Source organism: Actinomadura sp. KC345 (assembly GCF_004348515.1).
In the GTDB taxonomy this organism is placed as follows: Bacteria; Actinomycetota; Actinomycetes; order Streptosporangiales; family Streptosporangiaceae; genus Spirillospora.
The window spans coordinates 1-47776 of record NZ_SMKH01000021.1 but is presented as its reverse complement, the minus strand read 5'-3'; the positions used below and the strand labels follow the sequence as shown (position 1 = coordinate 47776).

At 71.9% G+C, this 47776-nt stretch carries 52 protein-coding genes; 35 read left to right on the top strand and 17 right to left on the bottom strand.

Features of this window, described 5'->3' with window-relative positions; genetic code table 11:
• Positions 1 to 55: 55 nt before the first annotated feature.
• Positions 56 to 628 (bottom strand): MarR family transcriptional regulator, encoded by a 573-nt coding sequence (locus E1281_RS05975; protein ID WP_131876126.1) that lies wholly within the window; start codon positions 626 to 628, stop codon positions 56 to 58.
• 99 nt (positions 629 to 727) lie between these two features.
• Positions 728 to 1534, bottom strand: a complete 807-nt coding sequence (locus tag E1281_RS05970) for an acetoacetate decarboxylase family protein (protein WP_131876125.1) — start codon at positions 1532 to 1534, stop codon at positions 728 to 730.
• A gap of 162 nt (positions 1535 to 1696) precedes the next feature.
• Here E1281_RS05970 and E1281_RS05965 point away from each other — a divergent pair, with 162 nt between their 5' ends.
• Positions 1697 to 3052 (top strand): glutamine synthetase family protein, encoded by a 1356-nt coding sequence (locus E1281_RS05965; RefSeq protein WP_243716633.1) that lies wholly within the window; start codon positions 1697 to 1699, stop codon positions 3050 to 3052.
• A gap of 10 nt (positions 3053 to 3062) precedes the next feature.
• On the top strand, positions 3063 to 4316 hold the full coding sequence (locus E1281_RS05960; RefSeq protein WP_243716632.1) for a cytochrome P450: 1254 nt from the start codon (positions 3063 to 3065) through the stop codon (positions 4314 to 4316).
• A 26-nt stretch (positions 4317 to 4342) separates the two neighbouring features.
• On the opposite strand, the gene gabT is transcribed toward E1281_RS05960, so the two are convergent.
• Complete coding sequence (gene gabT, locus E1281_RS05955) at positions 4343 to 5707, bottom strand: 4-aminobutyrate--2-oxoglutarate transaminase (protein ID WP_131876124.1); 1365 nt, start codon at positions 5705 to 5707, stop codon at positions 4343 to 4345.
• Positions 5708 to 5992: 285 nt separating this feature from the next.
• On the opposite strand from gabT, the gene E1281_RS05950 reads away from it, so the two are divergent.
• The 8 genes from E1281_RS05950 to E1281_RS05915 all read left to right on the top strand — a co-directional run bounded on the left by E1281_RS05950 (position 5993) and on the right by E1281_RS05915 (position 16868).
• On the top strand, positions 5993 to 9592 hold the full coding sequence (locus E1281_RS05950) for a hypothetical protein (protein WP_347813269.1): 3600 nt from the start codon (positions 5993 to 5995) through the stop codon (positions 9590 to 9592).
• A gap of 13 nt (positions 9593 to 9605) precedes the next feature.
• Entirely contained in the window at positions 9606 to 10271 is a 666-nt protein-coding gene (locus tag E1281_RS05945; protein ID WP_131876122.1) for a hypothetical protein, read from the top strand.
• The gene (locus tag E1281_RS05940) at positions 10268 to 12847 is read left to right on the top strand and encodes an NACHT domain-containing protein (protein ID WP_131876121.1); all 2580 of its coding nucleotides are present in this window, start codon (positions 10268 to 10270) and stop codon (positions 12845 to 12847) included. The genes E1281_RS05945 and E1281_RS05940 overlap by 4 nt, the downstream gene beginning before the upstream one ends.
• Before the next feature lie 142 nt (positions 12848 to 12989).
• Positions 12990 to 13349, top strand: coding sequence for a hypothetical protein (locus E1281_RS05935; RefSeq protein WP_131876120.1), 360 nt, complete (start codon positions 12990 to 12992; stop codon positions 13347 to 13349).
• Between the two features lie 30 nt (positions 13350 to 13379).
• Complete coding sequence (locus E1281_RS05930) at positions 13380 to 13952, top strand: MauE/DoxX family redox-associated membrane protein (RefSeq protein WP_131876119.1); 573 nt, start codon at positions 13380 to 13382, stop codon at positions 13950 to 13952.
• On the top strand, positions 13952 to 14515 hold the full coding sequence (locus E1281_RS05925; protein WP_131876118.1) for a hypothetical protein: 564 nt from the start codon (positions 13952 to 13954) through the stop codon (positions 14513 to 14515). The genes E1281_RS05930 and E1281_RS05925 overlap by 1 nt, the downstream gene beginning before the upstream one ends.
• Before the next feature lie 8 nt (positions 14516 to 14523).
• Positions 14524 to 16380, top strand: a complete 1857-nt coding sequence (locus E1281_RS05920; protein WP_131876117.1) for an ABC transporter ATP-binding protein — start codon at positions 14524 to 14526, stop codon at positions 16378 to 16380.
• Positions 16377 to 16868 carry a S26 family signal peptidase gene (locus tag E1281_RS05915; protein WP_131876116.1) on the top strand — a complete coding sequence of 164 codons (492 nt, stop codon included), beginning with the start codon at positions 16377 to 16379 and terminating at the stop codon, positions 16866 to 16868. The genes E1281_RS05920 and E1281_RS05915 overlap by 4 nt, the downstream gene beginning before the upstream one ends.
• Before the next feature lie 8 nt (positions 16869 to 16876).
• On the opposite strand, the gene E1281_RS05910 is transcribed toward E1281_RS05915, so the two are convergent.
• Positions 16877 to 17284 (bottom strand): hypothetical protein, encoded by a 408-nt coding sequence (locus tag E1281_RS05910; RefSeq protein WP_131876115.1) that lies wholly within the window; start codon positions 17282 to 17284, stop codon positions 16877 to 16879.
• A gap of 189 nt (positions 17285 to 17473) precedes the next feature.
• Here E1281_RS05910 and E1281_RS05905 point away from each other — a divergent pair, with 189 nt between their 5' ends.
• From E1281_RS05905 to E1281_RS05895, 3 genes are all read left to right on the top strand, one after another.
• Positions 17474 to 18052, top strand: coding sequence for a TIGR03086 family metal-binding protein (locus E1281_RS05905; protein ID WP_207943122.1), 579 nt, complete (start codon positions 17474 to 17476; stop codon positions 18050 to 18052).
• A 62-nt stretch (positions 18053 to 18114) separates the two neighbouring features.
• Complete coding sequence (locus E1281_RS05900; protein WP_207943121.1) at positions 18115 to 18588, top strand: ribosomal protein L7/L12; 474 nt, start codon at positions 18115 to 18117, stop codon at positions 18586 to 18588.
• A gap of 141 nt (positions 18589 to 18729) precedes the next feature.
• The gene (locus tag E1281_RS05895; RefSeq protein ID WP_131876113.1) at positions 18730 to 20883 is read left to right on the top strand and encodes an acyl-CoA dehydrogenase; all 2154 of its coding nucleotides are present in this window, start codon (positions 18730 to 18732) and stop codon (positions 20881 to 20883) included.
• A 74-nt stretch (positions 20884 to 20957) separates the two neighbouring features.
• Here the strand turns inward: E1281_RS05895 and E1281_RS05890 are convergent, their stop codons facing one another.
• Genes E1281_RS05890 through E1281_RS05880 form a run of 3 tightly spaced genes read right to left on the bottom strand, consistent with a single transcriptional unit; the run spans position 20958 to position 23133 of the window.
• Entirely contained in the window at positions 20958 to 21965 is a 1008-nt protein-coding gene (locus E1281_RS05890; protein WP_131876112.1) for an aldo/keto reductase, read from the bottom strand.
• Positions 21966 to 22022: 57 nt separating this feature from the next.
• Positions 22023 to 22817, bottom strand: a complete 795-nt coding sequence (hypB, locus tag E1281_RS05885; protein ID WP_131876111.1) for a hydrogenase nickel incorporation protein HypB — start codon at positions 22815 to 22817, stop codon at positions 22023 to 22025.
• Complete coding sequence (locus E1281_RS05880; protein WP_243716635.1) at positions 22810 to 23133, bottom strand: hydrogenase maturation nickel metallochaperone HypA; 324 nt, start codon at positions 23131 to 23133, stop codon at positions 22810 to 22812. Before E1281_RS05880 ends, hypB begins: the two co-directional genes overlap by 8 nt.
• A 204-nt stretch (positions 23134 to 23337) precedes the next feature.
• Between E1281_RS05880 and E1281_RS05875 the strand changes: the two genes are divergently transcribed.
• The 5 genes from E1281_RS05875 to E1281_RS05855 are packed head-to-tail and all read left to right on the top strand — an operon-like array spanning position 23338 to position 27574.
• Positions 23338 to 24387 (top strand): hydrogenase expression protein HypE, encoded by a 1050-nt coding sequence (locus E1281_RS05875; protein ID WP_131876110.1) that lies wholly within the window; start codon positions 23338 to 23340, stop codon positions 24385 to 24387.
• 29 nt (positions 24388 to 24416) lie between these two features.
• The gene (locus E1281_RS05870; protein WP_131876109.1) at positions 24417 to 26231 is read left to right on the top strand and encodes a nickel-dependent hydrogenase large subunit; all 1815 of its coding nucleotides are present in this window, start codon (positions 24417 to 24419) and stop codon (positions 26229 to 26231) included.
• Positions 26231 to 26734 (top strand): nitrogen fixation protein NifU, encoded by a 504-nt coding sequence (locus tag E1281_RS05865; protein WP_131876108.1) that lies wholly within the window; start codon positions 26231 to 26233, stop codon positions 26732 to 26734. The genes E1281_RS05870 and E1281_RS05865 overlap by 1 nt, the downstream gene beginning before the upstream one ends.
• Positions 26731 to 27360 carry a DUF5947 family protein gene (locus tag E1281_RS05860; RefSeq protein ID WP_207943120.1) on the top strand — a complete coding sequence of 210 codons (630 nt, stop codon included), beginning with the start codon at positions 26731 to 26733 and terminating at the stop codon, positions 27358 to 27360. Before E1281_RS05865 ends, E1281_RS05860 begins: the two co-directional genes overlap by 4 nt.
• 10 nt (positions 27361 to 27370) lie before the next feature.
• Positions 27371 to 27574 (top strand): hypothetical protein, encoded by a 204-nt coding sequence (locus tag E1281_RS05855; RefSeq protein WP_131876107.1) that lies wholly within the window; start codon positions 27371 to 27373, stop codon positions 27572 to 27574.
• 14 nt (positions 27575 to 27588) lie between these two features.
• Here the strand turns inward: E1281_RS05855 and E1281_RS05850 are convergent, their stop codons facing one another.
• A complete protein-coding gene (locus E1281_RS05850; protein WP_131876106.1) occupies positions 27589 to 28800 on the bottom strand; it encodes an RNA-guided endonuclease TnpB family protein in 1212 nt (403 codons plus the stop codon).
• 162 nt (positions 28801 to 28962) lie between these two features.
• Here E1281_RS05850 and E1281_RS05845 point away from each other — a divergent pair, with 162 nt between their 5' ends.
• The 12 genes from E1281_RS05845 to E1281_RS05795 all read left to right on the top strand — a co-directional run bounded on the left by E1281_RS05845 (position 28963) and on the right by E1281_RS05795 (position 36742).
• Complete coding sequence (locus E1281_RS05845; protein ID WP_131876105.1) at positions 28963 to 29652, top strand: DUF6084 family protein; 690 nt, start codon at positions 28963 to 28965, stop codon at positions 29650 to 29652.
• A complete protein-coding gene (locus E1281_RS05840) occupies positions 29640 to 30614 on the top strand; it encodes a hypothetical protein (protein WP_131876104.1) in 975 nt (324 codons plus the stop codon). The genes E1281_RS05845 and E1281_RS05840 overlap by 13 nt, the downstream gene beginning before the upstream one ends.
• Entirely contained in the window at positions 30611 to 31333 is a 723-nt protein-coding gene (locus E1281_RS05835; protein ID WP_243716630.1) for a hydrogenase maturation protease, read from the top strand. Before E1281_RS05840 ends, E1281_RS05835 begins: the two co-directional genes overlap by 4 nt.
• A 26-nt stretch (positions 31334 to 31359) precedes the next feature.
• Positions 31360 to 31491 carry a hypothetical protein gene (locus tag E1281_RS42530; RefSeq protein ID WP_279433596.1) on the top strand — a complete coding sequence of 44 codons (132 nt, stop codon included), beginning with the start codon at positions 31360 to 31362 and terminating at the stop codon, positions 31489 to 31491.
• Between the two features lie 10 nt (positions 31492 to 31501).
• On the top strand, positions 31502 to 32044 hold the full coding sequence (locus tag E1281_RS05830; RefSeq protein WP_131876103.1) for a DUF892 family protein: 543 nt from the start codon (positions 31502 to 31504) through the stop codon (positions 32042 to 32044).
• On the top strand, positions 32041 to 32637 hold the full coding sequence (locus E1281_RS05825) for an SIS domain-containing protein (RefSeq protein ID WP_131876102.1): 597 nt from the start codon (positions 32041 to 32043) through the stop codon (positions 32635 to 32637). Before E1281_RS05830 ends, E1281_RS05825 begins: the two co-directional genes overlap by 4 nt.
• The gene (locus E1281_RS05820) at positions 32634 to 32855 is read left to right on the top strand and encodes a HypC/HybG/HupF family hydrogenase formation chaperone (protein WP_131876101.1); all 222 of its coding nucleotides are present in this window, start codon (positions 32634 to 32636) and stop codon (positions 32853 to 32855) included. Before E1281_RS05825 ends, E1281_RS05820 begins: the two co-directional genes overlap by 4 nt.
• A complete protein-coding gene (locus E1281_RS05815) occupies positions 32852 to 33535 on the top strand; it encodes an SIS domain-containing protein (protein ID WP_131876100.1) in 684 nt (227 codons plus the stop codon). Before E1281_RS05820 ends, E1281_RS05815 begins: the two co-directional genes overlap by 4 nt.
• Positions 33535 to 33804 carry a HypC/HybG/HupF family hydrogenase formation chaperone gene (locus E1281_RS05810; RefSeq protein ID WP_131876099.1) on the top strand — a complete coding sequence of 90 codons (270 nt, stop codon included), beginning with the start codon at positions 33535 to 33537 and terminating at the stop codon, positions 33802 to 33804. The genes E1281_RS05815 and E1281_RS05810 overlap by 1 nt, the downstream gene beginning before the upstream one ends.
• Positions 33804 to 34946, top strand: a complete 1143-nt coding sequence (gene hypD, locus E1281_RS05805; RefSeq protein WP_131876098.1) for a hydrogenase formation protein HypD — start codon at positions 33804 to 33806, stop codon at positions 34944 to 34946. Before E1281_RS05810 ends, hypD begins: the two co-directional genes overlap by 1 nt.
• Positions 34943 to 36007 carry a hydrogenase expression/formation protein HypE gene (gene hypE, locus E1281_RS05800; RefSeq protein ID WP_131876097.1) on the top strand — a complete coding sequence of 355 codons (1065 nt, stop codon included), beginning with the start codon at positions 34943 to 34945 and terminating at the stop codon, positions 36005 to 36007. Before hypD ends, hypE begins: the two co-directional genes overlap by 4 nt.
• A gap of 264 nt (positions 36008 to 36271) precedes the next feature.
• Positions 36272 to 36742 (top strand): hypothetical protein, encoded by a 471-nt coding sequence (locus tag E1281_RS05795; protein ID WP_165958802.1) that lies wholly within the window; start codon positions 36272 to 36274, stop codon positions 36740 to 36742.
• Positions 36743 to 36855: 113 nt separating this feature from the next.
• On the opposite strand, the gene E1281_RS05790 is transcribed toward E1281_RS05795, so the two are convergent.
• Together E1281_RS05790 and E1281_RS05785 are read right to left on the bottom strand one after the other, a co-directional pair.
• The gene (locus tag E1281_RS05790; protein WP_131876095.1) at positions 36856 to 37296 is read right to left on the bottom strand and encodes a DUF3592 domain-containing protein; all 441 of its coding nucleotides are present in this window, start codon (positions 37294 to 37296) and stop codon (positions 36856 to 36858) included.
• 16 nt (positions 37297 to 37312) lie between these two features.
• Positions 37313 to 38011 carry a hypothetical protein gene (locus E1281_RS05785; RefSeq protein WP_131876094.1) on the bottom strand — a complete coding sequence of 233 codons (699 nt, stop codon included), beginning with the start codon at positions 38009 to 38011 and terminating at the stop codon, positions 37313 to 37315.
• A gap of 191 nt (positions 38012 to 38202) precedes the next feature.
• Here E1281_RS05785 and E1281_RS05780 point away from each other — a divergent pair, with 191 nt between their 5' ends.
• The 3 genes from E1281_RS05780 to E1281_RS05770 all read left to right on the top strand — a co-directional run bounded on the left by E1281_RS05780 (position 38203) and on the right by E1281_RS05770 (position 40638).
• A complete protein-coding gene (locus E1281_RS05780; protein WP_131876093.1) occupies positions 38203 to 39135 on the top strand; it encodes an ATP-binding cassette domain-containing protein in 933 nt (310 codons plus the stop codon).
• Positions 39132 to 39980, top strand: coding sequence for an ABC transporter permease subunit (locus E1281_RS05775; protein ID WP_131876092.1), 849 nt, complete (start codon positions 39132 to 39134; stop codon positions 39978 to 39980). Before E1281_RS05780 ends, E1281_RS05775 begins: the two co-directional genes overlap by 4 nt.
• 85 nt (positions 39981 to 40065) lie before the next feature.
• Entirely contained in the window at positions 40066 to 40638 is a 573-nt protein-coding gene (locus E1281_RS05770; protein ID WP_131876091.1) for a dihydrofolate reductase family protein, read from the top strand.
• Positions 40639 to 40685: 47 nt separating this feature from the next.
• On the opposite strand, the gene E1281_RS05765 is transcribed toward E1281_RS05770, so the two are convergent.
• Complete coding sequence (locus E1281_RS05765; protein ID WP_131876090.1) at positions 40686 to 40898, bottom strand: EF-hand domain-containing protein; 213 nt, start codon at positions 40896 to 40898, stop codon at positions 40686 to 40688.
• A gap of 164 nt (positions 40899 to 41062) precedes the next feature.
• Here E1281_RS05765 and E1281_RS05760 point away from each other — a divergent pair, with 164 nt between their 5' ends.
• The gene (locus tag E1281_RS05760; RefSeq protein ID WP_131876089.1) at positions 41063 to 41764 is read left to right on the top strand and encodes a DUF899 family protein; all 702 of its coding nucleotides are present in this window, start codon (positions 41063 to 41065) and stop codon (positions 41762 to 41764) included.
• A 61-nt stretch (positions 41765 to 41825) separates the two neighbouring features.
• Here the strand turns inward: E1281_RS05760 and E1281_RS05755 are convergent, their stop codons facing one another.
• The 6 genes from E1281_RS05755 to E1281_RS05730 all read right to left on the bottom strand — a co-directional run bounded on the left by E1281_RS05755 (position 41826) and on the right by E1281_RS05730 (position 47021).
• Entirely contained in the window at positions 41826 to 42284 is a 459-nt protein-coding gene (locus tag E1281_RS05755; RefSeq protein ID WP_165958801.1) for a MarR family winged helix-turn-helix transcriptional regulator, read from the bottom strand.
• A gap of 23 nt (positions 42285 to 42307) precedes the next feature.
• Positions 42308 to 43279 carry a LysR family transcriptional regulator gene (locus tag E1281_RS05750; protein WP_131876087.1) on the bottom strand — a complete coding sequence of 324 codons (972 nt, stop codon included), beginning with the start codon at positions 43277 to 43279 and terminating at the stop codon, positions 42308 to 42310.
• An 85-nt stretch (positions 43280 to 43364) separates the two neighbouring features.
• Positions 43365 to 44312: a zinc-binding dehydrogenase gene (locus tag E1281_RS05745; RefSeq protein ID WP_131876086.1), complete on the bottom strand. Its 948-nt coding sequence runs from the start codon at positions 44310 to 44312 to the stop codon at positions 43365 to 43367.
• On the bottom strand, positions 44309 to 44710 hold the full coding sequence (locus E1281_RS05740) for a cupin domain-containing protein (protein WP_131876085.1): 402 nt from the start codon (positions 44708 to 44710) through the stop codon (positions 44309 to 44311). The genes E1281_RS05745 and E1281_RS05740 overlap by 4 nt, the downstream gene beginning before the upstream one ends.
• Positions 44707 to 45690, bottom strand: coding sequence for a branched-chain-amino-acid transaminase (gene ilvE / locus E1281_RS05735; RefSeq protein ID WP_131876084.1), 984 nt, complete (start codon positions 45688 to 45690; stop codon positions 44707 to 44709). The genes E1281_RS05740 and ilvE overlap by 4 nt, the downstream gene beginning before the upstream one ends.
• Positions 45691 to 46007: 317 nt before the next feature.
• Positions 46008 to 47021: a WD40 repeat domain-containing protein gene (locus tag E1281_RS05730; RefSeq protein ID WP_165958799.1), complete on the bottom strand. Its 1014-nt coding sequence runs from the start codon at positions 47019 to 47021 to the stop codon at positions 46008 to 46010.
• 165 nt (positions 47022 to 47186) lie between these two features.
• Here E1281_RS05730 and E1281_RS05725 point away from each other — a divergent pair.
• Positions 47187 to 47776, top strand: a 590-nt coding sequence (locus E1281_RS05725) for a DUF899 family protein (RefSeq protein WP_207943119.1), incomplete at its 3' end; no start/stop codon positions are given.

Below are 47776 nucleotides of genomic sequence, written 5' to 3'. Positions count from 1 at the left end.
GTGCGGGAGGGCGTCAGCCGCGGGCGCGTGTCGTCTAGCCGCGGGCGCGTGTCGTCTAGCCGCGGGCGCGGCGGCCCGAGCGGCGGGGCGGGGCCGGGACGCCGCCGCGCAGGGTGTCCCGGCGCGTCTCGCCCTCGCTCTCCAGGTGCTCCACGATCGTGCCGAGGATCTGGGCCAGCGAGGTGTTCTGGGCCTGGTCGAGCCCCTCGACGACGAACGCCTCCTCGGCGTTGAACTGGGGGAACAGGTGCTCCATCAGCTCGCGGCCCTTGTCGGTGAGCCGGAGGACGACGAGGCGGCCGTCGGTGTCGTGCGGGCCGCGCTCCATGAGGCCGCGTCCCTCCAGCGTCTTGGCCACCCCGGTGAGCGTGCCCTTGGAGATGCCGGCCTCCTCCGCGACGTGGCGGGTCTCCATCTCGCCCCAGATCCACACCACCCAGAGGACGACGAACGACGTCCAGGTCAGGTCGGCCGAGCGCAGCACGGAGCTTTCGAAGTGCTGCCGGATCGCGGCGGCGGCCCGGTAGATGTTGGAGACCGCCATCATCGCGTCGTGGCGCAGGGGAACGTCGCCGAGCCGCCGCTGGATGGCCTGCTCGGTCTCGCGCAGTGTGTGGTGGCCGGTCACGTGTGTCCTCTCGGGCGCCCCAGCCCCGAGCGGGTGGGGCGCCATCGAATCTACCGCCGCCGCATGTCGTTCACGCCCGTACGACCACCGTGATCCGCGTCATCGGCCGCCGGTGCCGTCCCACAGGCGCCTGCCCCCGTTCCAGACGACGCCGACCTGGCGGTAGTAGGCGCCGATCACCTCGCCGACTTCGAGGCGGGCGAGTTCCTCGGTCGGCGAGCCGAACAACCGCAGCTCGGCGTCGCCGGTCCAGGCGGGCCCGGCCTCGAAGCCGGCGCCGCCCGACTCGATCAGCTCGTCGAGCGCCGCGGGACCGTCCGGCTCGATCGACGGCAGGAAGCGGTGGTGGGCCATCGGATGGCCGTTGACGAACCCGTTGCCCTCGGACGGCTCGCGCAGGGTGACCACCGCCTCGGCCAGGCGCCGGTCCGCGGCGGCGAGCGTCGCGCCGAAGCGCCCGCCCGCGCCGATGCGCGGCGCCGCCCGCCCGTACGGGTGGGGGCGGGTCTGGTGGATCGAGCCGAGCTTCTTCGGATAGCCCTGGTGCAACCCCCGCGCGAGGGCGAAGTCCTTGTCGACCCAGATGTAGACGCAGCGGCTGTAGGTGCGCCCCTCGAACGAGCAGCGCACCACGACGAAACACTCCTTGTACTGGGAGCGCACCGGGTCGAGCAGCTCCTCCGCCGACTCCGAGCAGGACTGCCAGTCGGCCCAGATGACCGCGACCGCTCCCGGGTCCTCGGGCGCGGATCCGAGGGGGGCGGGGAGCAGTTCGGCGACGCGCGCCGGGTCGGTCCGGTACTCCACGGTGAGCAGGTCGCCCGAGTAGTGCCAGGGCGGACTCGGGATCAGCGATGAGCGGCCGGTCGCCGTCCTCGGGTACAGGAATCCCCGCACCGGTGCCATGGGCCCTCCTCGATATCGTTTGGGCCCATACAATATGCGGGTTCGTGCTCCCTGTCATCTCACGGTGGTTTCGTTCCGACTCCTGGTGGACTCTTGTCAGGCCAGGGCGTCGGCCATATTGTTTGCGTCCAAACGAATCTTCCGGTCCTGAGGGGGAGCCCAGTGCCACAGCACTCCGTGGACGTCCACGACGTTGTGGAACGGCTGACGGCCGACGGCATCGACGTCGTGCGGGTCTCCTACCCCGATCTGATCGGCGTCGACCGTGGCCGCGACGTCCTCGTGGACCGGTTGCCGTCCGTGATGGAGCACGGCCTGGCGTTCTGCCGCGCGGTCTACCACACCAGCCCCCAAGGCGACGTCGTGGACGTCGCCGGCGGCATCGACGCGGGCCTGCCCGACATCTGCGTGCGGCCCGACCTGTCCACGCTGGCCGCCGTCCCGTGGGAACCGGGCGTCGCGCAGTGCCTCGGCGAGGCGTACGAGCCGGACGGCACCGTCCCGTGCGCGGAGGGCCCCCGGGAGGTCCTGCGCCACGCCATCGGCCGGTTCGCCGAACTCGGGCTCGCCCCCGTCGTCGGCCCGGAGCTGGAGTACTTCCTGTGCGAGCCCGACCCGGCCGCGCCCAACGGATGGCGCCGCTACGGCGAGGGTCCCGGCAACGTCTACACCGTCGGCCGCAGGACGGACCCCGACGGGCACCTGCTGCGGACCCTGCGGCACCTGCGCGACTACGGGCTCGGCGTGACGATGGGCAACCACGAGTTCTCCTGCGGCCAGTTCGAGGTCAACCTGCAGCACTCCGAGGCCCTCGACGCCGCCGACCGGGCGTTCCGGCTGAAGTCGGCCGTCAAGGAACTCGCCCGCAACGAGGGGCGGATGGCGACGTTCATGGCCAAGCCGTTCAACGACGACGGCGGCTCCGGATTCCACGTCCACCTGTCGTGCGTGGACGAGAGCGGCCACAACGTCTTCGACGGCCCGGACGCGGGCCCCGACGGGCTGTCGCCGACCGCGCACCAGGCGATCGCGGGCATCATCGCGCACGCCCCCGCCCTCGCCGCGATCTTCAACCCGACCGTCAACTCCTACAAGCGCTTCGGCCCCGACACGCTCGCCCCCTGGCTGGTCGACTGGGGCCTGGACAACCGCAGCGCCATGGTGCGCGTGCCCCCCGAACGCGGCGGCGCCACCCGCCTGGAGGTGCGGCTCGGCGACGGCGCCGCCAACCCCTACCTCGGCATCGCCGCCCTCGTCACCGCCGCCTACCTGGGCATCCGCGACAAGCTCACCGCGCCGCCGCCGCTGGAGGGCTACGGCTACGACACCGCCAAGGCCGCCCTGCTGCCCGGCACGCTGCCGGCCGCGCTCGACGCCCTGGCCGGCGACGAGGACCTCACCGGCGTGCTCGGCGAACGGTTCGTCGGCGCCTACCTGGCCTACAAGCGGGACGAGGTCGCCCGGTTCCAGCGGTACGTCACCGACTGGGAGTTCCGCGAGTACGCCCATCATCTGTAAGGAGACAGCCTTGGCAACCGACACCCTCCCGGTCGACCTCGCCGATCTCGACAACTTCATGGACGGCAGGACGCCGTGGCGGATGTTCGACGAGCTGCGCCGCCACGAGCCCGTCCACTGGAATCCCGAGACCGACGGCGGCAGCGGTTTCTGGTCCCTGACCCGGCACGCCGACATCGTCGCGGCGGACCGGGACCCGGACGCCTTCACCTCCACCCGGTTCGTGAACCTGGAGGAGGTGGACGAACGCCAGGCGGCCATCCGGCGCTCCCTGCTGGAGACCGACGGGCCCCGGCACATGGCGCTGCGGCGCCTGCTGCAACGGGAGTTCACGCCCCGGGCGGTCGCCGGCTACGCCACGTTCCTGCGCGGCCTCACCGCCCGCACGCTGGACGCCGCGCTGGCCAAGGGCACCTTCGACTTCGTCAAGGAGGTCGCGGCCGACTTCCCGATCAACGTGCTGGCCCGGATGCTGGACGTCCCCGAGGACGACACCGAGCGGCTCATCGACTGGGGCAACCGGATCATCGCCAACACCGACCCCGACTACGCCGACGTCCTGCTGCACAGCGAGGAGAGCGAGCGGTACCGCGACCTGCCCTTCCGCAGCCCCGCCTCGCTGGAGGTCTTCGAGTACGGCCGGGAGCTGGGCGCCGCGCGGCGCGGCGGTGACGGCACCGACCTGATCAGCAGGCTGGTCAACCAGGTCCCGCGCGACGGCGAGCCGCTGTCGGACCGGGACTTCGACAACTACTTCCTGCTGCTCGTGGTGGCCGGCAACGAGACCACCCGGCACGCCATCACCCACTCCATGCGGGCGCTCATCGACCACCCCGCCGAGGCCGCCCGGTTGCGGGAGGACCTCGACCTGATGCCCACCGCGGTGGAGGAGTTCCTGCGCTGGGCCTCGCCCGTGTACCACTTCCGCCGGACCGCCACCCGCGACGTCGAGATGCGCGGCAAGCGGATCAAGGAGGGCGACAAGGTCGTGCTGTGGTTCGCCTCCGGCAACCGCGACGAGGACGTCTTCCCCGACCCCTACCGCTTCGACGTCGCCCGCACCCCCAACGACCACGTCACGTTCGGCAAGGGCAGCCCCCACTTCTGCCTGGGCAACGCCTTGGCCCGCCTGGAGATGCGCATCATGTTCGAGGAGCTGCTGCCACGGCTGGCCGACATCCGGCTGACGGGGGACGTCCGGCGCGTCCGGTCCAACTTCGTCAACGGCGTCAAGGAAATGCCGGTGACCGTCACGCTCGCCTGAGCGCCGCCGGACGTCCCCCGGAGGGGTCAGCCGGCGAACGCCTCCTCGATGATGTCCAGGCCCTCGGTCAGGAGGTGGCCGGGGATGACCAGGGGCGGCAGGAAGCGCAGCACGTTCCCGTAGGTTCCCGCGGTCAGGACGAGCAGGCCGCGCGTGTGGCAGCGGCGCGCGATCTCGGCGGTCAGTCCGGGGTCGGGCTCCTTGGTGCCCGGCCGCACCAGTTCGACCGCGACCATCGCGCCGCGGCCGCGCACGTCGCCGATCGCGGGGAACCGCTCGGCCATCGACCGCAGTCGCGGCAGCATGATCTCGCCGATCCCGCGGGCGCGCCCGGCCAGATCGTGCTCCTGGATCTCGTCCAGGACGGCCAGGGCCGCCTCGCAGGCGAGCGGGTTGCCGCCGTAGGTGCCGCCGAGGCCCCCGCCGTGGACGGTGTCCATCACCTCGGCGCGGCCCGTGACGGCCGCGAGCGGCAGCCCGCCCGCGATGCCCTTCGCGGTGGCGATCAGGTCGGGGACGATCCCTTCGTGCTCGCACGCGAACAGGTCGCCGGTCCGGGCGAAGCCGGTCTGGACCTCGTCGGCGATGAACAGGGCGCCGCTCGTCCGGCAGAACTCGGCGAGCGCGGGCAGGAAGCCCGGCGCGGGCTCGATGAACCCGCCCTCGCCCAGGATCGGCTCGACCAGCACGGCCGCGAGGTTCTCCGGCCCGATCTGCTTGGTGATCTGGTCGATCGCCTGGGCCGCCGCCTCGGGCCCGCAGTCGTCCGGGCCGGTCGGCCAGCGGTACGGGTACGCCATCGGCATCCGGTACACCTCGGGTGCGTACGGGCCGAAACCGTGCTTGTACGGCATGTTCTTCGCGGTGAGCGTCATCGTGAGCAGCGTCCGGCCGTGGTAGCCGTGGTCGAACACCACGACGGCCTGCCGCCCGGTCGCGTACCGGGCGATCTTCACCGCGTTCTCCACGGCCTCGGCGCCGCTGTTGAGCAGGATCGAGCGCTTCTCGTGGTCGCCGGGCGTGATCCGGTTGAGGTTCTCGCAGACCGCCACGTACGACTCGTACGGCGCGACCATGAAGCACGTGTGGGTGAACCGCCCGGCCTGCGCCTGCACCCGCTCGGCGACGCGCGGATTGGCGTTGCCGACGCTCGTCACGGCGATGCCGGAGCCGAAGTCGATGAACGAGTTGCCGTCGGCGTCCACGGCCACGCCGCCGCCGGCGTCGGTCACCTGCACCGGCAGGACGCTGCCGACGCCCGGGGCGACGGCGGCCTTCCGGCGCTCGGCCAGCGCCCGCGAGTTCGGTCCGGGGATCTCGGTGACGACGCGCCGTTCCTGCGGAAGGCGTCCGGCGTCAACCGCGGGGAGGGTCCTGTCCTGGCTGTTCATACCTCGAACATAGGCACGCCCGGACGCCCGGGAGAAGGTACGGGACGGCGAACCGCGCCGCGCCGATTGGACACCGCGCACATTGACCGCACACCGGCCCACCGGTTGCTCGTCGGTTTCGTCCAAGCGACGCGGACGCTCGTTTCCCTGTCCGCAACCGTCTCCCGCGCGGCCCGATCGGAGATCGAGGGCGAGAGCCGAATGCCGACATGAGCGGTCACCGGCCGTGTTCGCGCAGGTCGGGTGCGGTTGATCGACACTGTCGCGGTTCGCAAGAATGGAGAGATGGGAGAGGGCGACGCTCGCGCGCGGAGTCGCCCGCCGGAGGCTGACGCGTCGCCGTCCTTCGATCAGGGGGACGCGTTCTGTCCCTACCAAGGGCTCGTCCCGTTCGAGGCGGAGAGGGCCGAGTTCTTCTTCGGACGGACGAGGGTCGTCCGTGATCTTCTTGAACGTCTGGGGCCGCGCCTGGAAGAGCGTGGTTCCGTCCTTCTGGTCTCCGGTGCCTCCGGGGTCGGCAAATCATCGCTCCTGCGGGCAGGGCTGATACCGGCGCTGGCGGAGGGGATGCTGGGGATCGACGGGTCGCGGAGCTGGCCGCGCCTGCTCATCACCCCGTCGTCCGAGCCGTTGCGGGCCCTCGCCGAAGAATGGACGAAGGCGTTCGGCGGGCACGCGGAAGCGATGGAAGAGCGGCTGCGGAGCGATCCGTCGTCCGCGGACGACCTCCCGTCCGCCGGCCGTTTCGTTCTCGTCGTCGACCAGTTCGAGGAACTGTTCACGCTGGTCGACGACGAGCATGAGCGGCAGGCGTTCGTGCGGGTCCTGCACGCCTTGGCCGGCCCGCCGTGCGACGCCGGGGTGATCGTCGGCGTGCGGGCGGACTACTGGGACCGCTGCGCCGCCTACCCCTCGCTCGCGGAGGCCATCCAGGACGGCCAGGTGATCATCGAGCCGATGACGGAGTCGGATCTCCGGCTGGCCATCACCGGCCCCGCGGCGGCGGCGGACCTGGAGGTCGAACCCGCGCTGGTCGAGACGATCCTCGGCGAGCTGCGCGCCGGCGAGGCCGCCGGCGGCCGCTTCGAGGCCGGGGCCCTGCCGCTGCTCTCGCAGGCCCTGCGCAACACCTGGGAGCGGCGGGAGGACGGCAGGCTGACCGTCCGGGGATACGAGGAGTCGGGCCGGGTCCACGACTCGGTGCGGCGCACGGCCGACGAGGTCCTCGACCGGCTGGCGCCGGAGGAGCGCAAGACCGCGCTCAAGCTGTTCCGGCGGATGACGGTGATCACCGCGGGCGGGCGGGTCGCGCGGCGCAGGGTGACGCTGGCCGCGATCCACGCCGCCGCGTCGGCGCACTCGGCGGACGAGCGCGGCCGGGTCGAGATGCTGCTGTCCGCGTTCGCCGGCCGGCGCCTGCTGACCCTGGACGAGGACGCCGCCGAGATCGCCCATGACGCGCTGCTGACCGCGTGGCCGGCCCTCCGGCAGTGGCTCGCGCCCGACCTGGACGCGCAGACGGTCTACGACCGGCTCATCGAGGACGCCGACGAGTGGGCCGACAACCACCGCGATCCCGCCTTCCTGTACCGCGGCGCCCGGCTCCTCGCCGTCGACGACGTCAGGCCCCGCTGGGAACGCGACCCCGGCAGCTTCCCGCCGGCCGGCCCCACCGCCGCGGGCTTCCTCGCGGCATCGACCCGGGCGGCGCGGCAGGCGGGCCGCCGCCGGCGGCTCGTCCAGGCCGGGCTCGCGACGCTGTCGGCGCTCGCACTCGTCGCGGCCGGCGTCGCCGTCGACGCGGCGGGCGACGCGGACCGCCAGCGCAGCGTGGCGGTCTCCCGCCAGCTCGCGGCTCAGAGCGAGGTCGTCGGCGATCCCGCGCTGTCCTCGATGCTGGCCGTGGCCGCGTGGCGGATCGCGTCCACCGACGAGGCCCGCAGCCGCCTGCTCAGCGCGGCGGCCCGCAACGGCCGGGGGACCCTCGCCGGGCACCGGGGCGGCGTCACCGCGATGGCGTTCAGCCCTGACGGGTCGGTCATCGCGACCGGGGGCGAAGACGGCGCGACGCGGCTGTGGGACGCGGCATCGCGACGGCGGCTCGGAGCGCCGATCAGCCATCGCAAGGACAACTGCTCCGACGTCGCCCAGGTGGCCTTCGCGCCCGATGGCCGGACGCTGGCGACGGCGTGCCTCGGCATCGTCCGGTTCTGGGACGTGGCCACCCATCGCGAGGCCGGCGCCCCTCTGGACCTCGAAACCGCCGTGACGGCGCTCGCGTACAGCCCGGACGGCAGGACTCTCGCGACCGGGGACCGCAGCGGCGTCGTCCGGCAGTGGGACGCGGCGACGCACCGTCCGCGCGGGGCTCCCATGGGCCGCGCCGACGACTCGCCGGAGCGCTCGACCGCGGTCCACGCGGTGGCGTTCTCGCGGGACGGGAAGACGCTGGTCACCGCGAGCAAGGACAAGACCGCGCGGCTCTGGGACACCGCCACGTCCGACCGGGTCGGCGATCCGTTCAAGGGCCACACCCAGGACGTCACCGATGTCGCCGTCAGCCCGGACGGGCGCACCCTCGCGACCGTGAGCTTCGACCGGACCGCCCGGCTGTGGGACATGGCCACGCGCGAGCAGACCGGTGTGCTCCGTGACCGCCGAGCGGGTTACAACGCGATCGCGTTCAGCCCGGACGGCACGCGGATCGCCACCGGCGGGGACACCGGGCGCACCGTCCTGTGGGACACGGCCGGCCGGGAACAGGTGCTCGCGCTGTCGGACAACGTCGCGCCCGTCGAGGAGGTGGCGTTCAGCCCGGACGGGAGGCTGCTCGCGGCCGCCTCCGCCGACGGGACGGTGCGGCTGGCCGACCCGCATACCCACGTCCAGGCCGGGACCCGCATGCCCGCCCAGGCCGCCGTCGCGCTGAGCCCTGACGGACGGACGCTGGCCACGGGCGTGCCGGAGGAGGACGGCCCCGCGGTCCAGCTGTGGGACCGCACCACTCAGCAACGCATCGGCTCCCCGCTGGAACTCCCGGACGCGCGCCGCACCGTGACCTCGCTCGCCTTCACCCCCGACGGCCGGACGCTCATGACGTCCAGCTCCGACGGCCTGCGGCTCTGGAACGTCGCGACAAGGCGCGAGATCGCCCATGACGGCACTCTCGGCGGTGTGGCCGAACTCGGCCCCGGCGGCAGGCATGTCGCCGTCCACCAGGACGAGGCCATCGCGTTCTGGGACGTGGCCCGCCACCGGGAGAGCGGGCGCCGGATCCGCGTCCCCGGGCACACCGAAATCATCACGGCGATGACTTTCAGCCCCGACGGCGCGACACTGGCGACTGTGGGCTACGACAACCGGGTGCGCCTGTTCGACGTCGCCTCCCGCCGCCAGATCGGTGCCCCGCTGACCACGGCCGATCTCGGGCTGGTCAACGACCTGGCGTTCAGCCCCGACGGCCGGACCCTCGCCTTCACGGCCGCGGACTCCAGCGTCCGGCTCTGGGACGTCGCCCGCGACCGCCCGGTCGGGGCCGCCCTCGTCGTGGACGAGGGCGCGATCACCTCACTCGCGTTCAGCCCGGACGGCCGGGTTCTCGCCACCGGCTCCTCCGACGACCGCGTGCGGCTCTGGGACACGCGCACCCACCGGCAACTCGGTGACCCGATGACCGGGCACAACCGCGGCGTGACCGCGATCGCCTACGGCCGGAACGGAGACGTCCTCGCCACGGTGGCCGGTGACGACACCGCCCGGCTCTGGGACGCTGGACTGCCCGCCGACCCGGTGGCCGCGGCGTGCGCCAACGCAGGACGCCCCCTCACCCGCGACGAATGGGAGAACTACGTGCCGCAGGAGAAGTACCGGCGAACGTGCCCGTGACACCGGTCCCGCGATGAAGAGGACGAGCATGTTCCTGCGGGGTTTCCGGCGGCGCACCGGGCGGCCGGCCGTGGAGCTCGCCGTCCTGTTCCGCTCGATCGTCGACCAGAGCCGGACGGTGCACCCGGTCGCGGCCGACTTCCTGAACCACTTCATGGACGGCGCCGGGGAGACCCGCACGCTGTCGCAGCGCTGGCTGCGCTCGTTCCGGGCGATCCGGCGCGCCGAGCGCAAGAACCACCGCAGGTTCGAGCGGCAGCTCGCGCGGGAGGCCCACCGGCTGGACGACGGCGCCTCCACCTGGCTGAACGACCACTGGGACGCGCGGATCAACGCGTTCATCGGCACGGAGCTGTTCTACGTCAGCAGGATGAGCCTGCTGCGGTCGCAGGGATCGTTCGTCCTGACCCGGACCGGCCGGGAGGTGACGGTGTCGGGGACCGTCCGCCACCACTGGGTCGACCCGTACGACTGGGATCGCGGCCGGTGGGTCTACATCCCCCGGCACGGCTTCGTGCCCATCGCGGTCGGCCGGGACCTGGTGGAGGCCGACGAGGCGCGCAACTACCTTATGGAATCGCGTCACGTCCAGACGCTCGAAGGCACGTGCCGGGACGGCCGGTGGCCGCGGCGCGGCAGGGCGACGTTCGTGTGGGCGCTGGTGAGGAAGAACCCATGACCGCAGACCGCGACGATCCGCCCGGTCCGCCCCGCGCGGGCGGCACGGAGGACTTCGTGCGCTCGCTGATCCGGCTCAGGCAGTGGGCGGGCGAGCCGTCGCTCAGCAGGCTGCGCTCCCTCGGAGGCCAGACGGCGGCCCCGGACGGGACGAAGGTCGACGCCCTGCCCAGGAGCACGATCTCGCACGTCCTCCGGCAGACCGACAAGCTGCCGCGGTGGGACTTCGTCAGGGCCTTCGTGACCGCATGCCTGCGCAATTGCGACCATCCGCCGGAGCTGCTGCCCCGCGAAATCGAACGATGGCGCGTGGCCAGAACCGCCCTGGCGGCCTCGACCGGCCCCGCGGCGGGCGTCGCCGCGGCGGAACCCGCGCCGGAACCTGCGACGGCGCCCGGCACGGCCGAGGTCGCGCAGGACGACCACGGCACCGCCGGTCCCGGACGTGACCAGGCCGTCGAACTGCTGGCGCGGCGGGTGGCGCGGGAGGAGGACCGGGCGCGCAAAGGGCTGCTCGGCGGCTACAGCATCGCGCCGGTGTCCTTCGGGCCGCACGCCGGCCCGATGCCGGACGGCGGGACCGGGGGCGAGGCGGTCGGCGGCCTGGACTCGATCGGCCGGTTCTTCAGCGGCCTGTCCCCGCGCCGCCTGCTGGTCGTGGGGGAGTCGGGGGCGGGCAAGACCGTCCTCGCCATCGAACTGGTGCTGCAACTGCTGGAGCCCTTCCTGGCCGGCGAAGGACCCCCCGGCGACCGGTGGATGGTGCCGGTGCGCGTCAGCGCCGCCAGGTGGACCTCGGGGAGCCCGTTCGAGCCATGGCTGGCCGAGCAGCTGGAGGGCGACTTCGGGCTCACGGCCACGGAAGCGCGGCGGCTGGTGCGCGACCGCCGGATACTGCCGGTGGTGGACGGCCTGGACGAACTGGACCCCGAGCCGTCCACGGGCCCGCCCCGCCGCGCGATCGCGCTGCTCGCGGAGCTCAACCGGTACAGCGACCTTTCCGGACGGCGGCCGGGGGCGGTCGTGGTGACCTGCCGGGCCGACCGCCACGCCGAGCTGTTCGAGGCGCGGATCGGCCTGGACGACGCCGCCCGGATCCATCTCCACGACCTGACCTCCGGGCAGATCCGCTCGTACCTGCGGGCCCGCTGGCCGGACGGCCACCCGTGCGGCGAGCACCGCGACGGCATCGGTGCGGCCCTGTCCGGGCCGTCGGGGAAGGCCGTCCACGACGCGCTGGCCACACCGTGGCGGCTGCTGCTGATCGCGACCGCCGTGGAGTCCGGCGCGCGTCCCGCCGAGCTGCTGGACGCGGACCCGGAGGCCGGCCCCGGCGAGGCGTCGGCCCGGATCGCCCGGAGGCTGCTCGACGCGTACGTCCCGGCGGCGACCCGGCTCACCCCGCGGACCGCCGACGGCACCCCGTACCGGCCCGACCAGGTGCGGACCTGGCTGGAGCACCTGGCCGCGCACCTGCGCCGGCAGGGCGGCGGGGCCGGGCGCCCGCCCGGGATGAGCGCGATCGACCTCGTCCCGCACCTGCTGTGGCCGATCGGCGGCCTGCGCCGGGTCCGGGCGCTGCACTGCCTGGGCGCCGTGGTCTTCTCGCTCATCGCGATGCTGGCGTTCTGGACGGGCTCGGCGGTCGACCGGCCAGGCGATCTGCGCGCCGGGCTCGACCCCGGCGAGGGGCTCACGCTGGCGCTCATGGCCGGCTGGGTCGGCATCGCGACCGGCCTGTCGCTGTCGCCGTGGCCGTCCGCCGCCGGCGGGCGCACGAACGTCCCCCGCGCGCGGCGGGTGACCGGCGGCCTCCTCGGCGCCCTGGCCGGCCTCCCCGTCGGCGTGCTCGGCGGCCTGACCGGCTTCGCCCTGACCTCGGGGACCGTCTTCGGCCCGGTCTACGCGACCGCCGCGGGGGCGACCGGCGGCACGGTCCTCGGCGCGGTCATCGGGCTGACCGCGGCCGGGCGGCGGGGATCGGAACGCCTGACCGTGGCCGAGGCGGTCCGCGCCGAACCGGTCACGCTGCTCGGCTTCGGGCTGTGCGGCGCGCTCACGGGCCTGGCGCCGCTCCGGTCGGCCCACGCCGGCCCGGTGGCGCTCGCGGCGGGCGTCACGGGGGCCTTCGTCCTCGCCTTCGCGCTCGGCGTCATCTTCACGATCACCACCGGCGGCTGGAGCCCGGACACGGAACTGGCCCATCCACGGGAGGCCCTGCACCGCAACCCGGCCATCGGAACGGCCTTCGGGCTCACCGGCGGCGTCGCCGCCTTCCTGGTGTTCATCATGAACCAGAACGTCGCCGTCTCCCTGGCGTGCGCGATCACCGGCGGCGTCGCGTTCGGCGTCGCGTTCGGCGCGATCGCCTGGTCCCGCGCCATGATCGGCCTGGCCGTCGCGGCCGCCCGCGGCCTCCTCCCGCTGCGCCTGTGGACCTTCCTCGACTGGGCCTGCGAGGCACGCCTGCTCCGCATCAGCGGAGCCACCTACCAGTTCCGCCACCGCGAACTCCAGAACTTCCTGACCCCGCCCGAGGACGCCGACGGCGAACGCCTCTCCCGGCCGGATCAGTAGTCGGGGTGCGGCAGCACCCGGCCTGCTGAACCAGGTCTACTCCGACGCGCATTCGTTTCGGCTTCAGATCTGCTTCACCGATGCGGTCCCGTGGTGGCGTGCGCGCCCGCCGCCATGCACCGGTCCTCACCGCCGGTGAAGCGTGCGTGAAGCCGATCTGAAGCCGCCTGCTGTTCTGATCGGGCCGGTTGACGAAATGCGTGAACGGCGCAGAGCCGGTGGCCGGCATCGCGGCACCGCGGTGGAGGCCGACGTCCCGCCTCGGACCGAACGCCGAGGCGGATCGAAGGAGGCTGGAAAGGCAATGCTCTCGAAGATCGAAAAGCTCGGCGACCGCCTGCTCGGTCTGGTCGTCCCCCACGCGCAGGCGTCCGCTCAATCATGCGTGTGCATCTACGTCAATGACTGCGACGTCAGCCGTCTGCGGTGGCAGTGCTGCACGACGCCGGTCGGTGGCAGCAACTACTGCTGGTACGAATGCAATTACCGGAACCCCTGCTGAATCGCTCGACCGGGCGGGGAAGGCCCTGCGATGGGTTATGTCGTGCTGGGATGCCGGTGCGTGGTCGGGTTCGTGTTCCTGGCCTCGGTCGTGGGGAAGCTGCGCGGCCGGGACCCCTACTCCGGGTTCGTGGTGGCCACTGGCCGGCTGGGTCCCCGGTGGTTGGTCTCCCGGGTCCCGGCAGGTGTGCTGGCCCCTGGCGTGATCGCCGCCGAGGCGGCGGTGCTGGTGCTGCTCTTACGGCCTCGTTCCGTGTGGGTGGGGTTCCTGCTCGCCGGCCTGTTGGCGTGTGCCTTCGCCGTGGCGGTGCTGGCCGCACTGCGACGCCGGGACCGCGCCCCCTGCCATTGCTTCGGGGGCTCGGCCCGACCTGTCGGTGTTGCGCATCTCGTCCGGAACGGAGTGCTGGCCGCCGCCGCCGGTCTCGGGCTGGCCGGAGGCGCGGACGCGGCCGGGCGACTGAAGCCCGCGGGCGTCGCCGCCACCGTGGTCGCCGCTGTCGTGGTCGTCGCCGTCGTGATGACCGCCGATGAGATCGCCGGATTGTTCAAGCCCGTCGCCTCCACCGATGTCCACCCTGCCACGAAGGGATCCATGCGTTGATGCCCGCCGTTGCCGCGCTGGCCTTCCTCGCTCTCGCGGTCTGCCTGCTGAATCTCGTTCTCATGCTCGGTGTGATCCGACGGCTCCGCGAGCACGGCGAGCTGATCTCGAACGTGTCGTCCGGGGGACGGCGGCCCTACGCGATCCTCGCCGAGGGGGAGACCGCCGGGCCGTTCGAGACCGTCGCCACCACCGGTGAGCCGGTGTCCCGGGGCGGGCTGTCCGGGCGGACCTTGGTGGGCGCCTTCACACCGCACTGTTCCGCCTGCGACGAGAGGCTGCCCGCATTCGTCGATTCCGCGAAGACGTTCCCCGGCGGACGCGACCAGGTGATCGCCGTCGTCGTCGGGACGGACGGCGAGGCGGCGACCTACCGCGAGCGGCTGGAGCCGGTCGCCCGCGTCGTCATCGAGCCGCCGATGACCGGTGAGATCGGCACGGCACTGGCGTTGACCTCCTTCCCCGCCTTCGGCGTCCTCAGCGGGTCTGGAACGGTGGTCAGTAGCGGCTTGGAGCTGAACCGCTCGGCCTCCAGCGCCTCGCCCGCATCGACCGGGGTGTGACCGCGCCCATGCGCGACAGCCAGGGCGGGGCCAGGGCCGGTGTCGCCGGGGTCGGGCACGCCCTGGCTCTGGCATGGCACGCCGGCCGGTACCAGTTGCTCGGCTGCGGGACGCTGGAGCTGGTGGCCGCGGTGGTGCCGGTCGGTGTGGCGTGGCTGACCAAGCTCGCGCTGGACGCGATAGCGGGGCGGTCCAACGGCGGGCCGGCTCTGGCCTGGATGGGCGGCGGGCTCCTGGCCGCCGGGCTGGCGGCCGCCGTGGTGCCGCACGTGTCCCGTTACCTTCGCCAGGAGCTCGAACGACGGATCGCCCTGACCGCCCAGGACCGGCTCTTCGCGGTGGCCGAGCGGCTTCCCGGCCTGGCCAGGTTCGAGAATCCGGTATTCCTGGACCGGCTGGCGCTGGCCCACGGAGCCGGTGGCAGTACACCCGCCATCGTGGTCTTCGGCGTGCTGGCCGCCTGCCGGGGCGCGATCACCATCGTCGGGTTTCTCGGCTCGCTGCTGCTGATCAGCCGGTGGCTGGCGCTGGCGGTGACGCTTGCGGCGGTCCCCGCGCTGCTCGCCGAGCTGCGCCTGTCCCGGCTCCGTGCGGCGATGATGTGGCGGATCAGCCCGGTGGAGCGGCGGGAGGTCTTCTTCCAGCGAATGCTGAGCAGCGTGCAGGCGGCCAAGGAACTGCGCCTGTTCGGGACCACCCGCTACTTCCGTGAACTGATGACCGCGCAGCGACGGGAGGCCGACGCGCAACGGCGCCGGATGGACCGGCGCGACATGGTCACCCAATCCGGCCTGGGAGTCCTCGCCGCCGGGATCGCGGGGGCCGGCCTGGTGTGGGCGCTCTTCACCGCCCGATCCGGCACGCTCACCGTTGGCGACATACCGCTGCTCATCGCCTCCGTGGCAGGGGTACAGGCCGCCGCGGCCTCCGTGGTGGGCGAGGTGACGCAGACCCACCACAATCTTCTGCTCTTCGGCCATTACCTCACCATCACCCAGAGCGAGCCGGACCTGCCGGTGCGTGCCGAGCCGCACGCGACTCCGCCGCTGCGCCTCGGTATCGAGTTCCGCGGGGTGTGGTTCCGCTACTCCCCGGACCATCCGTGGGCGCTGCGCGACGTGGATCTCACGATCCCGTCCGGCCGGGCGGTGGGCCTGGTGGGCCGCAACGGCGCCGGGAAGAGCACGCTGATCAAGCTGCTGTGCCGGTTCTACGACCCCGAGCGCGGCGCGATCCTGTGGGACGGGGTGGACCTGCGCGACATGGATCCGGCCGAACTGCGGTCGCGGATCGCCGCGGTGTTCCAGGACTACATGGAGTACGACCTGACGGCGGCCGACAACATCGGGCTCGGCGACCTCCGCGACAGGGACCTCGGCCGTGTGCAGGCCGCGGCACGCAGGGCCGGCGTCCACGACGACCTGGCCGCGCTGCCCCGCGGCTACGACACGCTGCTCTCACGCCTGTTCGCGGCGAAACCCGGAGACGACGCCACCGGCTCCGAGGCCGGTGTCCCCCTGTCCGGTGGGCAATGGCAGCGGACGGCGCTGGCCCGCGCGTTCCTGCGCGACCAACGGGATTTGTTGATCCTCGATGAACCCAGTTCCGGTTTGGACGCCGAGGCCGAGTACGAGATCCACACGCGCCTGCGCGAGTACCGCGCGAGCCGGACCAGCGTGCTGATCTCCCACCGGCTGGCGGCGGTCCGCGACGCCGACCTGCTCGTCGTCCTCGACCAGGGGCGGATCGTGGAACAGGGCACCCATGCCGAGTTGATCGCGACGGGCGGCACGTACGCCCGGTTGTTCACGCTGCAGGCCCACGGCTACCGGCCGGCCTCGGCCGTGGACGCGCCGGCGCCATGACCCCGGCCGTCGCCGCCGCGGCGGCCGTCGCCGGAGCCGCCGCGCTCATCGTCTGGCTCCGCCGCCGCTTCGCCGTGATCGACGTGGACGGCCCGTCCATGCAGCCCACCCTCTACGAAGGCGACCGCGTCCTCGTGCGGCGCCGGCCCGTGCGGCGCGTCCGGACCGGTGACATCGTCGTCGTCGAGAGCAAGGTACGCCCTGGAACGCGCCGTGGCCCGGGCGTCGCCGCGAGCGCGGGCCGGAGCCTCTCCGGCCGCACCTGGGTGATCAAGCGGGCGGCGGCCGTGCCCGGCGATCCGGTGCCCGCATCGGTGGCCGCCTCGCTGCCGTCCGGCGCCGAGTCGCCCGTGCCGGACGGCCACCTGCTCGTCCTGGGCGACAACGCCACCCGCAGCCTCGACTCCCGCCACTACGGCTACCTCAGGAGCGACGGCGTCCTCGGCGTCGTCGTACGTCACCTGCACGGAAACGCGGACACCGGCTGAGCGGGGGGTCACCTGTCGCGGAGGAAGCCGTGGCGGGTCAGGAGGTCGGCCAGGCGGTGGCCTGCGGCGGTCAGGAGCATGCCGGAGCCGTGGCAGGTCTCGCAGGGTTCCTCCTCGGGGCACTGCGGACGGGCCTTCATGTGGTCGTCGATGGCCCGGTCCACGGCGGTGACGATGGAGGGCTCGGCCGGGTCGGCGAAGCCCGGTCCGGCGAAGCCGTTGACGAGGTCCGCGGCCGGGTTCAGGTCCGTCGCACGGCGCGCGGCCTGCGCGACCCTGACGAGTTCGTCGGCTTGCCGGTACCACGCGCGCCACTGCGCGCGGACGGTCCGGCCCCTGCCGCCGCAGGTACCGCATCCGGTTTCGAGGGCCGTCAGGAACCGCGCCCATGGGTCGGCCTCGCCTGGCGTGGTCATCCGGCACGCGCCTTCAACATCTCTCCGTCCACCGCGACTCTCGAGTTCCGGGTGGGCTCCCTCGGCCGGTCATACGGGAACGGGCCGCACGGGGTTCGACCTGAGGTGCGGAAACGTGGCGGGGCGATGACTTTCCGGGACGGCGGCGGTCCACAGGTGAGAGGCAGGTCACCATTGATTGGATCGGCGATGTACGAGCGTATGAGCGCGTGGCTGCCGGCGTCGCGGGACGGCGGGCTGCTGGAGCGGGCGATCGGCTTCGCGCTGACGTCGGTCCAAGGGGTGACGTCGGAGATGCTGCCGCGCCGGACACCGTGCCGCTCGTGGAACCTCGAAGAGCTGCTGCTGCACCTGCGGGACTCGCTGGCGGCGCTGGGGGAGGGGGCGCGCCTGGGACGGGTCGCGCTGGAGCCCGAGCCGCTCGTCCTGGCGGACGATCCCGTGTCGGCCGTGCGGGTGAGCGCCGTCCGGCTGCTGCGGGCGTCCGGCGCGCTGGGGGAGGTGTCGGTCGGCGATCGCCGCCTGGGCGGGGGGCTCATGGCCGCCGCGGGGGCGGTCGAGGTGGCCGTCCACGGCTGGGACGTCGCGCAGGCGTCGGGTGAGCGGCGGCCGATCCCTCCGGGGCTGGCGGACGAACTGCTGAAGCTCTGCCCGCTGGTGGTGCCCGAGGAGCGCGGTCCCCTGTTCGCCGAGCCCGTCGACCCCGGGCCGGACGCCGGCGCGGGGGAGCGGCTGGTCGCCTTCCTCGGACGCCGGCCGCTGGGCTGAGAGATGCGGCCGGCCGCGGATGCAGGAAAAATCGGACGCCCGTCGCACCGAGGAGAGATCACGTGACGTCGTTTGTCCCGTATGTGCCTTCGGAGACCCGTGACCGGGTCATCGTGCTGGTCGAGAGAGGCCGGCACATCCCCGCCATCAAGCTGGTCCGGGAGGCCACGGGTGCGGGGCTCAAAGAGGCCAAGGAGTATGTGGACGTCCTGAAGGGCGTGGTGTTCGCCAGGGCCGTGCCGCCCGACGTCCAGGCGAAGGTGCACGCGCTCCTCGCCGAGAGGAGGCCGAAAGAGGCGGCCAGGCTCGTGCGCAAGGGGACCGGCCTGGATTCGAAGGCCGCGAAGGATTACGTCAAGGCCCTCCGGGAGGGACGCCTGCCCACGGTGTCGCAGGGCGGGCCGTCCGGCGTGCCTTCAGACCGGGTGCGGGAGTTCAAGCATGCCGGTGACCTGGAGTCGGCGGTCGCGCTGGCCTGCGCCGAGACGGGTATGGGGCGGGATGAGGCGCTGCGCTTCGTCCACGCGCTGGGGTAGCGGGTGGTGACCGGTCCCGGAAAATAGACCGCCCGCCCCGATGTACGGCCGAATGGCGTTCGGTCCAGAATGGCAGCGCGACAGTCGACCGCTAGCCGACGTGCCGGGCGGGTGCCGAGGCGGACGGACCTTGGAGGGGCCATGGCGATTGCCATCAGCGAAGAGCACCGCGAGCTTGCGCGGACGGCGCGCGCGTTCCTGCGCGACCACGACGCGCGTGCCGCGAACCGGGCACTGCTGGAGGCGGACAAGGAGACGCTGCCGGGCTACTGGACGGAGTTCGCCGGCCTCGGCCTGCTCGGCCTGCACCTCCCCGAGGAGCACGGCGGCGGCGGGGCCGGGCTGCAGGAACTCGTCGTGGTCGCCGAGGAGCTCGGACGCGCCGTCGCGCCGGGCCCGCTCCTGCCGACGATGATCGCGTCCGCCGCGATCGCCGCGTCGGGCGACGGCGGGCAGCGGGCGCGATTCCTGCCCGGCCTGGCCTCGGGAGAGACCCCCGCGGCGCTCGGCCTGGACGGCTCCGTGACCGTGCGGGACGGCGCCGCCTCCGGAGACGCCGGGGTCGTGCTCGGCGGCGGGCTCGCGGAGCTGCTCGTCCTCGCCGCCGGCGACGACATGGTCGTCGTGCGGGCGGGCGCGGCGGGCGTCACCGTCGAGGTGCCGGGCAACCTGGACCCGTCCCGCCGGTCGGCGCGCGTCCGCCTCGACGGCGTGACCGCCGAGGCGGTCCTCGAAGGGGCCAGAGCGCACGCCACCGCGCTCGCCCGCACGGTGGCCTCCGCCGAGGCGGTCGGCGGGGCGCTCGAATGCGTGGAGACCTCGACCGAGTACGCCAAGGTCCGGCAGCAGTTCGGACGCCCGATCGCGACGTTCCAGGCCGTCAAGCACCACTGCGCGAACATGCTCGTCGCCGCGGAGCTGGGCACGGCCGCGGTGTGGGACGCGGCACGGGCGGCGTCCGGTCCGTCCGAGCAGTTCGAGCTGGCCGCGGCCGTCGCGGGCGCGCTCGCGATCCCCGCGTTCACCGGCAACGCGGGCCTCAACATCCAGGTGCACGGCGGCATCGGCTTCACCTGGGAGCACGACGGGCACCTGCTGCTGCGCCGGGCCGCCACGCTGGAGGCCGTGTTCGACCCGCGCGCCGCCGAACGGGACGTGACGCGGCTGCGAGCCGAAGGCGTCGTCCGGGAGGCGAACCTCGACCTGCCGCCCGAGGCCGAGGAGCAGCGTCCCCGGATCCGGGAGCTGGCCCGCGAGATCGCCGCGCTGCCCCGGGAAGAGCAGCGGCACAAGCTCATCGAGACCGGGTACGTCCAGCCGCACTGGCCGCGCCCGTGGGGCGTGGAGGCGAGCGCCGGGCTTCAGCTCGTCATCGAGGACGAGTTCCGCACCGCCGGTGTGAAGCGCCCCCAGTACGGCATCACCGGCTGGGTGATCCTGACCCTGATCCAGCACGGCACGCAGGACCAGATCGACCGCTGGGTGCGCCCCGCGCTGAACGGCGACGAGATCTGGTGCCAGCTGTTCAGCGAGCCGGAGGCCGGGTCGGACGCCGCCGCCGTCAAGACCCGCGCGGTGAAGGCGGACGGCGGCTGGGTGATCAACGGCCAGAAGGTCTGGACGAGCGGCGCGCACTACTGCCGCTGGGGCTTCGCCACCGTCCGCACCGACCCGGACGCCGCCAAGCACGCCGGCGTCACGATGGTCGTCATCGACATGGAGCACCCGGGCGTCGAGGTCAGGCCGCTGCGCCAGACCACCGGCCACGCCGAGTTCAACGAGGTGTTCTTCTCCGACGTGTTCGTCCCCGACGCCGACGTCGTCGGGACTCCGAACCAGGGCTGGACGGTGGCCCGCGCGACGCTCGGCAACGAGCGCGTCAGCATCGGCGGCGGTGTCGGCGGCCCGCCCGGACCCGACGCCGTGAAGCTCTACACCGAGCGCGGCGACCGCGTCCCCGCCGCCGCCGAGCGCGTCGGCGCCTACCTGGCGGAGGAGCACGCCCTCCGCCTGCTCAACCTCCGGTCCGCGGAACGCGCCGTGGCGGGCGGTGAGCCCGGCCCCGAGGGCAACATCACCAAGCTGGTCCTCGCCGAGCACGGCCACGCCACGGCCGACCTGCTCGCCGCGTTCGCCGGCCCGGAGACCGCGTTCACCGACGGCCTCGGCGAGTTCGCCGGCCTGATGCGCCTCGGCTCCCGCGGCATGTCGATCGCCGGCGGAACGTCCGAGATCACCCGCAACCAGATCGGCGAGCGCATCCTCGGCCTCCCCCGCGACCCCCTGATCCGCTAGCGCCCCGTTGACTTGCGGCGTGTTGTTGTTTTCGACGCGCTGATAACAACGACACGCCGCAAGTCAACGTCGGGTCAGCGGCGGCGGTTTCTCGGCTTCAGGGACGGGTTGCCCGTCATGTGGTCGATGCCGCCCATGTCGGTGCCCGGCGGGACGACCTCGTCGATCGCGTCGAGGACGTCGCCGCTCAGCCGGACGTCGGCGCCCGCGAGCAGGTCGTCGAGCTGCTCCATCGTCTTCGGGCCGATGATGGTCGAGGTGACGGCCGGGTGCTCGGTGACGAACCCGAGCCCCAGGTGGGTCAGCGAGAGGCCCGCCTCGTCGGCGATCCGCTCCAGGCGTTCGACGGCGTCGAAGCGGGCGGGCGTGCTCGGGTCGGTGGCGAGCCGGTCGCCGCGTGCGAACCGCGACTCGGCGGGGGCCTGCTCGCCGCGCCGGTACTTGCCGGTCAGCCACCCTCCGGCCAGCGGGCTCCACGGGATGACGCCCATGCCGTGCCGCAGCGCGGCGGGCAGCATGTCGTTCTCGACCGACCGCGCGAAGATCGAGTACTGCGGCTGCTCGCACACGAACCGCGCGGTGTTCCTGCGCTGCGCCGCCCACTGCGCCTCGACGATCCAGTCGGCCGGGAACGACGACGACCCCAGGTAGAGCACCTTGCCCTGGCGGACGAGGTCGTCCAGTGCCCCGAGCGTCTCCTCGATGTCGGTGCTCCAGTCGTACCGGTGCATCTGGTAAAGGTCGATGCGGTCGGTCCCCAGCCTGCGGAGGCTGTCCTCCACCGCCCGGACGATCCAGCGCCGCGACCCGCCCCGCATGTTGCGGTCCTCGCCCATGGGGTTGAAGAACTTGGTGGCGAGGACGATGTCGTCCCGCCGCTCCCCGATGGCGCGGCCCACGACCTCTTCGCTCTCGCCGCGCGAGTACATGTCCGCGGTGTCGATGAAGTTGATCCCCGAGTCCAGTGCCCGGTGGATCATGCGCTCGAACTCGTCGGTGTCACCCGACTTGTGGAACATCATGGCGCCGAGGCACTGCGCACTGACCCGGACACCCGTCCGGCCGAGCCTGCGGTACTCCATACAGATGTGCTCCCTCTCTCGTCCTCCTGAACGTTAGAAGCTGGAGCACACTCCAGGTCAAGCAGGTCGCTCGGTGTCGGTCAGCCAGTCGTACCAGGTGTCGAGGCCGTCGCCTCGCGTGGCGGAGACCGGGAGGACGCTCAGGCCGGGGCAGACGCGGCGGGCGGCGTCGCGGCAGGCGTCCACGTCGAAGTCCACGTGCGGCAGCAGGTCGATCTTGTTGAGCAGCAGGACGTCCGCGCCGCGGAACATGTGGGGGTACTTCAGCGGCTTGTCGGCGCCCTCGGTGACCGACATCAGCACGACGCGGGCGCGCTCGCCGAGGTCGAACAGCGCGGGGCAGACGAGGTTGCCGACGTTCTCGATGAACACCGTCGAGCCGTCCGGCGGGTCCAGCGCGGTCAGCGCGCCGGCCACCATCGCGGCGTCGAGGTGGCAGCCGGCGCCGGTGTTGACCTGCACGGTGCGGGCCCCGGCGGCGGCGAGGCGGCGCGCGTCCAACAGCGTCTCCTGGTCGCCCTCGATCACTGAGAAAGGGTGGTTGTGGGGGGTCGTCCCCCCACTGGCGGCAAGGTGGGACGGGCTCAGTTCGGCGATGGTCCGTTCCAGCAGCGTCGTCTTGCCGGAGCCGGGCGAGCTCATCATGTTGAGCGCGAGGACGCCGCGCGCGGCGAGCCATGCCCGGTTCCGCCCGGCCAGGTCGTCGTTGCGCGCCAGGACCTTCTGCCCCAGCGGGACGACGCGCCCGTGCCCATGCCCATGCCCATGCCTATGCCCGTGGCCGTGGTCCGGTGCCGGGAGGGTCGTCAGGCGCGGGGCGGCGCCCGCGTCGCATCCGCAGGTCTCACACATCGTCGGCGACCTCCACCGCTGTGATCGTCAGGTCCGCGCCGCCGCTGATCATCACGTCGGCGCTGCCGCACGGGCACAGGGAGAGGGGATCGCGCGCCGGGAAGGACGCCCCGCAGCTCGCGCAGTCCCCCGTCCCCTCGGACCGGGTGATGTCGAGACGGGCGCCCTCCACGCAGGTCCCCTCGCCCGCGAGTTCGAAGCAGAATCGCACGGCGTCCGGCATGACACCGGAAAGTCTCCCTATTTCCAGGTGGACGACGGCCACCCGAGAATCGGGCAATTGCTGTGAAATCGCCGCTATGACGCTCTCCGTCACCGCCAATTCGTGCACGATCGCCTCCCGCCGGTCCCGGCTGCGCACGCGCGATTCTGCTGCCCGGATCTTCCCAGGTCAAACGCTGCTTTTACCGAACCGTGACAATGGTTTGGGTGCCTTTTCGGCCGTGTCTCGGGCGGTGTTTCGGCGCGTGCCCGCAGGGCAGTCCGGATTCGTAATGATCTCTACCGGGCGGGGGGAGCGATGGGGAGCGTCGCGCCGGCGGAACCGCGGACGGACGAGATCCACATTCTGTGGACGTCCGAGGGAATGAGCTGCGACGGCGACACGGTCTCGGTGACCGCCGCCTCGCTGCCGAGCATCGAGGACGTGGTCCTCGGGGCGATCCCGGGCCTGCCCAAGGTCCACCTGCACAACAAGGTGCTCGCCTACGAGAACGGCGACGAGTTCATGGAGGTGTTCCACCAGGCCGCCCGTGGCGAGGTGGAGCCGTTCATCCTGGTCGTCGAGGGCTCGATCCCGAACGAGAACATCAACGGGGACGGCTACTGGACCGCGATGGGCAACGACCCCGAGACCGGTGAGCCGATCACGCTGAACACCTGGCTCGACCGGCTCGCGCCGAAGGCGTGGGCGGTGGTGGCGATCGGGACGTGCGCGACCTACGGCGGCATCCACGCGATGGCCGGCAACCCGACCGGCTGCATGGGCCTCGCCGACTACCTCGGCTGGGACTTCCGCTCCGCCGGCGGTCTGCCGATCGTGAACGTCCCGGGCTGCCCCGTCCAGCCGGACAACTTCATGGAGACCCTGCTGTGGGTGCTGCACCAGGCGGCCGGGCAGGCGCCGGTGATCCCGCTGGACGAGCAGCTCCGCCCGACCTGGCTGTTCGGCAAGACCGTCCACGAGGGCTGCGACCGGGCCGCCTACTACGAGCAGGCCGACTTCGCCCGCGACTACAACTCGCCGAAGTGCCAGGTGAAGATCGGCTGCTGGGGTCCGGTGGTGAACTGCAACGTCACCAAGCGCGGCTGGATGGACGGCGTCGGCGGGTGCCCCAACGTGGGCGGCGTCTGCATCGGCTGCACCATGCCCGGCTTCCCGGACAGGTTCATGCCGTTCATGGACGAGCCGCCCGGCTCCAGCCTGTCCTCGGCGCTGCTGCGGACGTACGGGCCGTTCATCCGGTCGATGCGGTCGATCACCAACGGGAACGCGAACAAGGAACCCCGGTGGCGCCACAACCGCGAGCGCCTGACCAGCGGCTACCAGCCCCGCTGGCCGCGCACCTGAAGCGCCTCCGTCACCGAAAGGCCGCGTGAATGAAGCAGGGCACCAAGGCAAGAGGCGACACGCCCGCCACCCAGGGGGGCCTGGTCGAGGTCGCGTTCGACCCGATCACCCGGATCATCGGCAACCTCGGCATCTACACCAAGATCGACTTCGCGAACCGGGAGGTGGCCGAGTGCAAGAGCACCTCGTCCATCTTCCGCGGCTACAGCGTGTTCATGAAGGGCAAGGACCCGCGCGACGCGCACTTCATCACCAGCCGCATCTGCGGGATCTGCGGCGACAACCACGCCACCTGCTCCGTCTACGCGCAGAACATGGCCTACGGGGTCAAGCCGCCGCCGCTCGCCGACTGGATCATCAACCTCGGCGAGGCCGCCGAGTTCATGTTCGACCACACGATCTTCCAGGACAACCTGGTCTTCGTCGACTTCTGCGAGCGGATGGTCGCCGAGACGAACCCCGGCCTGCTGGCGACGGCCAGGAACACCGAGGCTCCGCGCGGCTCCGTCCACGGGTTCCGCACGATCGCCGACCTGATGGCGGCGTTCAACCCGTTCGAGGGCTCGGTCTACAAGGAGGCCCTCCAGCTCAGCCGCATCACCCGTGAGATGTGCTGCCTGATGGAGGGGCGGCACGTCCACCCGTCCACGCTGTATCCGGGCGGCGTCGGGACGGTCGCGACCCCGCAGGTGTTCACCGACTACCTCGTGCGGCTCACCCGCTGCCTCGACTTCATCAAGCGCGCCGTCGCGATGAACGACGACATCTTCGACTTCTTCCTCGACGCGATGCCCGGCTACGACCAGGTCGGACGGCGGCGGACGCTGCTCGGCTGCTGGGGCGCGTTCCAGAACCCCGACGTCGTCGACTACGACTACCGGCACATGTCCGAGTGGGGGCGCGCGGCGTTCGTCACGCCGGGCATCGTCGTGGACGGGCGGCTCGTCACGACCGACCTGGTCGACATCAACCTCGGCATGCGGATCATGCTGGGCAGCTCGTACTACGACGACTGGGTCAACGAGGAGACGTTCGTCAAGGAGGACCCGCTCGGCAACCCGATCGACAAGCGGCACCCGTGGAACCAGACGACGCTGCCGCAGCCGCAGAAGCGCGACCTCGACGGCGGGAAGTACAGCTGGGTCGTCAGCCCGCGCTGGCTCGACCCCTCGTCCGGCGACCACCTCGCGCTCGACACCGGCGGCGGGCCGCTCGCCCGGCTGTGGGCGACCGCGCTGGCCGGCGAGGTCGACACGCCGTACGTCCGGTCCACGGGGCACAGCGTCCGGATCGACCTGCCGAAGACGCCCGGCATGCCGGAGATGAACCTGGAGTGGACGCCGCCGCCGTTCGCCAACACGATCGAACGCGACCGTGCCCGCGCGTACTTCATCGCCTACTCGGCGGGGATGGCGCTGTACTTCGCCGAGAAGGCCCTCGACGAGGTCCGGGCGGGGCGGACCAAGGTGTTCGCCGACTTCGAGGTCCCGGACGAGGCCATCGGCGTCGGATTCCACGAGGCCGTCCGCGGCGTCCTGTCGCACCACATGGTCATCCGCGACGGCAAGATCGCGAACTACCAGCCGTACCCGCCGACGCCCTGGAACGCCAGCCCGCGCGACTCCAACGGGGTCCCCGGCCCGTACGAGGACGCCGTCCAGGGCATGCCGCTCTTCGAGGAGAACGGCCCGGACGACTTCAAGGGCATCGACATCATGCGGACCGTCCGCAGCTTCGACCCGTGCCTGCCGTGCGGCGTCCACATGTACGTCGGCGACGGCCGGACGATCGAGCAGCGCCACTCGCCGATGTTCGGCGAGCAGCGGTTCGACGGGCAGGTCTGATGAGCTGGGACGACGAGCGGGTGCGCGAGCACGTCCGGCACCTTGAGGACCTGCTCGGGCGGCTGGACCGGCTGGAACCCGCCGGGGCGCAGCTCGTCCAGGCCCTCGTGGACCTGTACGGGGAGGCCCTCGACCGGGTCGTCCGGCTCGCCGCCGACGCCGGGATCACGCCCGCGCTCACCGCGGACGAGCTGATCCGCCACCTGCTGCTCATGCACGGCCTGCATCCGGAAACCCCGGAAACCCGCGTGCGGCGGGCGCTCGACGGGCTGGCGGACTTCCTGGCGAAGCACCGCACGTCGGTGGAGTTCGCCGGGATCGAGGGCCCGGCCGTCCGGCTGAGGATCGCGACCGAGGGCCGCGCCGCCGCATCGCGCCCGGTGACGGAGGCGGTGGAGCGCGCGGTGCTCGCCGCCGCGCCGGAGCTGGAGCGCGCCGACATCGAGGCGCCCGCGCCAGAACCGGTGCTCATCACACTCGACCAACTGCGGAGCCGCGTATGACATCCGGTCTGTGCACCCCGCGCCTGGCCGCGCTCGCCGGGTCGCCGTCCCCGACCCCGCCGGCCCAAGGCGGGGCGGGCGAGCGGTGCGAGCTGTGCGCCGAGCCACTGCACGACGCCCATCGGCACCTGCTCGACCTGGAGAAGGACGACCTGCTGTGCGCGTGCGGTGCGTGCGCCCTCCTGTTCGACGACCGGGCGGCGGGCGGGCGGCACTACCGCCTCATCCCCGGCGAACGGCGCGAGCTGGCCGGCTTCCGCCTGGACGGGCCGCTGTGGGCGGGCCTCGGGATCCCGGTCGACCTGGCGTTCTTCGCCGTGAGCGAGCTGGGCGAGGTGTCGGCCCGCTACCCGAGCCCCGCCGGCGCGCTGCACGCGGCCGTCCACCCCGACAGCTGGCGGCGCCTGGCCGAGGCCAACCCCGTCCTGGCGGACCTGCGCGCGGACGTGGAGGCGCTCGTCGTCCACCGGGCGCGGCGCCCGGCCGAGCACTGGATCCTCCCGATCGACGACTGCTACCGGCTGACCGCCGTGCTGCGCGAGCACTGGTCCGGGTTCGGCGGCGGCGACGCGGTCTGGGACCACATCAGCGGCTTCTTCGCAGAGATGAAGGCTTCGAGGAGATGAGGGGAGAACGATGATCAAGGTCGGCAGACCGGACGTGCGGCCCGACGGGCCGTCGCACACCAGGGGCGTCCGCGAGGGCAACGGCGTGGGCAACTACGAGAAGCAGGACGGGCACCTGCCCGACGGCACCTCGACCGCGCGCCGCTCCACCGGGATCGGAGCGTCCCGCCACGGGCCGATCCTCGACTCGATGCCGAACCTGTCGCCGGCTTGACTTCCCTCTCCCGCCTAAAGGCGGGGGGTTCCAACCGTTGCCGGTTGGGTTTCCTGCTTCATTGCCGACTGCCCCATCCGGGAGGAGTCCCGTTGAGGTCTTACACCGGCTCCACAGGCCGACACCGCCAGCCCGGCGGCCACAATGTTGCGCGCGGCGTTGACGTCCCGGTCATGCCGGGCGCCGCACACTTCGCATTCCCACTCCCGCACGTCCAAGGGCATTCCTTCGCGGGTGGCCCCGCACCGCGAGCACGTTTTGGTGGAGGGATACCACCGGTCGACCACGACGAGTTCGCGGCCGTACCAGTCGGTCTTGTACTCCAGCATCGTGCGCAGCTGGTGCCACGCCGCGTCCGAGATCGCGCGCGCCAGACGGTGGTTGCGCACCATGCCCGCGATGTTGAGGTCCTCGATCACGACCACTTGGTTCTCGTGGACGAGCCGAGTCGAGAGCTCGTGCAGGAAGTCGCGGCGCCGGTCGGCGATGCGGGCGTGGATCCGCGCGACCCGGGTGCGGGCCTTGTCCCGGTTGGCCGAACCGTTGGCTTTGCGGGCCAGGTCCTTCTGGGCCTTGGTGAGGCGTTCGCGGTCGCGGCGTTCGTGCCGGGGGTTGGTGATCTTGTCCCCGGTCGACAGCGTCACCAGCGAGGTGATCCCGGCGTCCACTCCGACGGCCGCCTCGACGGGGTCCAGGCGGGTGATGGTGTCGGTGCACAGGATCGAGCAGAACCAGCGTCCGGCCGCGTCTCGGGAGATGGTGACGGTGGAGGGCTGCGCGCCGTCGGGCAGCGGACGCGACCACACGATCGCCAGCGGCTCGGCCATCTTGGCCAGCGTCAGCTCACCGTCGCGCCATCGGAATGCGCTGGCGGTGTACTCGGCGGATGCCCGCGACTTCTTGCGGGCCTTGAACCGCGGGTAGTTGGCGCGACCGGCGAAGAAGCCGGTGAACGCGGCCTGCAGGTGTCGCAGCGCCTGCTGCAACGGCACCGACGACACCTCGTTCAAAAACCCCAGCTCCGGGGTCTTCTTCCACGCCGTCAGCACGGCCGAGCACTGCCCGTACGACACCCGGCGCCGCTCAGACTCCCAGGCGCGAGTGCGTTCGGCCAACGCCTTGTTGTAGACCAGCCGGACACAGCCGAACGTGCGGGACAACTCGGCCGCCTGCTCGTCCGTGGGATAGAAGCGGTACTTGAACGCCCGCTTCACCTGCCGCGCCATGCCACGCAACGTAGCGGACCGGCTACGCGGGCCGCAGTCGTTTCGGTTGAACGGCGACCTACGGCGATCCGCCCTGGTGGCCGGTCGCCATTGCCTGCCCTGCTCCGCAGGAGTCCGTTTCCCCACCCGCTTGAAGGCGGGCGCTTCCACGGAGGAATTTCGATGAGCGCGACACCGGAACTGGGCCTCGACCTGCTCGGCATCGAGGCGGAGACGTTCGCGGCGACGCCGACGCTGAACCTGCGGATCGGGCTGCGGCGGCTGGACGGCGGCCCCGTCCAGTGCGTCCTGCTCACCACGACCGTGACGATCGCGGCCGCGCGCCGCGACTACGACGACGTCGAGCGCGAACGGCTCGCCGGCGTGTTCGGCGAGCCGGACATGTGGGACAGGTCGCTGCACGGCCTGACGTGGGGACGCGTCGGCGCGACCGTGCCGACGTTCCGCGGCGAGGCGGAGGCGACGCTCGCGCTGGCGTGCGGGCACGACATGCAGGTCGCGGCCGACCGCTACCTGCACGCGCTGCGCGGCGGCGACGTCCCGCTCGACCTCACCTTCAACGGCACGGTGTTCTATCCGGGCGAGGACGGGAAGCTGCGCACCGGGCAGATCCCGTGGCACCACGAGGCGACCGGGCGGCTGCCCGTCCAGGCGTGGCGGGACCTGATGGACCGCTACTACGGGTCCGCGCGCTGGCTCCGCCTGGACGACGACTGCTTCGGCCGCCTCGCCGCCTACCGGGCGCGGCGGGCGCACTCCTCCTTCGACGACACGGTCGACGAACTCCTCCACAGGGCCGAGGTCCTGCGCGCGGAAGAGGACCTGCGCGGGGAGGAAGAGTGGACTGCGTAAGAGCTGTCGCCGACGTCGTCCTTTACGAGGGCTATCTGCTGTGGCCCTACCGGCGGTCCGCGCTGAAGAACCAGCGGAGGTGGACGATCGGCGGCGTCTACCCGCGCCCCTACGCGGAAAAGGCCGGCGACCACTGGACGGTCTGCGCCGAGTTCCTCATGGAGGAGCCCGGCGATTCCGACGTGGAGTTCACCCTGCGCTTCCTGCACGCCGTGCACCGCCAGGTCATGGACGGCGACACCCCGGTCGACGAGGTCCGCGCCGGGGACGAGACGTTCACGACCTGGCAGGAGGCCCGCGAACGCGAGATCACCAGCGGCCGCGTCTCCGTCGCCCGCCTCCTGCGCTCGCCCGTCCGCTTCCCCGTCGCCGTCGCGGCGGGGACGGACGAGGAGGAGATCGGCGGCGGGGTCCGGTTCACCCGCCTCTGGCGGCGGGTGGACGGGACGGTCGAGATCTCGGCCGTCGCGGCGGGGGACGGCCTCGTCCGGCTGCGGGTCGAGGTCGTCAACACCGGACCCGGGGAGGACCGCGACGGCGCCGTCCACGCGGCCATGCTCTGCGCCCACGTCGTGGCGCGGGCGGGCGGCGGCGGGGCCTTCGTCTCGCCGTCCGACCCGCCCGAGCCGATGGCGGACGCAGCGGCGACCTGCGTGAGCGACGGGCTGTGGCCGGTGCTCGCCGGCCCGCCCGGGAGCCACGACACCGTCCTGGCCTCCCCGATCGTCCTCTACGACTGGCCGCAGGTCGCGCCCGAGAGCCCCGGAGACCTGTTCGACGGCACCGAGATCGACCGGCTGCTCATCCTCGGCGTGCTCAGCCTCGGCGACGGCGAGCGGCGGGAGATGGCGGCGACCGACCCGAGGGCGGCGGAGATCCTCGAACGCTGCGCCTCGCTCTCGTCCGGCGAACTGCTCGCGCTGCACGGCACCATGCGGGACCCGCGAAGGGACGTCTGGTGACGGCGCCGGGCAGCCGCGTCCGGCTGCGCCCGCGCGGCGGCGCGGACGTCTTCGACCTCGCGCTCCTCGGCCGCACCGCCACCGTGGAGCGCGTCGAGGAGGACATGGAGGGCGGCCTTCACCTGGTCGTCGCCGTCGACGACGACCCCGGCCGGGGGCTCGGCGCCCGCAACCAGCTCGGGCACCGCTTCTTCGTCGGCCCGGACGAGGTCGAGCCGCTCGCGGACGGCGAGCCGTCCCGCACGGTGCTCGTCGCGGGCATCGGGAACGTCTTCCACGGCGACGACGGCTTCGGCGTCGAGGTCGTCCGGCGGCTGGAGAGGCGGCCGCTTCCGAAGGGCGTGGACGTCACCGACTTCGGCATCCGCGGCATCGACCTCATGTACGCGCTGGGCGACGGCTACGAGACGGTCGTCCTCGTCGACGCGGCGGAGCGCGGCCACGCGCCGGGCACCGTCTCGCTCATCGAGCCGGACGCCGCCGGCGGCCTCGACTTCGGCGGCGTCGCCGTGGACGCGCACGGGCTGGACCCCGCGAAGGTTCTGCGACTGGCCCGGGACAACGGCAGAGCACCGTCCCGGATCCTGCTCGTCGCGTGCGAACCGTCGTCGCGGACCACGGACGCCACCTGGGAGATGGAGCTGAGCGCCGCGGTCGGCGCCGCGGTCGACGAGGCCGTCGCGCTGATCGAGCGGCTGCTCGGCGGGGAACTCGCATGAGCGACCGCACGAGAGGGGGTGAGGAAATGCGGAAGGGAATCCACGTCGGCCCCGGCGTGCTCCGCACGATGATCGCGCTGTTCACGCTGGCCATGATCGTCGTGGTCGTGAAGGAGATGCCGGCCATGCGCCGGTACATGAAGGCTCGCTCGATGTGAACGGACGCCCATGACGACGATCGAGAAGCAGTTGACCGGTTACCTGAAGGACGCGCACGCGATGCAGGAGCACGTCGAGGCGGCCCTCAGCGAGCTGCTCACGACGTCGGCGGACGAACCGGACATGTGCCGTCCGCTCGGCCGCTACGCCGAGCGGACGCACGTCCACCGCAGGGAGATCGAGGCGCGGCTGCGGGCGCACGGGTCCGCTCCGTCCCTCGTCAGGGACGCGGGGGCGCTGTTCGCGGCGGTGGTCGAGGGCGGCCTCGGCCGCAGCCGCCGCGACACCGCCGGGCGGCACATGCGGGACGCCTACGTCGCCGTCCACCTGCAGATCGCCGCCGGCGAGATGCTGCGGCGGGTCGCCGAACGCGCCGGGGACGCCGAGACCGCGGGGGTCGCGGCGGGGCTGTGCGACGACGCGTACGCGATGGCGCGGGAGCTGTCCGACCGCTGGGACCTCGCCGTGGCCATGTCGCTCCGGCAGCACGGCGTCAGGGACGTCCCGCCGCCGCAGGGCGGAGCCGGCCGGTCCGGAGGGGACGACCGATGACCGGCACCGTGGCGGAGGCGTTCCGGCGCCGCGCCGAGCCCGGCGCCGCGCTCGCGGACGCCGCCGGCACCATCGCCGCCGCCTGCCACGCGATGGCGGCGCGGTTCCGGCGCGGGGGCCGGCTGTTCGTGTTCGGCACGGGCGGCGCGGCCACCGACGCGCAGCATGTGGCGGTCGAGTTCGTCCACCCCGTGATCGTGGGGAAGCGGGCGCTGCCCGCGCTGTCGCTCACCGGCGACGTCGCGACCCTCACCGGCATCGGCGCGAGCACCGGCTTCGACGAGATCTTCGCGCACCAGCTCCGCTGCTTCGGCGGGCCCGGCGACATCGCGCTCGGGATCTCGCCGGACGGCCGCTGCGGCAGCGTCCGCCGCGGGCTGGAGAGCGCCCGGGACCTGGGGATGCTCACCGTCGCGCTGGCCGGCGGCGACGGGGGAGCGCTCGCCGGATCGGCCGGCCACCTGGTCACGGTGCCGTCCGGTGATCTGCGCATCGTCAAGGAAGTGCACGTCACCGCCTACCACGTGCTCTGGGAACTGGTCCACGTGTTCCTGGAGCATCCGGACGTGCTGAGCGAGGAGGCCGCCACGTGACGTCGTACTCAGCGGACGGGCACTGCACGGGAGACCACTGCGTGACCTGCTCGGACGAGGCGGTCCCGGTCGAAGTGCTGCGCCTGCGGGGCGGCGGCCTGGCGGACGTCGACGCAGGGGGCGGCCGGGTCGAGCAGGTCAGCGTGGCCCTGGTGGACGCCGCCGTCGGCGACACCGTGCTCGTCCACGCCAAGGAGGCGATCGGGGTCATGACATGACCGACATGCAGCAGCTCTACCCGTTCCTGTACCCGGGCGGCTCGGGACTGGACACGCTCATGGACGACGTCCGCCGCTCGACGGCCGGCAAGGCGGCCGACATCGTCCGGCTGCGCGAGACCGTCCTGGAGGAGTCCGGCGCGGACCTCGCCGCCTGCGCCGCCCGGATGGCGGACGCGTTCCGCGCCGGCGGGCGGCTGTTCACGTTCGGCAACGGCGGCAGCTCGACCGACGCGCAGGACGTCGCCGCGCTGTTCCTCAACCCGGGCGGTTCCGGGCGGCCGCTGCCCGCGCTGGCCCTCACCGCCGACGTCGCCGTGGTCACCGCGCTGTCCAACGACATCGGGTTCGAGGTGGTGTTCGCCCGGCAGCTCGCCGCGTTCGGGCGTCCCGGCGACATCGCGCTCGCGCTGTCCACGAGCGGGAACTCCGACAACCTGATCGCGGCGCTCCGGGAGGGCGCGCACCGCGGCATGCTCACCGTCGGCCTTGCCGGGCACACCGGCGGCCGGATGGCCGAGGAACCGGGGCTGGACCACCTGTTCGCCGTGCCGTCGCCGTCCGTCCACCGCGTCCAGGAGGCGCAGACGACGATCTACCACGTCCTCTGGGAGCTGACGCAGCGGGAACTGACGGGGTCGGAGATCACGGGGTCGGAGATCACGGGGGAGGCCCTCTGATGTGCCTTGCCGTACCGGGCGAGATCGTGGAGATCATGCCGGACCGCCCGCTGGCGAAGGTCGACGTCACCGGCGTCCGGCGGGCCGTGAACATCGGCCTGCTGGGCGGGGAGCCGCTCGCCGAGGGCGACTGGGTTCTCATCCATGTCGGCTTCGCCATGTCAAAGATCGACGAGGCGGAGGCGCGGGCCACGCTGCGGCTGCTCGAAGGGATCGGCGACGCCTACGACGACGAGATCGACGCACTGCGGGAATCGAGGATCGACTGATGCGCTTCGTCGACGAGTACCGGGAGGCGGACAAGGCGCGGGCACTCGCGGCGTCGATCGCGTCCCTGTGCGAGCCCGGCCGCCACTACAAGTTCATGGAGGTGTGCGGAGGCCACACCCACACCATCTACAAGCACGGCCTGGAGGACTATCTGCCGGAGCACATCTCGCTCGTGCACGGCCCCGGCTGCCCCGTATGCGTGATCCCGATGGGCAGAGTGGACGACGCGATCCACATCGCGTCCCAGCCGGACGTCATCATGACGTCGTTCGGCGACATGATGCGGGTGCCCGGCGGAGACGGCTCCTTCTTCGACGCCAAGGCCGCCGGCGCCGACATTCGGATGGTGTACTCGCCGCTGGACGCGCTGAAGATCGCCCAGCGGAACCCGTCGCGGCGCGTGGTCTTCATGGGGATCGGTTTCGAGACCACCGCGCCGTCCACCGCGATGACCGTGCTGCGCGCGGCGGCCGAGGGCGTGGAGAACTTCTCGGTCTTCAACAACCACGTGACGATCCTCCCGGCGATCAAGGCCGTTCTCGACTCGCCCGACCTGCGGCTGGACGGCTTCCTCGGCCCCGGCCACGTCTCGACCGTCATCGGCTGCCGCCCGTACTCGTTCATCGCGGGCGACTACGGCAAGCCGCTGGTCGTCGCGGGATTCGAGCCGCTGGACGTCCTCCAGTCGGTCCACATGCTGCTGGCCCAGCTCGCGTCGGGCCGGTCGGAGGTCGAGAACCAGTACGGCCGCGTCGTCCCGTGGGACGGAAACGCCAAGGCTCTCCAGGTCATCGGCCAGACGATGGAGCCGCGGCCCCATTTCGAATGGCGCGGGCTCGGCTTCATCTCGCACTCCGCTCTCCGCATGAAGGACGAGTACGCGGCCTTCGACGCCGAGCGCGTCTTTGACGTCCCGGGCGGCCGCGTCGCCGACCCCAAGGCGTGCCAGTGCGGCGAAGTGCTGAAGGGCGTGCTGAAACCGTGGGAATGCAAGGTCTTCGGGACGGCCTGCACGCCGGAGACGCCGATCGGCACCTGCATGGTCTCGTCCGAGGGCGCGTGCGCCGCGTACTACAACTTCGGCCGCTTCACCCGGGAGCGCGTCAAGGAGGCCACGCGCGTCAAGGAGGCCACGCCATGAGCATCCGCGAGGAACAGGTCCTCGAACGCATCGACCGCGCCCGCAACGCCAGACCGCGCCTGCGCGAGGACGCCATCACGCTCGCGCACGGCTCCGGCGGCAAGGCCACCCACACCCTGATCGAGACCGTCTTCCGCGAGGCGTTCGGCAATCCGCTGCTGGACCGCCTGGACGACTCCGCGCATTTCGCCGTGAACGGAGCCCGGCTCGCCTTCACCACCGACTCCTATGTCGTCTCGCCGCTGTTCTTTCCCGGCGGTGACATCGGCGACCTGGCCGTCAACGGAACCGTCAACGATCTGGCGGTCTCCGGTGCGACGCCCCTGCATCTGTCGGCCGGGTTCATTCTCGAAGAGGGCTTCCCGGTCTCCGATCTGCGCCGGATCACCGAGTCGATGCGCCGCGCCGCCGAGGCGGCCGGTGTGGACATCGTCACGGGCGACACCAAGGTCGTCGAGCGGGGCAAGGCCGACGGCTGCTACATCAACACCGCCGGCGTGGGCGTCGCGCGTTCCGGCGCCGCGGCCATCCGGCCCGGCGACGCGGTCCTCGTCACCGGCCCGATCGGCGAACACGGCGTCACGATCATGCTGGCGCGCGGCGAACTCGACATCGAGGCCGACCTGGCGTCCGACACCGCGCCGCTGAACTGCCTGCTCGCCGACGTCCGCGACGCCTGCCCCGGCGCCGTCCGCCGCATGCGCGACGCCACCCGCGGCGGCGTCGCGACCGTCCTCAACGAGCTGGCCTCCGACGCGGGCGCCGCCGTGGTGGTGGACGAGTCCCGTGTCCCTGTGCGCCCGGAGGTCCGGGGCGCCTGCGAGCTGCTCGGCATCGACCCCCTGTACGTCGCGTGCGAGGGCCGGGCCGTGATCGTCGTCGACCCCGGGGCGCAGGAGAGCGCCCTGGCCGCGCTGCACGCGCATCCCCTCGGCCGGGACGCGGCCGTAATCGGCCACGTGCGCGACGATCCGCCCGGCCTGGTCCTGCTGAAGACCGCCTTCGGCGGCACACGGATCGTCGATCTCCTGGTGGGCGACCCCCTGCCCCGCATCTGCTGACCCGGGGCGCCCCTAGTCCCGGACCCCGTTCATCATGATCATTTTCCGGGTTTCACGGGATCGCTCATCCGGAGGGAACCAGCGGCGGCCGGGGACCGTCACAGCTTCGATTCGATCGCCCTCGTTCCTGGGCGGGGTTCTGGCATGATGCGTGCCGACATGATCGTGCACAGGAACGATCCGTAGTCAAAGGGTTCCCCTATGAGAAGTCGCCAGCTCAGTACCGGTCAGCGGCGTGGTGGCGTCAGAATCGCCGCGGTCACGGTGGCCATCGCCTCGGTCGGCCTGTTCGGCTCGGGCTGCATGATAGGCAATCTCAACCCCACCTCAGATGACGTCCCGACCCGCGAGTTGCCCCCGCCGGACCTGTCGACGCCGACGCGCCCTTCCCTGACGTCGGACTCGGTGAACGGCACGTGGGAGGGCACCTACACCTGCAACCAGGGCCTGACGCGTCTGAGGCTCACGCTCGTCCAGCGGTCGACCGGCACGGTCACCGGCATCTTCCGTTTCTCCCCCGATTCGAGCAACCCCACGGCGCTCTCCGGCGCCTACACGGTGCGCGGGACGGTCATCGGCAGTTCGGTCCGGCTGAACGGCGACAACTGGATCTCCCGGCCGGGGGACTACGTCATGGTCTCGCTGAGCGGCCGGATCTCGTCCGCCAACCCTGACCAGCTCCAGGGCACCGTCATCGGCTCTGGTTGCTCGACCTTCAGCGTCCAGCGCCGCTGACCCTCTCCACACCCTTTGGGCGGTCACCTCCCGGGCTTCCGGCCCGGCCGCGGACGGACCCTCCGCCGTCACCCCCGGCGGCGGAGAGTCCTCGTTTCGGAGCACCCGAACCCCTAGCCGAGGGCCGCGACCGCGGTCGCGGCCGTGCCGGCGGCGCCGATCGCCGCGAAGAGGAGGCCGACCGCGATGAACGCCGCGCCGTGCAGGGTTCCGCTGCCCGCCGCCCCGTCCAGGCGGGCCCGTTCGGGCTCGTCGGGGTCGTAGAGGACGGTGACCGGCTGCCCTTCCCGGAACATCGGCAGGTTGCCGCCCAGGTCGGACGAAGTCTCGATCACGGCGCCGTCCCGCGTCCGGAAACGCACGGTGGGGTAGTCGACGTGACGGCCGCTCCCCGTGCTTTCCGAGGTCATCCGGACCACGACGCCGGATGCGCGCCGCCCGAACCGCCGCAGGTGACGCCCGACCCGGATGATGTGCACCCCGAACACGACGAACAGCGAGCCGAAGAGCACGAAGCCCGGGGGAAGCCAGTAGACGACGTGATCGGGATTCATCGGACCTCCTCCGTGCTCACGCGAGCTTGAACGACGCCAGGATCTGTTCGGCGGCGGGAGGCATGGTGCCCTGTTCGGCCGCCAGGTTGAGGAAGCAGTAGCGCTCGTCGGAGACGGGCACGCTGACCTCGATGGCGTCGGTGGTGACGCCGTCGTGCCCGGTGCTGGTGTTGGTCATCTTGAATCCGGGCTTGCCGCTGACGGTGAGGTCGGTGATCTCGGCGCCCTTGTTGAGCCTGCGCGCCTTCTCCTTCAAGGTCTCCAGCTCGGTGCCGATGATGCCGCCGCGGTCGCAGCCGGCGGTCAGGTTCGGCGCGAAACCGGACGTGACGGACGCGTCGATCCCCCACACCACGCCGAGCTTCTTCTGCTCGCCGATCAGTCCCTTGATGATCTCCCCGCGGGAGCCCGACGTACGGAAGGACGTCTGCACCACGGGGGAGGTGTCCTGGGAGGGGTCGACCTGCTTCCACCCGGTCGGGAGGGTGAACGTGACCCCGGTGTTCGCCCCGCCGAGGGGTGTCCCGCCTCCCTGCGGCTGTTCCGCGGACGAGGAGGGGCTCGCCGAGCCGCTCTGGGAGGTGACGGGCTCGTCCTTGTCCGAACCGGTGCATCCGGCGACGGCCAGCAGCGCCAGGCCCAGCACGCAAGGCGTGATCAGCCGGGAGGCGCCCGGTCGTTGCACCTGCGAACGTGTTGTCTTCTGGGTGCTCATGGATTCTGAGACGGCCCAACCGCGCATGGGGTTCACGCGAGTTAACGGAAATATTTGCACTAGCGAAGGTCGGTGGTCCCGTCCGTCACCGCGATGCCTCGGAAGAACCAAGATGTACGCCGGTGGGCGTAGCGAGGGTGTCGCCGTGCGGGGGACGACCCGGCCGCCGGCCACCGGCCACGATCGGTCGCATGAGTGAGCGCACCGACACGATCACCCCGCTGGACGCGGAGGCCGTCCGCACCCAGGGCCTGACGAAGAGGTACGGCGAGCATCTCGCCGTCGACGCGGTGAGCCTGACCGTGCGACGCGGCGAGGTGTACGGCTTCCTGGGGCCCAACGGCGCGGGGAAGACGACCACGCTGCGCATGATCCTCGGCCTGATCCGTCCCACCGGAGGAACCGCCACCGTCCTGGGCCGGCCCGCCGGCACCCCGGCCGTGAACCGCCGCGTCGGTGCGCTGATCGAGGGCCCGGGGTTCTACCCGTACCTCAGCGGGCGCGACAACCTGCGGGTCCTCGCCCGCTACCGCCGCGTGGGCGAGGACGACGTGAACCGTGTGCTGGCACGGGTCGACCTCGCCGGACGCGCGGCCGACGCCTTCAAGACCTACTCGCTCGGCATGAAGCAGCGGCTCGGGGTGGCCGCGGCCCTGCTCGGCGATCCCGGCCTGCTGATCCTCGACGAGCCCACCAACGGGCTCGACCCCGCCGGCGTCGGCGACATGCGCCGCCTGCTGACCGAGCTGGCGGCCGCGGGGCACACGGTGCTGCTGTCCAGCCACATGCTGAGCGAGGTTCAGGAGACGTGCGACCGGGTCGGAGTGATCAACCGGGGACGCCTCGTCGCCGAGGCCACGGTCGACGACCTGCGCGGCGCCGGCGGCCTGCGCGTCCGCGCCGAGCCCCTGGAGAGGGCGCTGGCCGTGAGCACGCGGCTCGCCGGGGACGAGGTGACGGTCGCCGACGGCGCCCTGCACCTGCGCGTCGACCCGGGCCGCGCCGCCGAACTCACCCGGGCCCTGGTCGCGGCGGACGTCGACGTCCACGAGATCCGCCCGGTCGAACGTTCGCTGGAAGAGGTCTTCTTCGAGATGACCGCAGCCGAGGAGGAAGACCGATGACCGCCCTGACCGCCGGTACGCGCGCCGAACTCCTCCGTCTGCGGCGATGGCCGGCCGTGTGGACGCTGGCCGCGGCGTGGCTGCTGCTGAACATCACCTTCGGCTACGTCTTCCCCTACCTCGGATACCGCAACGGCGGCGGCTTCGCCAACGACGGCGCCGAGCCCCGGCAACTGCTCGCGGACGTCATGCCGGAGAGCGTCCCCGTCGCCGCGGTGCAGGGCATGCCGATGTTCGGCGGCGCGATCCTGTTCGCCCTGGGCGCGCTCGCCGCCGGCAGCGGCTACGGGTGGGGCACCTGGAAGACCGCGCTCACCCAGGGTCCGGGACGCCCGTCCGTCCTCGGCGGCACCTTCACCGCCCTGGGCGGCGTCGTCATCGCCGTCGTCCTCGGGACGTTCGCCGTCGACATGGGCATAGCCCTGTCGCTGGCGGCGGTCGAGGGGCAGGGCATCACCTGGCCCGCCGCGGCCGACCTGGCCCGCGGCCTCGGCGCCGGCGCCCTGATCCTCGCCCTGTGGACGGCCGCCGGCCTCGCCATCGGCACCCTCACCCGCAACCCGGCCCTGGCCGTGGCCCTCGGCCTGGTGTGGACGCTCGCGGTGGAGAACCTGCTGCGCGCCGTCTCGTCCATCCTGGACTGGCTGGGCCCCGTCACGGACGTCCTGCCCGGAACGGCCGCAGGCTCGGCCGTCGCGGCGGTAGGCGCCCGGCCGGTGTCCGAGGGCGGTTCCCCCGGCGTGGTCGACAATCTGGCCGGCGGCCCCGCGGCGGCCGTGATGCTCGCCTACCTGGTCGTCTTCGCCGTCGCCACCCACCTGCTGATGCGCCGCGACGTAACCTGACCGCGTGACGCCCCTGAGCCGAGCGGCGATGAGTCCGAGGCCCGAGGCCGGTCTCCATGGCGACGCGACAACTGGGAGGCATCGCATGCGCAAGCTCGTCGTCACCGAGAACATCACCCTCGACGGCGTGATCGACATGTCGGGGGACTGGTTCGACCCGTTGGACAAGGACATCGACCAGTCCGACATGGCGGCGGCGACCAACGAACACCAGGAGGCAGCCGACGCGCTGCTCGTCGGCCGCAACACCTTCGAGGCGTTCCGTTCCTTCTGGCCTGAGCAGAAGGACGACCCCACCGGAGTGTCCGACTACCTCAACGCGGTGGACAAGTACGTCGTCTCCGGCACGATGGACGACCCCGGCTGGGAGAACTCCACCGTGCTGCGCGGTCCGGTGATCGAGGAAGTACGGGCGTTGAAGGAGGCACCGGGCCGCGACATCGTCGCGACCGGCAGCATCCGGCTCGTGCACGAGCTGATCGCGGCGGGGCTGGTCGACGAGTACCGCCTGTTCGTCTTTCCGCTGGTCGTCGGGCACGGAGCCCGGCTGTTCGAGTCCGCCGGCACAAGGCTGGAACTGCTGGAGACGCGGCCGTTCGTCTCAGGCGCGGTCCTGCTGCGCTACGCGGACGCGAGCACCGGCTCGTCCGGCCGGTAGAACCCGTCCTGCGCGAAAGCCGGAGACCATGCCGGTCCACCGCGGGATCAGTCGGTGAGGAACTCCTTGTAGGAGATCTCGCCGTCGGCGTTCTTGTCGGCTCTCGCGATGTAGGCGTCGATCTCCTCGATGGAGCGGGGATCGCCGGCGGCGGCGAAGGCGGCGATGAGCTCGTCCCGGCTGAGGTAGCCGGAGCCGTCGGTATCGAGCGAGCGGAACTCGGCCATGTGATCGGTGTCCGGATTCTCGTGCTTACCCATGCTTTGCTCCCGTCGTCTGGTTCCCGGACAGCGTAGAGGGACCCTCGGCGAGCCGCATCACGCGTCCGGCGCCGTCCGGAGCTGTCCCGTGAACGAGGGGCGATGAGTTCTGCGGTCGTCGCTGGTCCGCATATCGAGGAACCCATCCGAGCTTGGGAGGAATCGTGACCGAGAAGAGCGCCGGGGCCCTGCCTCCGGTCGTCGACCGGCAGACGTGGCAGGCCGCGCTTGACGAGCTGCGTGTGCGGGAGAAGGCCGCCACCCGTGAGCTCGACGCCATCGCCGCGCAACGCCGCAGGCTGCCGATGGTCGAGCTTCCGGACTACACGCTGATCGGCCGGGACGGTCCCGTCCGGCTGGTCGACGTGTTCGGCGGGCGTTCCCAGCTGATCGTCTACAACCACATGTGGTCCGACGGCGCGGAGTGGCAGTGCGGCGGCTGTACCGGGTACACGTCGCAGTTCGTCCGGCTGGACCACCTCGACAACTACGACGCCCGCTTCGTCGTCGTCACCAACGGGCCCATCGAGGAGGCGCTGGCCTACAGGGCCAAGGTCGGCAACGAGATGGACTGGTACTCGTCGTCGGAAAGCTCGTTCGGCGCCGACGTGGACGCGCCTCCCGGCGCGGGCTTCGCGGTGAACGTCTTCCTCCGCGACGGCGACAAGGTGTACCGCACCTGGCACACCAACGGCCGCGGCACCGAACAGCTCAGCTACACGTTCGCGCTGGTCGACGTCCTGCCGTGGGGCCGCCAGGAGGAATGGCAGGACTCACCGGACGGCTGGCCGAAGTCGCCCACCTACTCCAAATGGCTCGACTCACCCGACGTCGCCCGCCTCTACGGCCCACCGGAGACGCCCTAGTGTGACAAAGGGCTGAGGGACCGTCTTCGGCGGGCCTCTCTGGTCATGCGGCGCTTGCGCGTCAGGGGATGTGCGACCCGTCCTGGGTGGCGTGCAGGGCATCGAGGATCGAGGTCAGCACGTCGATGAGCCGCTGGCGGTCGGCGCCCGGGAGTGCGGTCAGGCGGTCGCGCATCGCCTCCCCTGCGCGGGTGCCGATCGCCTCTGAGGCCGCGCGCCCGCGTGCGGTCAGCCGGACCGTCTGGTGGCGCCTGTCCTGCGGAGACCTGTCCCGCGTGACCAGCCCGCCCTCCTCCAAGCGGGCCAGTACTCGGCTGAGGTGGCCGGGGTCCATACCGGTTCGGTGGCGCAGTGCCGCCACTTCGGTGATCTCCTGTCGGCCCAACTCGTGGAACACGCGACTTCCTGTCACGGAGTACGTCGTGTCGTCGCCGCTGAACCGCAGGCCCTCCAGGAGATACCGGTAGAGCCGGCCCAGCGTGTGTACATCGGCGACGATGTCGCCGTCCGGTGAGCGCATCACCGTATCCGACGATTCTTCGATCATGTCAGGTCAGCCGGTCGCCCTGCCGCCGTCAGCGCGTCCGAGGTCGCCGCGGGCAGGCATGGGGGGCCGAGTTCGGCGGCGATCCGGCGAAGGTACTCGACCATGATCGACGCGGAGGGCAGCCGGTGCGCACCGGCCGGCGTCGCGGCAGCCACCGTCCGGGTCAGGGAAGGTTCGCTCAGCGGGCGTATGACCAGGCCGGACGGGGTCGCCGAGAGCGTGAGCGACGGGGCGAGGGCGACCCCCAGTCCCGCCGCGACGAGCCCGCGCACCGTCATCTGGTCGTCGGTACGGAACGCGATCCGGGGTTCGAAACCCGCCTCGCGGCCCGCGCGGGGAAGGACGTCGATCGTCGAACCGTGATGGACGCCCTGGATCCAGCTGTCCTCGGAGAGGTCGGTGAGCCGGAGCCGCTCGCGGTCCGCGAGTGGGTGGTCGCGCGGAAGCGCGACGTGCAGCGGATCCACCAGGAGCGGGCTTAGCTCCACGTCCGCCGGGACCACCAGCGGCACGACGGGAAACTCGTAGACCAGGGCGAGATCCAGCTCGAACACGGTGAGGGCGGCCATCGCCTCGTCCCGGTCGATCTCGGTCAGCTCGACCTCCACATCGGGAAATCGCCGCTGGAACGCGCTGACCGCCCGTGGCATCAGCGTGGCGTTCGCCGTGGTGAAGGATCCGAGCCGCAACCGGCCGCCGACGCCCTGGGCGATGGCGGCGAGTGAGGTCTCGGCCGCGCGCAGCTCGGTGTGGATCGCGTCGGCGTGCCGCACCAGCGCCCGTCCCGCCTCGGTCAGCCGCACACCCCGGGCATGCCGCACGAGCAACTGGACGCCCGCCTCCCTTTCGAGGACGGTGATCTGCTGGGAAACGGCGGAGACGGTGAACGACAGGGTCTCCGCGGCGCGGGTCAAAGAGCCCTGCCGAGCCACCTCCCGAAGGACGTGGAGCCGTGTCACGTCGAGCATGACGCAAGGCTACAGACCGGGATCGGGGCGCCCCCGGAGGTCGGCTCGCCCGCGAAGCGGAGTCGGCACATGGGCGACCTCTCCATCACGCTTCGCCCGCCGCCGATACGAGGAGCACCGCTTTACCCGCCAGCCGCCGTTCCCGCAGGGCGCGGAGGGTCGCCCGAACGTCCTCCCAACCGGCCGTGACCGGGGTGTCGATCTTCAGCTCGCCGGTGGCGGCCAGCCGCACCAGGCACGCCAGATCGTCCGCGGTGCGCGCGGAGGCCAGGTCGTTCAGGACGTAGAAGCCGCGCATGGTCGCCTCCTTCGGGTAGAAGTCGCTCACCCGCAACCGCGTTGTCGCGCGCGAGGAATCGCCGAAGGAGACCACCGTCCCGCGCGGTGCGACCAGCCGGAGCGCCTCCCGCAGGGATTCGCCGCCCACGGATTCCAGGACGAGGTCGAACACGGCTTCCAGCGCCTCGACCCCGACGACGACCTCGGTGGCGCCGAGCCCGGCGAGCCCCTGGCGGCGTTCTGGCCGACCGGCCACGGCCGTGACGGTCGCGCCGGACCGCCGGGCCAATTGCACGGCGAACCGCCCGACCCCTCCTGCCGCCCCCGTCACCAGGACCGTGCGTCCTGCCAGGTCACCGGGAACGCGCAGCGCTCGCAGCGCGGTGAGCCCGGCGGTCGGCAGCGCCGCCGCCCGTTCGAGGGGTAGATCGTCCGGGACGACGGCGAGCTGGCCCACCGGGACCGCGACGCGTTCGGCCCAGCTACCCCCGGCCACCATTCCCAGCACCCGCGTGCCCGGGACGATTCGGTCGGCGCCCCTGGCGGGGACCGGCGGCACGGCGCCCGCGACCACGCCGGCGAGGTCCCAGCCGGGCCGCCACCCGGCGGTGGCCGTCGCCAGGCGGTGCAACTCGCCCCGGTTGACCGAGACGGCCCGCACCTCCACCAGCACCTCGCCGGGTGCCGCCGCCGGTTCGGGGACCCGGACCACGTCGACCAGACGGGCGTCGCCCGTGGCGGCCAGCGCCCTCATGATCCGCCGGGCCAGCGCGGGGGCGTCTCGGGCGCGTGCTCCAGCCCCGCCCAGTCGTCCCGCACCGGGGAGAACACCTCGACGACCACCGCCCCTCCGGCACCGGCGCGCACCTCGTGCCGCACACCGGCGAGGATCCGCCACATGCCACCGGGGCCGAGCTCTCCCGTCTCCTGCCCGACGGTGAACGTCAGCGAACCAGCGAGGCACAGCCCGACCTGCTCGTTCTCGTGCTGATGCGCCGGCACCAGGCCGTCGGCCGGGATCTCCACGACCGCCATGGTGATCAGTTCGCTCTGCAGTACCCGTGCGGTGACGTCCCGCCAGATCTGGAGCGGCCGGATCGATCCGACGTCGCTGAGCGCCGGGGCCGGGGCCGGTTCTCTCGGTTCGCTCATGCCACGGCCTCCGCGCTGTAGACGGGTGTCGTCCATGCGTGATGCCGGCCGCCGCCGCCCCGGGCGATCAGCCGCAGTTCGCGCTGGAGGTCCAGCGTCGTCGTCCCCGGCCGGCCGTCGCCCACCCGGCGGCCGTCCACCTCCGTGACCGGGGCGACGATGGCGGCCGTCCCGCACAGCAGCGCCTCATCGCAGGCGTACAGCTCGGAGCGGTGGATCCGGCGCTGCGCCACATAGGCGCCGAAATCCTGGGCTAGCAGCGCCATCACCTGCGCGCGGGTGATCCCCTCAAGGATGTCGTCGGTCGCCGGCGGCGTGACCCATTCTTCCCCGAAGCGCACGAGGATGTTCGCCGTGGTCGCTTCGGCCACGTACCCGTCGCCGGTCAGCAGCAGGGCCTCGTCGAACCCCCGCCGGATCGCCTCCGTCTTGGCCAGCGCCGGGCCGACGTAGCCGCCGATCACCTTGGCCCGGTTGGGGACGGCCACGTCCGAACCGCGCCGCCACGTGCTCACCATGCACCGGACGCCGTCCGGACTCATGTAGTCGCCGGGCATCGGGGTGGCCGGTATGCACAACCGGGTACCCGAATCGTGCATCCGGACCGCCAGCTGCTCGCCGGCGAGGAGCAGGAGCGGACGGATGTAGGTATTGGCCCGCACCCGGTTCCGGCGCATCAGCTCGCAGGTCACGGCCACCATTTCCGCGGGACGGTACGCCAGTTCCAGGCCCAGGATCCGGGCGGACCGTCCCAGCCGCTCGTAGTGGGCCTCCGCCTCCAGCAGGAAGAGCTCGCCGCGCTCCGGATTCCAGGTGGCCCGGATCCCTTCGAATGTCCCGGTTCCATAGGAGACGACGTTCGAGAGAATGCTCAGCCGCGCCTCATCCGACGACACGAATTCACCGTCGACGAAAACCCATTCATACGGCTCACCGAAGACGGCTCCGGGAGGCGTCCCGTTTTCTTTCGGCAGGCTCAATGAACTGCCCTCACCTTCCTGTGATCGCCTATGGGCAGTACGTTAGGCCGACATTCCATTAAGCACAATCGAAAACTTCTTAAGAATGCCTTCAGTGCTCCTGCAGGCGTGTCCCCAGGCGGCCTTCGAGCGGCGGCAGGTGTTCGATGTCCGGCCGAAGCGGCGGGGTCTCTGCACCACCAGGCTCACCCGTCCCCGCCATGAGGCGGTCGGGTCTTCTAGATTTGCCCCGCGGCCGGAGCCGCCGGTGACACCGGACCTCTTTTAGCGGACGCGCGTGCTTATGCTTCTCCTCGGAAGGAGCCCGGTCGGACGGCTCAAGGATGAGGGTCGGTGCCGACGTGCCAGAGCGCGACGTCCTCGCCCACGATCGCGGCCAGGAGACCGCCGTCCGGGGAGAAGGCCACGTCATCGTTGACCCCGTCCAACGTGGTCACCAACGCGCTGTCAGGGAGCATGCGGTCCAGGTCGTCCGGGCCGCGGGGGAAGTCGTTGTCCCGGATCAGCGTGGACAGGTCCCAGACGTGCCCGATCGGATGCGAGTAACCCGAGGTGACCACTTTGCTCCCGTCCGGGGAGAAGGCCACTGCACTGGTGCCGCCGCAATCGTCGGTCTCGCCTCCCACCAGGCCGTGGCCTGTGCGGGCGTCCCAGATTCCCACATTGTGGCCCGCCGTGGCCACCAGCCGCCCGTCGCGGGAGAACCGCATCGAGTCGGTCATCGGCCCGCCCGGCAGTGGACCGATGGGACGCGTGGGATAACCGGCCGACGCCTCCCAGATCCGGATGCCCTGTTCTTCGTCGAGAACGGCGAGCATCGACGGCCGCCGGGGGACGAAGGCGAGCTTCGCGAGTCCGAGGACGTCGGGTTCCAGCGTCCGCACAAGCCGGCCTGTGGCCGTCCCCCAGATCTTCACCGCGAAGTCGTAGGTGTACCCCGTGGCCAGCAACGCACCGTCATCCGACAGCGCCAGGGCGCATTTGTTGAGGGACGCGTCCTCGCCGCGTAGGTCGTCGTCCGGGCACTCCCAGGCGCGAAGGCAATCGCCGGCCCGAGCGCCCCACACCCGGGCCCTCCCGTCGCTTGCCAGCGTGACGAGCAGCCCGCCATCGGCGGAGAAGGCCATCGCCAGGACCGCATCGGACGGTCCGTGTTCGAACACCGCGCGCTGCCGGGCGCGCCGGGCGACCTCCCAAAGCCGGACGGCCCCGTCCTGTCCGGCCGTGGCCAGCACGCCGGCCGGGTCCGGAGAGAACGCCATGGCCGTCAGCGAACCGTGGCCGCCCGCAATGCGCGTGTACGGGACGGCGTACCTCGGGTCATAGGGCATGCCATTCCTCCTCGGCCGACCGGTCAAGCCTCCAGAAGAACCTGTCCGTCCCGCAACCGCAGCCGCCGGTTCCGCTCCAACACCTGTGCCAGCCGAACCGCCGTCGCCGCCCATCGCGCCCGCCGCAAGCCAGCCGTCTGCCGGAGCGTTCCTCTCCGGCCCTACATGTCGATGTACGCCGCGGCGAAAGCGTCGATGATGGTCGAGCTTCCGGACTACACGCTGATCGGCCCGGACGGTCCCGTCCGGCTGGTCGACGTGTTCGGCGGGCGTTCCCAGCTGATCGTCTACAACCACATGTGGTCCGACGGCGCGGAGTGGCAGTGCGGCGGCTGTACCGGGTACACGTCGCAGTTCGTCCGGCTGGACCACCTCGACAACTACGACGCCCGCTTCGTCGTCGTCACCAACGGGCCCATCGAGGAGGCGCTGGCCTACAGGGCCAAGGTCGGCAACGAGATGGACTGGTACTCGTCGTCGGAAAGCTCGTTCGGCGCCGACGTGGACGCGCCTCCCGGCGCGGGCTTCGCGGTGAACGTCTTCCTCCGCGACGGCGACAAGGTGTACCGCACCTGGCACACCAACGGCCGCGGCACCGAACAGCTCAGCTACACGTTCGCGCTGGTCGACGTCCTGCCGTGGGGCCGCCAGGAGGAATGGCAGGACTCACCGGACGGCTGGCCGAAGTCGCCCACCTACTCCAAATGGCTCGACTCACCCGACGTCGCCCGCCTCTACGGCCCACCGGAGACGCC

Bases quoted from the DNA above. Each gene is read 5' to 3' on its own strand.
- E1281_RS05945 (WP_131876122.1), top strand. From the start codon at position 9,606: ATGAAGAGGACGAGCATGTTCCTGCGGGGTTTCCGGCGGCGCACCGGG.
- E1281_RS05830 (WP_131876103.1), top strand. From the start codon at position 31,502: ATGACGACGATCGAGAAGCAGTTGACCGGTTACCTGAAGGACGCGCAC.
- E1281_RS05750 (WP_131876087.1), bottom strand. From the start codon at position 43,279: ATGCTCGACGTGACACGGCTCCACGTCCTTCGGGAGGTGGCTCGGCAG.
- E1281_RS05780 (WP_131876093.1), top strand. From the start codon at position 38,203: ATGAGTGAGCGCACCGACACGATCACCCCGCTGGACGCGGAGGCCGTC.
- E1281_RS05930 (WP_131876119.1), top strand. From the start codon at position 13,380: ATGGGTTATGTCGTGCTGGGATGCCGGTGCGTGGTCGGGTTCGTGTTC.
- E1281_RS05910 (WP_131876115.1), bottom strand. From the start codon at position 17,284: ATGACCACGCCAGGCGAGGCCGACCCATGGGCGCGGTTCCTGACGGCC.
- E1281_RS05950 (WP_347813269.1), top strand. From the start codon at position 5,993: ATGGGAGAGGGCGACGCTCGCGCGCGGAGTCGCCCGCCGGAGGCTGAC.
- E1281_RS05890 (WP_131876112.1), bottom strand. From the start codon at position 21,965: ATGGAGTACCGCAGGCTCGGCCGGACGGGTGTCCGGGTCAGTGCGCAG.
- E1281_RS05970 (WP_131876125.1), bottom strand. From the start codon at position 1,534: ATGGCACCGGTGCGGGGATTCCTGTACCCGAGGACGGCGACCGGCCGC.
- E1281_RS42530 (WP_279433596.1), top strand. From the start codon at position 31,360: ATGCGGAAGGGAATCCACGTCGGCCCCGGCGTGCTCCGCACGATGATC.
- E1281_RS05875 (WP_131876110.1), top strand. From the start codon at position 23,338: ATGGGGAGCGTCGCGCCGGCGGAACCGCGGACGGACGAGATCCACATT.
- hypD (WP_131876098.1), top strand. From the start codon at position 33,804: ATGCGCTTCGTCGACGAGTACCGGGAGGCGGACAAGGCGCGGGCACTC.
- E1281_RS05765 (WP_131876090.1), bottom strand. From the start codon at position 40,898: ATGGGTAAGCACGAGAATCCGGACACCGATCACATGGCCGAGTTCCGC.
- E1281_RS05895 (WP_131876113.1), top strand. From the start codon at position 18,730: ATGGCGATTGCCATCAGCGAAGAGCACCGCGAGCTTGCGCGGACGGCG.
- E1281_RS05755 (WP_165958801.1), bottom strand. From the start codon at position 42,284: ATGCGCTCACCGGACGGCGACATCGTCGCCGATGTACACACGCTGGGC.
- E1281_RS05865 (WP_131876108.1), top strand. From the start codon at position 26,231: ATGAGCTGGGACGACGAGCGGGTGCGCGAGCACGTCCGGCACCTTGAG.
- E1281_RS05905 (WP_207943122.1), top strand. From the start codon at position 17,474: ATGTACGAGCGTATGAGCGCGTGGCTGCCGGCGTCGCGGGACGGCGGG.
- hypE (WP_131876097.1), top strand. From the start codon at position 34,943: ATGAGCATCCGCGAGGAACAGGTCCTCGAACGCATCGACCGCGCCCGC.
- E1281_RS05730 (WP_165958799.1), bottom strand. From the start codon at position 47,021: ATGCCCTATGACCCGAGGTACGCCGTCCCGTACACGCGCATTGCGGGC.
- E1281_RS05845 (WP_131876105.1), top strand. From the start codon at position 28,963: ATGAGCGCGACACCGGAACTGGGCCTCGACCTGCTCGGCATCGAGGCG.
- E1281_RS05855 (WP_131876107.1), top strand. From the start codon at position 27,371: ATGATCAAGGTCGGCAGACCGGACGTGCGGCCCGACGGGCCGTCGCAC.
- E1281_RS05775 (WP_131876092.1), top strand. From the start codon at position 39,132: ATGACCGCCCTGACCGCCGGTACGCGCGCCGAACTCCTCCGTCTGCGG.
- E1281_RS05860 (WP_207943120.1), top strand. From the start codon at position 26,731: ATGACATCCGGTCTGTGCACCCCGCGCCTGGCCGCGCTCGCCGGGTCG.
- E1281_RS05920 (WP_131876117.1), top strand. From the start codon at position 14,524: ATGCGCGACAGCCAGGGCGGGGCCAGGGCCGGTGTCGCCGGGGTCGGG.
- E1281_RS05940 (WP_131876121.1), top strand. From the start codon at position 10,268: ATGACCGCAGACCGCGACGATCCGCCCGGTCCGCCCCGCGCGGGCGGC.
- E1281_RS05850 (WP_131876106.1), bottom strand. From the start codon at position 28,800: ATGGCGCGGCAGGTGAAGCGGGCGTTCAAGTACCGCTTCTATCCCACG.
- E1281_RS05925 (WP_131876118.1), top strand. From the start codon at position 13,952: ATGCCCGCCGTTGCCGCGCTGGCCTTCCTCGCTCTCGCGGTCTGCCTG.
- E1281_RS05770 (WP_131876091.1), top strand. From the start codon at position 40,066: ATGCGCAAGCTCGTCGTCACCGAGAACATCACCCTCGACGGCGTGATC.
- E1281_RS05745 (WP_131876086.1), bottom strand. From the start codon at position 44,312: ATGAGGGCGCTGGCCGCCACGGGCGACGCCCGTCTGGTCGACGTGGTC.
- E1281_RS05740 (WP_131876085.1), bottom strand. From the start codon at position 44,710: ATGAGCGAACCGAGAGAACCGGCCCCGGCCCCGGCGCTCAGCGACGTC.
- E1281_RS05815 (WP_131876100.1), top strand. From the start codon at position 32,852: ATGACCGACATGCAGCAGCTCTACCCGTTCCTGTACCCGGGCGGCTCG.
- E1281_RS05785 (WP_131876094.1), bottom strand. From the start codon at position 38,011: ATGAGCACCCAGAAGACAACACGTTCGCAGGTGCAACGACCGGGCGCC.
- E1281_RS05870 (WP_131876109.1), top strand. From the start codon at position 24,417: ATGAAGCAGGGCACCAAGGCAAGAGGCGACACGCCCGCCACCCAGGGG.
- gabT (WP_131876124.1), bottom strand. From the start codon at position 5,707: ATGAACAGCCAGGACAGGACCCTCCCCGCGGTTGACGCCGGACGCCTT.
- hypB (WP_131876111.1), bottom strand. From the start codon at position 22,817: ATGTGTGAGACCTGCGGATGCGACGCGGGCGCCGCCCCGCGCCTGACG.
- E1281_RS05825 (WP_131876102.1), top strand. From the start codon at position 32,041: ATGACCGGCACCGTGGCGGAGGCGTTCCGGCGCCGCGCCGAGCCCGGC.
- E1281_RS05915 (WP_131876116.1), top strand. From the start codon at position 16,377: ATGACCCCGGCCGTCGCCGCCGCGGCGGCCGTCGCCGGAGCCGCCGCG.
- E1281_RS05790 (WP_131876095.1), bottom strand. From the start codon at position 37,296: ATGAATCCCGATCACGTCGTCTACTGGCTTCCCCCGGGCTTCGTGCTC.
- E1281_RS05810 (WP_131876099.1), top strand. From the start codon at position 33,535: ATGTGCCTTGCCGTACCGGGCGAGATCGTGGAGATCATGCCGGACCGC.